Annotated in this window: 36 protein-coding genes and 2 riboswitches; of the genes, 32 read left to right on the top strand and 4 right to left on the bottom strand. The window is 69.6% G+C overall.

The genetic code is table 11. The features are described from left to right. On the bottom strand, nt 1–683 hold a 683-nt coding region (locus ACNJ7E_RS00960), incomplete at its 3' end, for an FAD-dependent oxidoreductase (RefSeq protein WP_418338794.1). A gap of 214 nt (nt 684–897) precedes the next feature. Between ACNJ7E_RS00960 and ACNJ7E_RS00955 the strand changes: the two genes are divergently transcribed. Genes ACNJ7E_RS00955 through ACNJ7E_RS00945 form a run of 3 tightly spaced genes read left to right on the top strand, consistent with a single transcriptional unit; the run spans nt 898 to nt 3,038 of the window. Further along, nucleotides 898–1,350 carry an Rv0361 family membrane protein gene (locus ACNJ7E_RS00955; RefSeq protein WP_005251646.1) on the top strand — a complete coding sequence of 151 codons (453 nt, stop codon included), beginning with the start codon at nt 898–900 and terminating at the stop codon, nt 1,348–1,350. A 48-nt stretch (nt 1,351–1,398) separates the two neighbouring features. Next, the gene (locus tag ACNJ7E_RS00950; RefSeq protein WP_280780342.1) at nt 1,399–1,818 is read left to right on the top strand and encodes a rhodanese-like domain-containing protein; all 420 of its coding nucleotides are present in this window, start codon (nt 1,399–1,401) and stop codon (nt 1,816–1,818) included. Then, nucleotides 1,815–3,038 (top strand): O-succinylhomoserine sulfhydrylase, encoded by a 1,224-nt coding sequence (locus ACNJ7E_RS00945; protein WP_280780341.1) that lies wholly within the window; start codon nt 1,815–1,817, stop codon nt 3,036–3,038. The genes ACNJ7E_RS00950 and ACNJ7E_RS00945 overlap by 4 nt, the downstream gene beginning before the upstream one ends. Before the next feature lie 68 nt (nt 3,039–3,106). Here ACNJ7E_RS00945 and ACNJ7E_RS00940 read toward each other — a convergent pair whose 3' ends face one another. Further along, nucleotides 3,107–3,427 (bottom strand): type VII secretion target, encoded by a 321-nt coding sequence (locus ACNJ7E_RS00940; protein WP_418338792.1) that lies wholly within the window; start codon nt 3,425–3,427, stop codon nt 3,107–3,109. Nucleotides 3,428–3,520: 93 nt separating this feature from the next. On the opposite strand from ACNJ7E_RS00940, the gene ACNJ7E_RS00935 reads away from it, so the two are divergent. Together ACNJ7E_RS00935 and ACNJ7E_RS00930 are read left to right on the top strand one after the other, a co-directional pair. Next, complete coding sequence (locus tag ACNJ7E_RS00935) at nt 3,521–5,188, top strand: alpha/beta hydrolase (protein WP_418338790.1); 1,668 nt, start codon at nt 3,521–3,523, stop codon at nt 5,186–5,188. After that, nucleotides 5,185–5,724: an LppA family lipoprotein gene (locus ACNJ7E_RS00930; RefSeq protein ID WP_418338788.1), complete on the top strand. Its 540-nt coding sequence runs from the start codon at nt 5,185–5,187 to the stop codon at nt 5,722–5,724. The genes ACNJ7E_RS00935 and ACNJ7E_RS00930 overlap by 4 nt, the downstream gene beginning before the upstream one ends. A 21-nt stretch (nt 5,725–5,745) precedes the next feature. Here the strand turns inward: ACNJ7E_RS00930 and ACNJ7E_RS00925 are convergent, their stop codons facing one another. Continuing rightward, a complete protein-coding gene (locus tag ACNJ7E_RS00925) occupies nt 5,746–6,537 on the bottom strand; it encodes an HAD-IIA family hydrolase (RefSeq protein ID WP_280780012.1) in 792 nt (263 codons plus the stop codon). Nucleotides 6,538–6,613: 76 nt separating this feature from the next. Continuing rightward, complete coding sequence (locus ACNJ7E_RS00920) at nt 6,614–7,381, bottom strand: sulfite exporter TauE/SafE family protein (protein ID WP_280779768.1); 768 nt, start codon at nt 7,379–7,381, stop codon at nt 6,614–6,616. A gap of 212 nt (nt 7,382–7,593) precedes the next feature. After that, a riboswitch (SAM riboswitch) is annotated at nt 7,594–7,690 on the top strand. A 7-nt stretch (nt 7,691–7,697) separates the two neighbouring features. On the opposite strand from ACNJ7E_RS00920, the gene ACNJ7E_RS00915 reads away from it, so the two are divergent. The 27 genes from ACNJ7E_RS00915 to ACNJ7E_RS00785 form a co-directional block, all read left to right on the top strand. Further along, the gene (locus ACNJ7E_RS00915; RefSeq protein WP_369426197.1) at nt 7,698–7,772 is read left to right on the top strand and encodes a putative leader peptide; all 75 of its coding nucleotides are present in this window, start codon (nt 7,698–7,700) and stop codon (nt 7,770–7,772) included. 145 nt (nt 7,773–7,917) lie between these two features. Continuing rightward, nucleotides 7,918–8,898 carry an amino acid ABC transporter permease gene (locus ACNJ7E_RS00910; protein WP_418338787.1) on the top strand — a complete coding sequence of 327 codons (981 nt, stop codon included), beginning with the start codon at nt 7,918–7,920 and terminating at the stop codon, nt 8,896–8,898. Then, the gene (locus tag ACNJ7E_RS00905) at nt 8,895–9,677 is read left to right on the top strand and encodes an amino acid ABC transporter ATP-binding protein (RefSeq protein ID WP_011595024.1); all 783 of its coding nucleotides are present in this window, start codon (nt 8,895–8,897) and stop codon (nt 9,675–9,677) included. Before ACNJ7E_RS00910 ends, ACNJ7E_RS00905 begins: the two co-directional genes overlap by 4 nt. A gap of 37 nt (nt 9,678–9,714) precedes the next feature. Then, nucleotides 9,715–10,686: an ABC transporter substrate-binding protein gene (locus ACNJ7E_RS00900; protein WP_418338786.1), complete on the top strand. Its 972-nt coding sequence runs from the start codon at nt 9,715–9,717 to the stop codon at nt 10,684–10,686. Between the two features lie 11 nt (nt 10,687–10,697). After that, complete coding sequence (locus tag ACNJ7E_RS00895; protein WP_280779770.1) at nt 10,698–11,240, top strand: GNAT family N-acetyltransferase; 543 nt, start codon at nt 10,698–10,700, stop codon at nt 11,238–11,240. Next, nucleotides 11,237–12,298 carry an LLM class flavin-dependent oxidoreductase gene (locus tag ACNJ7E_RS00890; protein ID WP_280779771.1) on the top strand — a complete coding sequence of 354 codons (1,062 nt, stop codon included), beginning with the start codon at nt 11,237–11,239 and terminating at the stop codon, nt 12,296–12,298. The genes ACNJ7E_RS00895 and ACNJ7E_RS00890 overlap by 4 nt, the downstream gene beginning before the upstream one ends. After that, entirely contained in the window at nt 12,295–13,353 is a 1,059-nt protein-coding gene (locus ACNJ7E_RS00885) for an LLM class flavin-dependent oxidoreductase (RefSeq protein ID WP_280779772.1), read from the top strand. Before ACNJ7E_RS00890 ends, ACNJ7E_RS00885 begins: the two co-directional genes overlap by 4 nt. 15 nt (nt 13,354–13,368) lie before the next feature. Then, nucleotides 13,369–14,763, top strand: a complete 1,395-nt coding sequence (locus tag ACNJ7E_RS00880; protein ID WP_418338784.1) for an NtaA/DmoA family FMN-dependent monooxygenase — start codon at nt 13,369–13,371, stop codon at nt 14,761–14,763. Between the two features lie 46 nt (nt 14,764–14,809). Further along, nucleotides 14,810–14,903, top strand: a riboswitch (SAM riboswitch). A 4-nt stretch (nt 14,904–14,907) separates the two neighbouring features. Then, the gene (locus ACNJ7E_RS00875) at nt 14,908–14,991 is read left to right on the top strand and encodes a putative leader peptide (protein WP_310794466.1); all 84 of its coding nucleotides are present in this window, start codon (nt 14,908–14,910) and stop codon (nt 14,989–14,991) included. A 152-nt stretch (nt 14,992–15,143) separates the two neighbouring features. After that, complete coding sequence (locus ACNJ7E_RS00870) at nt 15,144–16,778, top strand: ABC transporter substrate-binding protein (RefSeq protein ID WP_280780014.1); 1,635 nt, start codon at nt 15,144–15,146, stop codon at nt 16,776–16,778. Nucleotides 16,779–16,781: 3 nt separating this feature from the next. Further along, nucleotides 16,782–17,771 carry an ABC transporter permease gene (locus ACNJ7E_RS00865; RefSeq protein ID WP_105415193.1) on the top strand — a complete coding sequence of 330 codons (990 nt, stop codon included), beginning with the start codon at nt 16,782–16,784 and terminating at the stop codon, nt 17,769–17,771. Next, on the top strand, nt 17,764–18,684 hold the full coding sequence (locus ACNJ7E_RS00860; RefSeq protein WP_280779773.1) for an ABC transporter permease: 921 nt from the start codon (nt 17,764–17,766) through the stop codon (nt 18,682–18,684). The genes ACNJ7E_RS00865 and ACNJ7E_RS00860 overlap by 8 nt, the downstream gene beginning before the upstream one ends. Next, entirely contained in the window at nt 18,681–20,360 is a 1,680-nt protein-coding gene (locus ACNJ7E_RS00855; RefSeq protein ID WP_418338783.1) for a dipeptide ABC transporter ATP-binding protein, read from the top strand. Before ACNJ7E_RS00860 ends, ACNJ7E_RS00855 begins: the two co-directional genes overlap by 4 nt. Then, entirely contained in the window at nt 20,353–21,489 is a 1,137-nt protein-coding gene (locus ACNJ7E_RS00850; protein ID WP_418338782.1) for an LLM class flavin-dependent oxidoreductase, read from the top strand. Before ACNJ7E_RS00855 ends, ACNJ7E_RS00850 begins: the two co-directional genes overlap by 8 nt. Nucleotides 21,490–21,493: 4 nt before the next feature. Next, entirely contained in the window at nt 21,494–22,858 is a 1,365-nt protein-coding gene (locus ACNJ7E_RS00845; RefSeq protein WP_418338781.1) for an NtaA/DmoA family FMN-dependent monooxygenase, read from the top strand. Continuing rightward, nucleotides 22,855–23,652, top strand: coding sequence for a DUF1684 domain-containing protein (locus tag ACNJ7E_RS00840; protein WP_280779777.1), 798 nt, complete (start codon nt 22,855–22,857; stop codon nt 23,650–23,652). Before ACNJ7E_RS00845 ends, ACNJ7E_RS00840 begins: the two co-directional genes overlap by 4 nt. A gap of 2 nt (nt 23,653–23,654) precedes the next feature. Further along, a complete protein-coding gene (locus ACNJ7E_RS00835) occupies nt 23,655–24,569 on the top strand; it encodes an LLM class flavin-dependent oxidoreductase (RefSeq protein ID WP_418338780.1) in 915 nt (304 codons plus the stop codon). Next, nucleotides 24,566–25,708 carry an LLM class flavin-dependent oxidoreductase gene (locus ACNJ7E_RS00830; RefSeq protein ID WP_418338779.1) on the top strand — a complete coding sequence of 381 codons (1,143 nt, stop codon included), beginning with the start codon at nt 24,566–24,568 and terminating at the stop codon, nt 25,706–25,708. The genes ACNJ7E_RS00835 and ACNJ7E_RS00830 overlap by 4 nt, the downstream gene beginning before the upstream one ends. Before the next feature lie 44 nt (nt 25,709–25,752). After that, a complete protein-coding gene (locus tag ACNJ7E_RS00825; RefSeq protein WP_280779780.1) occupies nt 25,753–26,052 on the top strand; it encodes an acyl carrier protein in 300 nt (99 codons plus the stop codon). Then, nucleotides 26,049–27,146, top strand: a complete 1,098-nt coding sequence (locus ACNJ7E_RS00820; protein ID WP_280779781.1) for an acyl-CoA dehydrogenase family protein — start codon at nt 26,049–26,051, stop codon at nt 27,144–27,146. Before ACNJ7E_RS00825 ends, ACNJ7E_RS00820 begins: the two co-directional genes overlap by 4 nt. Beyond that, nucleotides 27,143–28,153, top strand: coding sequence for a beta-ketoacyl-[acyl-carrier-protein] synthase family protein (locus tag ACNJ7E_RS00815; protein WP_283336551.1), 1,011 nt, complete (start codon nt 27,143–27,145; stop codon nt 28,151–28,153). Before ACNJ7E_RS00820 ends, ACNJ7E_RS00815 begins: the two co-directional genes overlap by 4 nt. Next, on the top strand, nt 28,150–29,202 hold the full coding sequence (locus tag ACNJ7E_RS00810) for an HAD-IIIC family phosphatase (protein ID WP_348539597.1): 1,053 nt from the start codon (nt 28,150–28,152) through the stop codon (nt 29,200–29,202). The genes ACNJ7E_RS00815 and ACNJ7E_RS00810 overlap by 4 nt, the downstream gene beginning before the upstream one ends. Further along, nucleotides 29,199–30,770, top strand: coding sequence for an amino acid adenylation domain-containing protein (locus ACNJ7E_RS00805; RefSeq protein ID WP_280779784.1), 1,572 nt, complete (start codon nt 29,199–29,201; stop codon nt 30,768–30,770). The genes ACNJ7E_RS00810 and ACNJ7E_RS00805 overlap by 4 nt, the downstream gene beginning before the upstream one ends. Further along, nucleotides 30,757–39,903, top strand: a complete 9,147-nt coding sequence (locus tag ACNJ7E_RS00800) for an amino acid adenylation domain-containing protein (protein WP_418338777.1) — start codon at nt 30,757–30,759, stop codon at nt 39,901–39,903. The genes ACNJ7E_RS00805 and ACNJ7E_RS00800 overlap by 14 nt, the downstream gene beginning before the upstream one ends. A gap of 20 nt (nt 39,904–39,923) precedes the next feature. Beyond that, complete coding sequence (locus ACNJ7E_RS00795; protein WP_418338776.1) at nt 39,924–44,354, top strand: condensation domain-containing protein; 4,431 nt, start codon at nt 39,924–39,926, stop codon at nt 44,352–44,354. Further along, nucleotides 44,351–45,211 carry a 3-hydroxyacyl-CoA dehydrogenase family protein gene (locus ACNJ7E_RS00790; protein ID WP_418338775.1) on the top strand — a complete coding sequence of 287 codons (861 nt, stop codon included), beginning with the start codon at nt 44,351–44,353 and terminating at the stop codon, nt 45,209–45,211. Before ACNJ7E_RS00795 ends, ACNJ7E_RS00790 begins: the two co-directional genes overlap by 4 nt. Beyond that, on the top strand, nt 45,198–46,451 hold a 1,254-nt coding region (locus tag ACNJ7E_RS00785; protein ID WP_418338774.1), incomplete at its 3' end, for a condensation domain-containing protein. The genes ACNJ7E_RS00790 and ACNJ7E_RS00785, both read left to right, overlap by 14 nt.

Raw genomic sequence — 46,451 nt, 5'->3', positions numbered from 1 at the left:
TCGACGATGACCTCGATCGTCGGCGAGTGGTCGAGTTCACGCAGCTCGAGGGGGGTGAACTTGGCCTGCGCCGGTCCGCGGCGACCGAACACGTGGACCTCGACGGCCTTGTTGGCCTTGAGTCCCTCGTAAACGTTGGCCGGGATCTCCGTCGGCAGCAGTTCGTCGCCGGTCTTGGCGAGGACGCGGGCGATGTCGAGGGCGACGTTGCCGACACCGAGGACGGCGACCTTCTCGGCCTCGAGGGGCCAGGTGCGCGGGACGTCAGGGTGGCCGTCGTACCAGGAGACGAAGTCGGCGGCGCCGTAGCTGCCGTCCAGTTCGATGCCCGGGATGCCCAGGGCGCGGTCGGCGTTGGCACCGGTGGAGAAGATCACCGCGTCGTAGAAATTGTGCAGGTCTTCGAGGGTGATGTCGCTGCCGTAGTCGATGTTGCCCAGCAGGCGCACCGACGGCTTGTCGAGCACCTTGTGCAGGGCGGTGATGATGCCCTTGATGCGCGGGTGGTCGGGTGCGACGCCGTACCGGATCAGACCGAAGGGGGCAGGCATCCGCTCGAAGAGGTCGATGCTGATCCCGCCGTCAGACGCGGCATCGGATTTCATGAGAGCGTCGGCTGCGTAGATACCGGCGGGGCCGGCACCCACGATCGCAACGCGCAACGGACGTGTCTGATCAGTCATCTGGAGCGAACTACCTTCTGATGGGCGGACAACGAAACCTCAGCTTAAATTAAGCCCAGCCTAATCGGGTGGCCGAGGTGCGGCAGACAGGGCAGAGCCCATTCTCGGGACGCACGCCTGTAGAGGGTAGTCGCCTTCACGTTGGGGGGTCACAAACAAGATTTGTAGGGGCAGCTCTATACACTCGTGGCCACGCCGAGATCGAAGGGAAGTCATGTCCGGTTCGAGCGAATCGCCCCAGCGCGACGCGGGAGGCACCGAAGATCCGGTGGATCCCCGGCGCACCACGGCGGTGCCGTTCATCGCCGCCGTCACCGTCATCGTCGTCATTCTGGTTGCCATCGTCGTGTCCAGCAGGCTCTCGCCCGCAGACGAGAACGTCACGGAAGCAGACCGCATCAACCGCTCGGTCGCCGACTTCATCCAGGCCCACAACCACGACGACGCCGATCTGCAGAAGACGCTGGTCTGCTCGTCGTGGTCCGACGACCGGTCGGTGCTCCGCGACCGGGAAGGCGAGGTCACGCTGAAGGGCGTCGAATCGTCCGAGGTCAACGGGGATCGTGCCCGGGCGGAGGTCCGGGTCAGCGCCGACGACGGCAAGGGCGAGACGACGGATACCTGGCAATTGACACGGGACGGCGAGACATGGGTCGTCTGCAACTGACCGTTGCCCGGAAGGGCATACCGAACAGGGTTGTGAAAAGCTGACATGGTGAGTTACGCAGGCGACATAACGCCGGAGCATGCCTGGGAGCTGCTCCGCGAGAATCCCGACGCTGTGCTCGTGGATGTGCGGACGGACGCCGAGTGGAAGTACGTCGGAGTCCCCGACACCACCCCGCTCGGGCGGAAGACCGTGCTGATCGAATGGGTCAGCTACCCGACGGGCACTCGTAACGACAACTTCGTGGACCAGCTGAAGGAGGCCGGGATCGCGGGCGGCGAGAACGCCCCGGTGATCTTCCTGTGTCGCTCCGGCCAGCGGTCCATCGGTGCGGCGGAAGCCGCGACAGCGGCGGGCATCGGCCCGTCGTACAACGTGCTCGACGGTTTCGAAGGCGGCCTGGACGCCGAAGGTCATCGTGGGGCGGTCGGCTGGCGGGCGCTGGGCCTGCCGTGGAGGCAGTGGTGAGTGCAATTCCCCGAGGCGGCGCGTTCGACAAGGCGCTGCCGGACGACATCGGCCAGGGCACGATCAGCGTGCGCGGAGGAACCCTCCGTTCCGGTTTCGAAGAGACGTCCGAAGCGATCTTCCTGAACTCAGGCTTCGTGTTCGAGAGCGCGGGAGCGGCCGAGGCGTCGTTCACCGGCGAGATCGACCACTTCGTCTACTCCCGGTACGGCAACCCGACCGTGAAGATGTTCGAGGAGCGACTGCGCCTTATCGAGGGCGCAGAAGCGTGCTTCGGCACCGCCAGCGGCATGTCCGCGGTGTTCACGGCACTGGGCGCGCTGCTCAAGGCCGGCGACCGGCTGGTCGCGGCGCGTAGCCTGTTCGGTTCCTGCTTCGTGGTGTGCAACGAGATCCTGCCCCGCTGGGGTGTGGAGACGGTGTTCGTCGACGGCGAAGACCTCGACCAGTGGGAGAAGGCTCTGTCCGAGCCGACCACCGCGGTGTTCTTCGAGACGCCGTCGAACCCGATGCAGACGCTCGTCGACGTGCCCCGGGTGGCGGAGCTCGCGCACGCCGCCGGCGCAAAGGTCGTGCTGGACAACGTGTTCGCGACACCGCTGCTGCAGCACAGCCTGGAACTCGGTGCCGACATCGTCGTCTACTCCGGCACCAAGCACATCGACGGCCAGGGCCGTGTGCTCGGCGGGGCGATCCTCGGACCGCAGGACTACATCGAAGGGCCCGTCCAGAACCTCATGCGCCACACCGGGCCGGCGCTCAGCCCGTTCAACGCGTGGACGCTCCTCAAGGGACTCGAGACGATGCCGATCCGGGTGCGGCACTCCGTCGGCTCCGCACTGGAGATCGCCCAGTTCCTCGAGGGCCACTCCGCGGTCGACTGGGTCAAGTACCCGTACCTCGAATCGCACCCCCAGCACGAACTCGCCAAGCGGCAGATGAGCGGCGGCGGCACCGTCGTCACCTTCGCACTGAACGCATCCGAGAGCGAAGCGAAGAAGCGGGCATTCGAGCTCCTCGACGCCCTGCGGCTGGTCAACATCTCCAACAACCTCGGCGACTCCAAGTCGCTCATCACCCACCCGGCCACCACCACCCACCGGGCGATGGGCCCGGAAGGTCGTGCAGCCGTGGGCATCACCGACGGCGTCGTCCGGCTGTCCGTGGGACTCGAAGACACCGCCGACCTGCTGACGGATCTGGAGCAGGCACTGGCATAGGCGGCTTCGCCGCCCGTGCGCCTTTCTGGTTGTTCCGGCAACCACAAAGGCGCACGAGCCCGAAGGGCCTACAGGTCGAGGCTCGTGGCCGGCGCGATTGCGTCGAGGCGTTCGGCGGTGGCCCCGTCCTGGGTGTTGTACCGGCGTGCGCACTCGGTGAGGTTCGTCGACATCTCGGCCACAGTCCGCTGCAACAATTCCCGCCGATCGTCCAGGTAGGACGTGAACCGGGCGAACGCGCCGCCGGCGGCCTCCGGCCAGGCCGCACCCGAGTCGGCGAGGGCCGCGTCGGTGGTGTTCAGCTGTGCGGACGCGTCGTCGAACAGGACGTCGAGCTGACCGGCCGCTACGCGTAGGGCCGCCGTGTCGACGTGGATGGAACCGCTCATTTTCGATCCTTCGTGTCGGTCGAGACGAGATCGGACTCCCGCGGGCGCGATCGATCCGTTAGGGTACGGGCATTATGCATCCTGGGGGGGATCGTGAATCTGAGGGACATTGCCCAGTGGGACACCCGCGCGCTGCAGGCCGTGCACCGGTCGCTGTCGGTGCGGGCGGCGACGATCCGTGTCGTGCAGGACGGTCTCGCCGACATCGGCCGGTTGCCGGCGTGGCAGGACGACGCCGCGGACGCCGCACGTCGGCGGTTCCGGATCGTCGCGGATGATCTGAGCGGTGAGGCCGCGGCGATCGCCGTCGTCGAGAAGCTGGCCGGCGACCTGGTCGACGCGGTCACGCACCTGAAATCCGAACTCGACGGCCTCCGCGAAGCGGCCGCCGCCCACGGTATGGCTCTGTCGGACAGCGGGAACATCGCCGAGGCGCCCGGACCGCCCGTCGACACCTCAGGGGCAGCGCGGCGCGACGAACTCCGTGCCGCGGCCCGGGCGCTGATCCTGCAGGCGGAAGACCTCGTCGCCGACGCCGCCGCTGTCCTGACGCGGGCCGCGGACGGCGCGGCCGAACCCGGTGAGGCGGATCGACCGGGCACCGGACTGTCCGCCCCGGCGCCCCCGCGGGACGGCTCCCCGCTGGACAACCGCGAGTACTGGGACGCCCTGCCGGCAGCCCAGCGCCGCGAGGTGATCGAGCAGCATCCCGAATGGGTGGGTGATCGCGACGGCATCCCGTCCGCGGTGCGGCACGAGGCGAACGTGAGCCGGTTCGACGACGAGCGGTCGCGGTGGGAGACGGAGCGGGACCGGCTCCGGGAACGGCTGGACCGCAACATGTTCGGTGGAGCATTCGCCGACGACGACGCCGAGTTGTGGTACGCCGAGCAGAAGTTGCGGGACCTCGACGACCTCGAGAAACTCGTGCGCGATCACCCGGACGGCAGGCTGATGCTGCTGGACCTGCAGTCGGGTGAACGGACGATGGCCGCATTCGCGCTCGGCGACCCCGACACCGCCGACCACATCGCCGTCACCACACCGGGCATCGACACGACCGTCGCCTCGCTGCGCGGAATGACCGACGAGGCGTCGGCGCTGAAGGCCGAGACCGAACGGCAGTTGGACCTGGCCGGCCGCACCGGCGACACGGTGTCGACGATCGCGTGGCTGGGGTATCAGCCGCCGACCACCACCGGTCCGGGCAACTACGACGTGCCGTTCATCGACCAGAATCTCGGGCGCGGATGGCTCCTCGATTCCTGGCAGTCCGACCGCGCGACCGCGGGTGCCCCGAAGCTCGCCTCGTTCTACGAGGGACTCGACGTCGCCTCGCAGACGCCCGATCCGCACATCACCGCGCTCGGCCATTCGTATGGTTCGTACACCCAGGGCCTGGCCCTGCAGGACGCGGGACCGCGGCAACCGGTCGACGACGCCGTGTTCTACGGTTCGCCCGGGTTCGACGCGAACGACGAATCGGATCTCGGGTTGGCACCCCGGCACGGGTTCGTGATGCGCGCGCCCGATGACCCCATCACCGTGGCAGACGGGTTCGGCAGGCTCGGCCCCGATCCGGTGCAGACGGACCTCGAACAACTGTCGGTGCTCGAGGCGTCGACCCCGGACGGCGTGCGGCGCGAAGATGCCAGCGGGCACAGCGAGTATCCGCGGCCGAGTGACAACGGGGAGCTGCGGACGTCCGGCTACAACATGGCGGTGATCGTCGCGGGCATGCCGGAACTGGCTGTCCGGTGACGGTCCGCGGCGGGTGGGTGGTGAAGGCGGTCGCCGTGATCGGCGCGGCGATCCTGACGAGCGGATGTGGTGGCGTGCCGGACAACCCGTACAACTTCAGCGACGAGGAGGTTGCGGCGGCGGCAGCGAGCCTGAGCGACCGGCCGACACTCGCGGTCACCGAGTGGCAGGTCACCGATGCGCTGATGCGGATAAGCGATGCCGTTGCGGCGATTGCACCGGATGTTCGGTGGCGGTGGCATCGCGAACGCAGCCAGGGCGGCGGGTGCCCGGGACCGTATGCGTACACGGAGGGGCAATCCGTCACCACGCCGGTATTGCTGTCCGACACCCCGATCGGCGACGCCGACTGGCCCGCCGTGCTGGCCGCGGCCCGTGCGATCGCCGCCGACGCCGGAATGGACCGGCTCGACGTGCACGCCGACCGACCCGGACACCACGACGTGACGTTCGCCGGTGGCGACGGGAACCGGATCAGGTTCGGGACGTACAGGGCAGCGACGATCAGGGGTATCACGGGCTGCCGCCACCCGTGAGTACTTGTCAACGTCCCGCGGTTAAGAAGTACTCACGGGCGGCGGAGCCGCATCGCCGAACGGATCCGACGTCCGGCCGACCAGGTCGGCGACCGATTTGAGTACCGCGGTGGGACGGTAGGGGAACAGTTCCACCGAATCCCGCGTCGAAATTCCGGTGAGGACGAGGATGGTCTGCAGCCCGGCCTCGAGCCCGCAGACGATGTCGGTGTCCATCCGGTCGCCGATCATCAGCGTGTTCGCGGAGTGCGCGCCGATGGCCCGCAGCGCCGAGCGCATCATCAGCGCATTCGGCTTGCCCACGTAGTACGGGTCGCGACCGGTGGCCCTACTGATCAGTGCGGCAACGGATCCCGTGGCCGGAAGGGAACCCTCCCGGGACGGGCCGGTGGGGTCGGGGTTGGTGGCGATGAAGCGAGCGCCCCTCTCCACCAAACGAATTGCGGTGGTGATCGCCTCGAAGGAGTAAGTGCGGGTCTCGCCGAGGACCACGTAGTCGGGATCGTTGTCGGTGAGGACGTACCCGATGTCGTGCAGTGCGGTGGTGAGCCCGGATTCGCCGACGACGTAGGCGCTGCCGCCGGGGCGCTGGCTCGCCAGGAACGTCGCGGTGGCCAGGGCGGATGTCCAGATCGATTCCTCGGGAATGTCCAGGCCGGTGCGGAGCAGACGGGCGCGGAGGTCGCGCGGAGTCCTGATCGAATTGTTGGTGAGGACGATGAACGGGGTACCCGACTCCCGGAGTTCGGCGAGGAACAGGTCGGCCCCGGGGACCAGGTGCTCTTCGTGGACGAGAACGCCGTCCATGTCCATCAGATAGGTCCAGCCCGGGTGCTCTACGTCTTTGCTCACCGACTCAGTATGAGGGAGCGGGAGGGTGCATGCGCGACTATGCGAGCAGCCGGAACAGGCCGATGAGGCCGACGACGACGATGGTTCCCCGCAATGCGGTCGGCGACAGCCTGCGGCCGTAACGGGCGCCGAGGACGCCTCCGAACAGCGAGCCCACCGCGATCAGGCCGGCGGCCGCCCAGCTGATCCGGTCGAAGGCCACGAGCGTGTACGCGGTCGCGGCGACGACGTTGACGAGGAGCGAGAGCAGGTTCTTCGCGCCGTTCATTCGTTGCAGGCTCTCCGGCAGGATCGCGCCCATCACACCCATCAGCAGGATGCCCTGCGCGGCGGTGAAGTATCCGCCGTACACGCCGACGGCGAACGTCCCGACGGTCAGCAGGGTGAGGCGCGCCGGGCTCAGGCCCGCCTCGTGGCTGCCGCGCTGCTTCGCCCAGGCCTGGATCTTCGGCTGCAGCACCACCAGGATCAGGGCGAGGATCAGCAGCACCGGGACGACGAGTTCGAACACAGTTTCGGGTAGGTGCAGCAGTAGCCACGAGCCGAGAACCGCACCGCACAGCGACGCCGGGATCTGCCACCGCAGCCGCGGTCCCTGCCCGGCCAGTTCCCGCCGGTACCCCCACGTGCCGGACACGCCACCGGCGACCAGGCCGATCGCGTTCGACATCGTGGCGGTCACCGGAGGGAACCCGAACGCCACCAGGGTGGGGAAGGTGATGAGCGTGCCGCTGCCGACGATGGCGTTGATCGCGCCCGCGCCTACACCGGCTACCAGGATCGCGATGACTTCGAGTGGTGTCACCGAGGCGACGTTACAAGGGCCTCGGAAGGCCCGGCGGCCGGGTCACACGACCACGGAGATGCAGGGCCGCACGCCTCATCCAACCGCATGGATCTCCGTCTGTCAGTACTTCTGCGCACGGTGATTCTTGCGGCCGATCGGCACCATTTCCCCTGTGTTGCAGGGAAATACCCCGTGTTGACGGGGTTCGGGAATGCGGCTAGTGTTCGCTTCAACCATCCAGAGCGACCGAGAGACCTGGCTCGTTGACGTCGCAGCAACCCTTCCGAATTCTTCGGGTGCGGGTGCTACCGCCGGGATCGATGGAAGGCAGCACATGAACTACCCCGCGCGCCCTGCGTGGCGCAGACGGCACATCGACCTGTGCCGGACCACCTCCTGCCACTGTTGACGAGGTCTCACAGCACGCTCACCGGGCATTTCGCCCGGTGAGCGCCTGACGCGCGCCCGCATCCCGCGGAAGACGCGCTCTCCTCCAGTCCGGTTTCCAGGTGAAAGGCCGCCTCAGTGATGTCTGTCGTAAGTGGTGAGGGAGCGTGAGCGCCCCCGTTCAGGCGCGTTCGGCCGTGCCCCTCGATTCAGTGCCGTCCGGCGACGGGGACGCCGCGCTGGAAGTGGCGCGGAGGTGGCACCCGTGGCGGTGGGTCGTCAGCGCCGTCGTGCTGGTACTGCTCGCCCAGTTCGTCCACGGCCTCGCGACCAACCCGGGATGGGACTGGGCGACGTTCGCCAAGTACTTCACCGCCGGCTCCGTGCTGCAGGCGCTGTGGATGACGGTGAAGCTGACCTTGTGGGGGACGGTCCTCGGATTCGCACTCGGTGTGGTGCTGGCGGTCAGCCGCTTGTCGCACAACCCGGTGTTGCAGGTGATCGCCTGGGTGTACATCTGGGCGTTCCGGTCGATTCCGCTGATCGTGCAGCTCCTGTTCTGGTTCAACATCACGTACCTGTATCAGACTCTGTCGCTGGGCATTCCGTTCGGTCCGGGCTTCTTCACGTTCGAGGTGAACGGTGTCATCAGCGGCTTCACCGCCGCCGTCATCGGTCTGGCCCTGCATCAGGCCGCGTACTCCGCCGAGATCATCCGCTCCGGCATCATCTCGGTGGACCACGGGCAGATCGAGGCGGCGCAGTCGCTGGGCATCCCGCGCCGACGCCAGTTCTTCAAGATCGTTCTGCCCCAGGCGATGCGCGGCATTCTGCCGAACGCCGCGAACGAGGTGATCAGCCTGTTCAAGGGCACCTCGATCGTGTCGACGATGGCAATCGCCGAACTGTTCTACCAGGTTCAGGTGATCTTCGGCCGCAACGGCCGCGTCGTACCACTGCTGATGGTCGCGACGATCTGGTACATCATCCTGACCACGCTTTTGTCGATCGGCCAGTACTACGTCGAGCGGCACTACGCGCGCGGATCGGCACGGGCGCTGCCGCCGACTCCGTGGCAGAAGCTCACCCGGAAGTTCGCCGAGATCCGTGACGCCGGTGTCTCCGTACCGAGAGGTGCCACGAAATGACAACCGAAGCCCATCCGGCGGAGTACGCGGTGGAAGTTCGCGGAGTCCACAAGTCCTTCGGCGCACTCGAAGTCCTGCGGGGTGTGGACCTGCTGGTCCGCAAGGGCGAGGTGACGGTGATCCTGGGGCCGTCGGGTTCCGGCAAGTCCACGCTGCTGCGCACGCTCAACCACCTGGAGAAGGTCGACCGCGGCACCATCCGCATCGACGGCGACCTCATCGGTTACCGGCGCAAGGGCAGCAAACTGCACGAACTGCGTGAACGCGACATCCTGAAGCAGCGTTCCCGGATCGGATTCGTCTTCCAGAACTTCAATCTGTTCCCCCACCTCACGGTGCTGGAGAACGTGATCGAGGCGCCGGTGTCGGCGCAGGGCCGCGACCGGGCCGAGGTCGAGGCCGAGGCGATTGCGCTGCTGGAACGGGTGGGCGTGGGTGACAAGGCCCACGAGTACCCGCGACAACTGTCCGGCGGCCAGCAGCAGCGGGTCGCGATCGCCCGGGCCCTCGCACTGCGCCCGGCGGTGATCCTGTTCGACGAGCCCACGTCGGCCCTCGACCCGGAACTGGTCGGCGAGGTCCTCGCCGTGATCAAGCAATTGGCACGGGACGGCGCGACCCTCGTGATCGTCACCCACGAGGTGGGCTTCGCGCGGGAGGTCGCCGATACGGCGGTCTTCATGGACGCCGGCGTCGTGGTGGAACAGGGCCCGCCCTCGCAGGTCATCGACAACCCGCAGCACGACCGCACCACAGCATTCCTCTCCCGAGTTCTCTGATTCTCCCCACCTCGGTGTGGATCCCCGAAAGGCACACATGTCCACCGCACGGTTCCGTACGAAAATTCTGGCCTCGGCCCTCACCACCGTCGCGCTGCTCGCCGCCGCGTGCGGGGGCGGCGACGTCGAGGACGAGGGATCGGCGCCGACCTCGGCTGCCGGATACAACCTCACCGCCGACCAGAATCGCATCACCACCGACGAGGTCGAGTCGATCGCCGCGAAGGTCCCCCAGCAGATCCGCGACCGCGGCACGCTCGTCGTGACGGGCAGCGCCGGCTCCGCCCCGCCCCTGCGTTTCTACGCCGACGACGACAAGACGCTCATCGGCTCGGAGACCGACTTCGCGTACCTGATCGGCGACGTTCTCGGGTTGAAGGTCGACCTCCAGGCGGCGGACTGGGCGCAGAACTTCGTCCGCATCGATTCGGGGGAGGCCGACGCGTTCATCTCCAACGTCACCGTCACCGAGGAGCGGAAGGAGAAGTACGACTTCTCGACGTACCGCCTCGACACGGTCGCGTTCGAGACGAAGAAGGACAGCGGCATCCAGATCAAGGAGCCCAAGGACGTCGCAGGTCTGAAGATCGCGGTCTCCTCCGGCACCAATCAGGAAGCGCTGCTGGTGAAGTGGAGTGAGCAGAACGTCGCGGCGGGGCTCGAACCGACCGGCATCACCTACTACCAGAACGTCACCGACTACTACCTGCCCCTCGCGTCGGGCCGGATCGACGCCTACTTCGGGCCCAACCCGTCCTCGTCGTTCCACGTGGCGCAGGCCGGGGAGAGCGAGATCGCCGGAACGTTCTCGGGGGCGGGCGACGCCCTCCAGGGTGAGATCGCCGTGCTCACCAAGAAGGACAACGGACTGGTGACCGCCGTCAACGAGGCCATCAACCACATCATCGAGAACGGTACGTACGCACAGGTTCTCGAACGCTGGAACATCGCGAGCGAGGCCGTCGGCACGTCGGTCGTCAACCCGCCCGGACTCCCGAAGACCAGCTGACAGGAGGACCAGTGACCGAGAGGACCGAATCCGTGCAGACCGTGTTCGTCGATCAGGCCGATCCGCTGGCCGCGCCGCTGCTCGAAGAACTGGCGATCGAGTACAGCACCCGGTACGGGCGCACCCGCGACGAGATCTACGACGATCTCAGCACGTATCCGGCGGAGGAGTTCGCCGCACCGGGTGGCGCGTTGCTCGTTCTGGTCGACGACGGGACGTCCGTGGCGGGCGGGGCCTTCCGCCGCTACGACGACACGACGGCCGAACTCAAACGGATCTGGACCTCGTCGGCTCACCGCCGCCGCGGCCTCGGACGAATCGTGCTGCGGGAGCTCGAGGCCGCGATCGCCCTAGCAGGCTATTCCCGCATCTTCCTCACCACTGGGCCGCGGCAGCCCGAGGCGGTGTCCCTGTACCTGGCCGCGGGGTACACGGCGCTGTTCGACCGCTCCCTCCCACCGCAGGACGTCGGAATCCACGGATTCGAGAAGATCCTGCACACCCCTACCGCTCTGCCTTCCGCCTGGGCCGCAAAGGAGTACGAGTCCGTATGAAGTTTCTGCTGATGAGCCTGATCACTCACCACCCGGACCCGGTGACCGGGGAGAAGATCGGCACTGCGGCCAGGCTGCAGGAGGTCGTGGACTCCGCCGTCCTCGCCGAGCAACTGGGGTACGACGGGTTCGCGGTGGGCGAGCGCCACGAGCATCCCTTCCTGTCCTCGTCCCCGCCCGTGGTGCTCAGCGCCATCGCGGCGCGCACCAGCACGCTGCAGTTGTGGACCGCGGTGACCACGCTGAGCCTGCTCGACCCGGTCCGCGCGTTCGAGGACTACTCGACGCTGGACAACCTGTCGGGCGGCCGGTTGCAGCTCATCATCGGCAAGGGCAACGGCACCGCGCAGGCGGAGTTGTTCCACGTCACCCCGGACGACCAGTGGGATCGCAACCGCGAGGGCTACGAACTGTTCCGGCAGTTGTGGGAGAGCGAGGACGTCACCTGGGAAGGCACGTTCCGGCCGTCTCTCGAGCACGCTGTCGCCCTTCCGCGCCCGCTGCAGCGGCGGATCCGGATCTGGCACGGCAGCGCGACGAGCACGGAATCGGTGGATCTCGCGGCCCGCTACGGTGATCCGATCTTCTCGGCGAACGTCACGTACCCGATCGACTCGTACGCCGAACTCGTCCGGCACTACCGCGAACGGTGGGCCCACTACGGTCATGATCCCGCCGACGCCCTCGTCGGCGCCGGAACGGCCGGGTTCTACGTGACGCCGAACTCGCAGGATGCGCTGGACGTGTGGCGGCCGATTCACGCGGCTCGCCTCGACTTCGCCCGCAGCGCAGGACTTCCGGTGGTGTTCGAGACCGTGGAGGACTTCGTCGAACGCAGCTCCGCACTGATCGGCAGCCCGCAGCAGGTGATCGACAAGGTGCAGCGTTACCACGAGCAGTTCGGCCACGAGGTGATCCACCTGAGCGCCGACCGCGTCGGCAGCGACAAGCAGCACCGCGAAAGCCTGGAGCTGTTCCAGGCCGACGTGGCACCCACGCTGCGTGAGACCATTCCGAGCCGCCCCCTCGCGGCCGGCACCGAGGAGGAAGACGCATGAGCCTGGTTCTGGGCATCGAACTCGACGGCGAGGGTGCGCATCCCGAGGCCTGGCGGCGCGCCGCGCACACACCCGACCGGTTGCTGACCGGGCGAACGGTGGCGGACCGCGTCGCGGCAGCCGAGAACGCCGGCTTCACGTTCGCCTCCTTCGACGATTCGCTGCTGCCGCCCGGCGCCGACGGGGGACCCGTCGGCCGGATCGACGCCGTGAACCGGGCGGCGTTCGTCGCCGCGACCACCAGCACGATCGGACTCGTACCGGTCGTCGGCACCACGTACGCCGAGCCGTTCCACACGTCCTCCCAGCTCGCGACGCTCGACTACGCGTCGCGCGGTCGCGGCGGCTGGATCGCGGCACGCGACACCGACCCGCGGGTCGCGAGCGCACTGGGCCGGGCCGAGGTCACCACACCCGCCGACCTCGCGCGGGAGGAACGGGACGCGATCACCGTGGTCCGGGACCTGTGGGATTCGTGGGAGGACGACGCGGTGATCCGCGACTACGCCACCGGACGTTTCGTCGACCGCGACCGATTGCACTACATCGACTTCCGGGGCGAGACGTACTCGGTGAAGGGTCCGGCCATCGTGCCCCGGCCACCGCAGGGGCAACTGGTGGTGTTCGGCCGCGCGGGGCACACGGATCCGTCGCTGGTCGACGTGGTGCTGGTGTCCGGCCCGACACTCGAGGACACCGTCGGGGCCGCCGGGCGCGCGAAGGCCGGCGGCGCACCGCTGGTGGTCGCCGAACTGGATGTCGCGCTCGGCTCGTCGACACCTGCCCCGCCGAGCGGACGGCTGTCGTTCGCCGGCGACGCCACCGGGCTGCTGGAACTGCTCCGCGCCCTGGATACGCACGTCGACGGTGTGCGCCTGCATCCCGCCGTCGTCGACGAGGATCTTCCGGTGCTCGCGCGATACGTGGTCCCGGCACTTCTCCGTGCCGGCATCGCGCACCGTCCCATTCCCGGTTCTACCCTGCGCAGCACGCTGGGTCTCGACCGTCCCGTCACCCGATTCCAGGCCGAGCGCCTCGAAGACTCCTCTCGCTGAAAGGTTGTGGAGAACATGACCGACAACTCGTACGCCAGGCCCGGCGCCCAGGTGCACTTCGGTGTCTTCTTCCAGGGCGTCAACCACACGACGATCTGGTCCGATCCGTCGAGCGGATCGCAGATCGACTTCGAAACGTTCCGGCGGGTGGCACTGACCGCCGAGCGGGGCCTGTTCGACGCCTTCTTCCTCGGTGAGGGCCTGCGTCTGCGGGAACAGGAAGGCAAGATTCTCGATCTCGACATCGTGGGCAGGCCGGACGCGATCACCCAGCTCGCGGCGCTGGCCGGCATCACCCGGCACATCGGGTTGGTGGCCACCCAGAACACCACCTACAACGAGCCCGCCGACCTCGCCCGGCGGCTGTCCGGGCTGGACCTGCTGTCCGGTGGCCGTGCCGGCTGGAACGCCGTCACCACGGACAACGCGTGGACCGGTGAGAACTTCCGGCGCGGCGGCTACCTCGATCACGCCGACAGGTACGAGCGGGCCGGGCAGTTCCTCGACACCGCCCGGGCGATCTGGGATGCGTGGGTAGACGGCGCGGTCGCGACGAGCACCGACGCGCCGTCGTGGTCGACCCCGGACGGTGTGCAGGAGGTGTCCCGGCGCACGTCACAGTTCGACGTCACGGTCACCCCCACGCTGCCGCGCAGCGCGCAGGGGCATCCCGTCATCTTCCAGGCCGGCGACTCACCGGCGGGCCGGGACTTCGCGGCCGCGCACACCGACGTGATCTTCTCCCGGCACGGAACGCATTTCGACGAGGCGCTCGCCTTCGCCGAGGACATCCGGGCGAGACTGCGTCGTGCAGGGCGTCCCGAGGACGACGTCAAGATTCTGCCGGGCACGCAGATCGTGCTCGCGGAGAACGCGTCCGAGGTGGAGGAGAAGGTGCGCTGGGTTCTCGAGGGCCAGTACACCGGGCAGACGGCGTTGTCGCTGGTCGGTCAGGTGTGGGGCCGCGATCTGTCCGATCGCGACCCGGACGGTCCACTGCCCGAATTCGATCCGGTGCCCGCGCCGATCTCCGTCACCCGTGGGGCGGCGCGTGACGGAAAGGATCCGCTCGCCATCGCCCGGGAATGGCGGGCCCTGGCAGAGGCGCAGAACCTGTCGCTGCGTCAGGTTGCGATCGCGACCACCCAGCGCTCCGGATTCGCCGGTACTCCCGGGCAGGTCGCCGACGAACTCACCCGGTGGGTTCGCAGTGGGGCCACGGACGGGTTCAACATCTCGCCGTATCTGGTGCCCACCGGACTCGACGAGATCGTCGACCTGCTTGTGCCCGAATTGCAGGAGCGAGGTTCGTACCGAACGGAATACGAAGGCTCCACCCTGCGTGAACATCTCGGTCTCCGGCCCGCTCTGTCGCGGCGGGAACTCCCGCCCCGGCAGGCCGTGGGGTAACGGGGTCCGTGTGGCGCGGCGACCGGCGATCTCTTACACTCGGTAACGACCATCCAGAGCGACCGAGAGACCTGGCTCGTTGACGTCGCAGCAACCCCCCGCCCTGCGGGTGCGGGTGCTACCGCCGGGATCGATGGAGGAACGATGTTGACCGAAGGTTTCGTGAGCGCCTGGGGGCGTCTCCACGTCGATCTCTGCCGACTGTCCACCTCGATCTGTCACAGCTGACCTGACACCCCGATCCGTCGGGGTTCCGGCTCTTCACACCGCATCCGCGTCGGATCCGGTGTCCCTCACCTTCCTGTGCGCGTGAGCGCTGCCGATACGACGGGCAGCGCGCACGGCACTTCTTCGAGATCACGGAGTTCTCGGTGCCATCAGTGCTTTTGTCCTCGCCCCACCGCGGTGCCCGCATCGCAGCAGGTATCGGCGCCGCCGCCGTGCTGGCCACGGCACTCACCGCCTGCGGTGGCGGTTCCAGCAGTTCCTCCGCGGATGCGGGCCCCGCGCAGCCCGGCGGCACACTCCGCTACGGCCTGTCCCAGGCGCCCACGTGCGCCGACCCCGCGCAGTCGGGCACGAATCAGACGGTCTACGTGGCTCGTCAGGTGGTGGACTCGCTCACCGACCAGGACCCGGAGACGGGCGAACTGAAGCCGTGGCTCGCCGAGAGCTGGGAAACCGACGCCGACGCGTCCTCCTTCACGTTCCACCTGAAGGAGGGGGTGACGTTCAGCGACGGAACACCTTTCACCGCGGATTCGGTGAAGAAGAATCTCGACGCCATCGTGAACACCCTCTCCGGCGCCAAGGCCCCGCTCGGTGCCAGCTACCTCGCCGGTTACACCGGCACCACCGTGATCGACCCGCTGACGGCGCAGGTCGACTTCGCCGCACCCAACGCGCAGTTCCTGCAGGCGTCGTCCACCCCGCAGCTGGGCATCCTGTCCGATGCGTCCGTCGCGAAGTCCGCCGAAGAACGGTGCACCGGCAACATCTCGGGCACCGGGCCGTTCACGTACGCCGACTACCAGCAGGACAAGTCGGTGACCCTCGCCAAGCGCGCCGGATACAACTGGGGTTCGGACGTGTTCGGCCATGACGGCGAGGCCTACCTCGACACCATCGAGTTCAGCGTCGTGCCCGAATCCGGCGTCCGCACGGGCAGCCTGTCCTCGGGACAGCTGGACGCGATCAGTGACGCGTTGCCGCAGGACGCCCCGCAGATCGAAGGCGCGGGCGGGCAGGTGCTCACCACGTCGAACCCCGGGACCCCGTTCGGCTTCCAGCCCAACGTGACTCGCGGACCGCTCGTCGACCCCGTCGTGCGCAGCGCGCTGGTCCCGGCGATCAACCGGCAGGAACTGGTCGACACCGTACTCGGTCCAAACTTCACACCCGCCACCAGCACGCTGGCCAGTCGCACCCCGGGCTACGTGGCGCTGCCGGACGTGTCGTACGACCCGGAGAAGGCGAAGTCGATTCTGGATCAGGCGGGCTGGGTTCCCGGTGCCGACGGCATCCGCGAGAAGAGCGGTCAGAAGCTGAGCTTCCCCGTTCTGTTCAGCTCCGTGTTCGCCGGCAACCAGGCCATCCTCGAACTGGTGCAGCAGCAGCTCAAAGAGGTGGGAGTGGATCTGCAGCTGAATCTCGTGTCCACTCCGGAGTCCATCGCCCGCCAGAATTCCAAGGACTTCGACGCCACCTACTACAACAGCACCCGCGCCGACGGTGACATCCTCCGCACCCAGTTCGGCCTCGACGGCCGCAACCTGAACAACCGCGGACCGATTCCCGCGCTCGACGACGTGCTCGCGAAGCAACTCGCCACCACCGACACCACCGAGCGGAGCGCGCTCGTCGCCGACGCCCAGCAGCAGGTGCTCGACAACGGTCTGTGGATCCCCACGGTGGAGTTGTCGCAGGCGATCGGCGCCGGTCCCAACGTGCAGGACCTGAAGTTCGAGGCCTCGGCCCGGCTCCAGTTCTTCGACACCTGGATCAGCGGACGCTGAGCCATGATTCGCTACCTCGGACTACGCGTGCTGCAGGCGATCGCCGTCCTGTGGGCGACGTTCACCGTGTCGTTCGCCGTGCTGTTCCTGCTGCCGTCCGACCCGGTGAGCATCGCCGTCGACTCGGCGACCACCGGAACGACGGTCGACGCGGCCGCCGTCGCGGAGCTGCAGGCGCGGTACGGCCTCGACCAGCCGGTGTGGGTGCAGTACTGGAACTCGCTGAGCCACGCCGTCCGCGGTGACTTCGGGTACTCGATCGCCACCGGGCAATCGGTGACCGAGGCGATCGGGAACGCGGTCCCCAGCACGCTCGCGCTGGCGTCGGCGGCGCTGGTTCTCGCGGTCGTGTTCGGGGCAGCGGTCGCGTTCCTCGCCACCTACACCAGGGTCCACTGGGTGCGGAATCTGCTGTTCTCACTGCCTCCGCTCGGTGTCGCGGTGCCGACGTTCTGGGTGGGACTGATTCTGCTGCAGCTGTTCTCGTTCCGGCTGAAGGCCTTCCCGGCGTTCGGTGACCAGGGGATCGCGACGCTGGTGCTCCCCGCGGTGACGCTCGCGCTGCCGACCGGTGCCGTGATCGCGCAGGTGCTCGCGGCGAGTCTGCAGACCACGTGGCGGCAGCCGTTCATCGAAGCTGCGCGGGCGAAGGGTGCGTCCCGCTGGCAGATTCAGACCCGGCACGCGCTGCGCCTGTCGAGCATTCCGGCGTTCACCATCGCCGGTGTGCTCGTGGGTAATCTGCTGGCCGGATCGGTCGTCGTCGAGACGGTGTTCTCGCGCGCCGGCGTGGGGCGGCTCACCCAGACGTCCGTGATGGCGCAGGACATTCCGGTGGTCCAGGGAATCGTGGTGCTGAGCTCGGTCGTCTACGTACTCGTCAATCTCGCCGTCGATCTGCTCTATCCGCTGATCGATCCCCGGATCGTCGAGGGCAGGCGCAGTTCCGGCCGCAACACCACCGCGGATGTGGAGGAGAAGGTTCATGTCTGACATCCTCACCAGGGAACTGATCGAGGAGGCCGAGGGTTTCGGCGCTCCGCCGACCGAACCGCCTCCCGTGGTCGCGTCCGAGTCGGACAGTCGCGGACGCCGCGCGGTGACGTGGTTGCGTCGCAATCTCGTGCTGGTGGCCTCGGCCGCCGTGCTCCTCGTCGCGGTCGGATTCGCGGTGGCGCCGTCGGTGTTCGCGAGCGGCGACCCGCTGGTCGGGGTGCCCGCCCAGAAACTGCAGGCGCCGAGTGCCGCGCATTGGTTCGGCACCGACAACATCGGCCGTGACGTGTATACCCGCGTGGTCCACGGTGCCGGATTATCTTTGACCGCAACGCTGTTGGCCGTGGGTATCGCGCTGGTCGTCGGTTCGCTGATCGGCCTGCTGTCCGGTGCCGTCGGAGGTGCGCTGGACGCCGTGCTGATGCGCGTCGTCGACGTCCTCCTGTCGATCCCCGCCCTGCTGCTCTCGCTCGCACTGGTGACCGCGCTGGGGTTCGGCACGGTCAACGTGGCGATCGCGGTGGGCGTGTCGCTGATCGCGAACTTCGCCCGCGTGATGCGGTCGGAGGTGCTGCGAGTACGCCGGTCGCTGTACGTCGAGGCGGCGTTCGCGTCGGGTGTCCGCTGGCACACGGTGCTGCGCCGCCACGTTCTGCGGAACTCGTACGCGCCTGTCGTGGCACTCGCCGCCGTCGAGTTCGGGATGGCGGTCCTCGCGGTGTCGTCGCTGAGCTTCCTCGGGTTCGGCGCGGTGCCGCCCACCCCGGAATGGGGCTCGCTGATCTCCGAGGGCCGGAACTACCTCGCCACCGCGTGGTGGATGACCACCCTGCCCGGACTGGTGATCGTGGCCGTCGTGCTGTCGGCGCACCGGCTCGGGCATGCACTCGAACAGAGGGAAGTGCGATGAGCTCGACGACTACTGCTGCGGCAGGCACCACGGCGCCGCTACTCCAGGTCTCCGGACTGCGGGTGGCGTACGGGAGCGTGAGCGATCCCGTCGTGGCCGTGAAAGGCGTCGACCTCACGGTGTCGCGCGGGGAAGTGGTGGCCGTGGTCGGCGAGTCCGGCTCCGGGAAATCCACCACGGCGCACGCGATCCTCGGATTGCTCAGCGGATCCGGGCGGGCCGTGGCCGGCACCGTCACGTTCGACGGTGAGCGTCTCGACACCAAGTCGGAGCGCGCACTCGAGCGGATCCGTGGCGCCCGGATCGGGCTGGTTCCCCAGGACCCGACGACGTCGCTCAACCCCGTCCTGAGAGTCGGCGCCCAGGTGGCAGAGGTGCTCCGGATCCACGGTCTCGCCGACCGGCGGACGGCAGGCATCGAGGCAGTGCGCATTCTCGCCGAGGCCGGGATCGACAAGCCCGAGGTGCGGGCGAGGCAGTACCCGCAGGACCTGTCGGGCGGGCAACGGCAGCGCGTCCTGATCGGGATCGCGCTGGCGTGCAGCCCCGAACTCGTGATCGCGGACGAGCCGACCAGTGCACTCGACGTCACCGTGCAGCGCCGGATTCTCGATCACCTCGACGCGCGGATCGCCGAGTCAGGCACCGCGGTCCTGCTGATCACGCACGATCTGGGTGTCGCCGCCGACCGTGCCGACCGGATCGTGGTGATGAGCGAGGGTGAGGTGGTGGAAGCGGGCCCCACCCGCGAGATCCTCGAGAACCCACAGCACGAGTACACCCGCACCCTGCTGGCCGCGGCGCCGAGTCTCTCGGTGGGACGGGGGCCCAGTCGCGCCGCGGAGGCGGGCGGAGCCGAACCCGACGTCCTGCTGCGCGTGTCGGGGGTGTCCAAGACGTTCCGGATCGACCGGCGCACCGCCATCGACGCCGCCCAGGACGTGTCGTTCGAGGTCCCTCGCGGGCGCACGCTGTCGCTGGTGGGGGAGTCCGGGTCCGGCAAGTCCACGGTGGCCCGGATCGCGATCCGGTTGGAATCTCCCACCGCGGGCCGCGTCGAGTTCGACGGCCGGGACATCACCGGCCTGCGCGGCGGCGCGCTGCGTGCCCTGCGCCGCCGAGTGCAGATCGTGTACCAGAACCCGTATGCGTCCCTCGATCCGAAGCTGGCGATCGCGGACATCGTCGCGGAACCGCTCGGTGCGTTCGGTGTCGGCACCCGGGCGGATCGGGCGGCACGAGTCGCCGAACTGCTCGAACAGGTCGCGTTGCCGCGTACCTACCTCGAACGCAGACCGGCCGAGCTGTCCGGTGGGCAACGGCAGCGGGTCGCGATCGCCCGCGCGCTCGCGCTGCACCCGGAACTCGTCGTGCTCGACGAACCGGTGTCCGCGCTGGACGTCTCGGTGCAGTCGCAGATCCTCGGACTGCTCGAGCGCCTGCAGCGGGAACTCGGGCTCAGCTACCTCTTCATCTCGCACGACCTCGCCGTGGTCCGGCAGATCAGCGACACGGTCGCGGTGATGCGGTCCGGCCGCATCGTCGAATCGGGCACCGCGGCAGAAATATTCGACAATCCCCGCCACGACTACACCCGGCAGCTGCTCGACGCCGTCCCGGGACGATCCGTCGTGCGCCCACGTTCTGCACAGCTGGAGGAATCGATTCATGCCTGAGCCACACGACCCGCTCGTCGCCGTCGATCTGTACGGCACGGGGATTCATCCGCAGTCCTGGCGTCGTCAGGACTCGCGCGCCGAGGACCTCTTCACCGCCGGCTACTGGACCGGTCTGCTCGGGCAGGCCGACTCGGCCGGAGTGGACCTCGCGTTCGTCGGCGATACCTTCGCGATCGCCACGACGGGACATGCCGATCAGCGTGGGCAACTGGACGCCGTGGCGATCGCCGCACGGGCCGTCGCGTCCACCGAGCGGATCGGCCTGGTTCCCACGGTGACCGTCACCCACACCGAACCGTTCCACGTGTCCAAGGCCATCGCGAGCCTCGACCACGCGTCTCTCGGCCGTGCCGGATGGCAGGTGGACGTGTCGGCCGGTCAGGCGCAGGCGAATCTGTTCGGACGCAAGGACGCACAGGATGCCGAGAGTCTGTGGGCGGAGGCGGCCGACGCGATCGAGGTCGTGAGCCTGCTGTGGGACAGCTGGGAGGACGCCGCCGAGATCCGCGACGTCGCCACCGGCCGCTTCATCGACCGGGACAAGCTGCACTACATCGACTTCGAGGGCACGCACTTCGCCGTGAAGGGTCCCTCGATCACGCCGCGGTCGCCGCAGGGGCAGTCGCTGATCGTGATCGGCGCGCGGGACGAGCACTCCACCAGGGTGGCCGCCGCGCGTGCCGACGTGATCCGCATCGGCGCACCCACCGTGGACGCGGCACGTGACGTCGCGGACCGGGTGCGGCGTGCCGCCACCGAGGCCGGCCGGGACCCCGCCTCGCTGCGGATCCTGCTCGACGTCGAGGTGGTGATCGCCGAGACCCCCGACACGGCGGAACGCGACCTCGCCCAGCTCGAGAACTGGTCCGGCAGCCGGTACGAGCCCGCGTCGATTCTCCACCGCGGCGACGCGGCGGGCCTCTCCCGCCTGATCACCGACGTGGTGGGCGCCGGGGGCGTCGACGGCGTGACCCTCCGGCCGCTGGCGCTGGCGTCCGGCCTGAACGAGATCACCGAGCGCGTCCTGCCGCTGCTGCGGCCGGGCGACCGAGCGCCCGACAGCGGGGTGCTCCGGGAGCGGCTCGGCTTCGCCCGTCCCGTCAATCACTTCGCCGGACAGGACTGACATCATGAGCAACCAGCGCAAGCAGATTCATCTCGCCGCGCACTTTCCCGGCGTCAACAACACCACCGTGTGGAGCGACCCCGAATCGAAGAGCCAGATCGACTTCGACTCGTTCGTGCACCTCGCGGAGACCGCCGAACGCGGATTGTTCGACTTCTTCTTCCTCGCCGAGGGCCTGCGCCTGCGTGAGCACCGAGGCCAGATCCACGACCTCGACGTGGTGGGCCGCCCCGACACCTTGACGGTGCTCGGCGCACTCGCCGGAGTCACCACGCATCTGGGCCTGGCGGGGACGATCAACACCACGTTCAACGAACCGTACGAGCTGGCACGGCAATTCGCCGCGCTCGACCATCTGTCCGACGGCCGGGCCGCGTGGAACATGGTGACGTCCTCGGACGCGTTCACGGGGGAGAACTTCCGGCGCGGGGGATACCTCGACAAGGCCGACCGGTACGTCCGCGCAGGCGAACTGATCGAGGGCGCCCGCAAGTTCTGGGACAGCTGGGATCAGGATGCGCTGCAGATCGACCGCGCCCGGGGGGTGTTCGCCCCGGACAACTCGATCCGCGACGTCACCCACTCCGGCTCCCAGTTCGACATCCGGGGACGGTTCACGATTCCCCGGAGCCCGCAGGGGCACCCGGTGCTGCTGCAGGCGGGCGACTCCGATCAGGGCCGCGAATTCGGGGCCGCGCAGGCGGACGCGATCTTCACGATCCACGGGTCGCTCGAGGACGGCCAGAAGTTCTACACGGACGTCAAGGGCAGGCTGGCGAAGTACGGGCGCAGCCACGGTGATCTCAAGGTGCTGCCGGCGGCGACGTTCGTGCTGGGCGACTCCGCGGCGGACGCGGCCGAGCGCGCCGATCACATCCGGCACCAGCAGGTGGGCCCGCAGACGGCGATCGCGTTTCTCGAACAGGTGTGGGGCCGCGACCTTTCCGCGTACGACCCGGACGGTCCGCTGCCGGACGTCGAACCGGCCGACGACACGAACATCACGCGCGGCCGGGTGCGGCACGCGAAGGACCCCCGCGAGATCGCTGCCGCGTGGCGGGCGAAGGCGGAAGCCGAGAAACTCAGCATCCGGGAACTGATCATCGCGGTCACCACCCGCCAGCAGTTCGTCGGCACCGCCGCCCAGGTGGCCGAGGAGATCGACCGCTACGTGCAGGCGGATGCGTGCGACGGCTTCATCCTGGTACCGCACCTCACTCCGGCCGGGCTCGACGAGTTCGTCGAGAAGGTGGTCCCGGAGTTGCAGAACCGCGGCAGTTTCCGCTCCGAGTACTCGGGGACGACCCTGCGCAGTCATCTCGAACTGCGCCATCCGCATCACCAGACAGAAGGAGTTCGGGCATCATGACCGCAGTCACGGCAGGCGCGACATTCGAGCAGGACTGGCAGGACTGGCATTCGGGGCGAGAGGAGTCTTTCCGCGACCCGCGGGGATGGCTGAGTCTCACCGCCCTGCACTGGCTCGTCGAGACCGACACCACGTTCCCCGACCTGCCCGGGAAGTGGCGGGCCGACGCAGACGGCGTGGTGATCACGGCGACCGCCGACGCCGGGCTCGAGGTCGACGGCGAACCCGTCGACGGCACGGCGACCCTCGCACCCCTGGAGGGCGCACCCGGTCTGCTCGTGCGGCACGGGAGCCGCAACATCGAGGTGATCCGCAGAACCGGTGACGTCGCCCTGCGGATCCACGACCCCGAGGCAGGCACCCTCGCCACGTTCACCGGCATCCCCACGTTCCCGCCCGCGCGGCAGTGGTCCGTGCCGGCGACGTTCACCCCGTTCTCGCAGTCCCGCGTCGTGACGACGGGTGCGGTCGTCGAGGGGCTCGAGCACCACCACACGGCGCTGGGCTCACTCGCATTCGAGTACGACGGCGCCGCACACGAACTCGTCGCATTCGCAGGCAAGAACGGTGGCCTGCACGTCCTGTTCACGGACGCCACCAGCGGGGTCAGCACGTACCCCGCGGCGCGGTCCCTGGCCGTGGACGCCCCCGCCGCCGACGGCCGGGTGATCCTCGATTTCAACCGGGCGGCCAACCTGCCGTGCGCCTTTACCGACTACGCCACCTGCCCGGTCGCGCCCGCCGAGAACCGGCTGACGCTCGCGGTCGAGGCCGGCGAGAAGAACCCGCGGTAGGTATGGCCGAGAAGCAGGTCGTGCTCGGGGCGGCGGCGCCCGCCGGCCGGACGGACTTCGCCGTCCTCGCGGATGCCGCCCGCACCGCGGAGCGGGGGACATTCGACTTCTTCCTCGCCGAAGGCGTCACCGCGGCGAACGCGCTGGCCGGGTTCACCGACACGGTGGGGCTCGCGGCGACGCTGGACACGACCTCTGCCGAACCGTACGACGTGGCCCGCCGGCTGGCCTCACTCGATCACCTGTCCGGCGGGCGGGCGGCGTGGAACACCTGGGGTTCCGGCGACGAGCGGGCCGCGGAGTTCGTCGACACCGCACGCACGCTGTGGGATTCCTGGGCCGAGGGGGTCGTGACCATCGACCGCGGCGCGGGGCGATTCGTCTCGGACCCCACCGCAGGCGCGTTCTACCACCGGGGCAGGCACTTCGACATCGGTGGTCGCTTCACCGTCCCGCGGAGCCCGCAAGCGCAACCGGTGGTGATCGTCTCGGGTGACGGCCCGCAGGCCCGGGATCTCGCCGCCCGGCGCGGCGACGTGATCATCGCGCCGCTCGGCACGTTCGAGGCAGGGCGCGAGTTCTACGACGACCTCGCACGCCGCACGGTCGAGGCGGGCAGGCCCGCCGGTGCGGTGAAGGTTCTGTCCGCCACGCCGTTCGTGGGTACCGCCACGTCCGTCGCGGACCGGATCGTCCGGTGGGTCCGCGAGGACGCAGCGGACGGGTTCGTCCTCCCCTCCTCCCTCACCCCGGACGAACTCGCCCTGTTCGTCGACACGGTGGTGCCGTTGCTGCAGGACCGCGGAGTTCTGCGCACCGAATACACCACCGCCACGCTGCGTCGGCACCTCGGACTCGGTGCCCCGCGCAGCCATCGGGCTGTCAATCCCCGCTCTCTCCAGAAGGTGCCCTCATGACCACTCCGTTGTCCGTCCTCGACCTGTCGCCCGTCAGCGAGGGCACCACCGCCCGCACCGCGCTGCGGAATACCGTCGACCTCGCCCGGCACGCCGAAGCGTGGGGATACAAGCGGTACTGGGTTGCCGAACACCACTTCGTGGGCGTCGCCAGTTCCTCGCCGGCCGTGCTCGTCGGGATCCTGGCCGCGGCGACCAGCACCCTCCGGGTCGGCGCCGCCGCGGTGCAGTTGGGCCACACCACCGCAGCGGCCGTGGTCGAGGCGTTCGGCACCGTCGACGCGCTGTACCCGGGTCGCCTGGACCTCGGGCTCGGACGGTCGGGTCAGCGCCGGGCCGAGGCGTTGAAAGCGGTTGCGGAACGCAACAACCAGCCGGCGCCGTCCCGCCGGGAGACGGAGATCCGCGACGGCGTCGTGATCCCGGCACCGTTCGATCCGTCCGGGCTCCTGCTGTCTCCGCGGCTCACGGCGGCGCAGTCGGTGCTGCAGCAGCCGGGCGCGCTGTCGCCGGCGTTCGACCAGCAGGTCGACGACATCCTGGCACTGCTCGGCGGCACGTACAGCACCCCGGACGGGATCGAACTCCACGCCAGCCCGGGCGAGGGCGCCGACGTCGAGGTGTGGGTGTTCGGCAGCAGCGCGGGGCCCAGCGCCGAACTGGCCGGCCGGCTGGGGCTGCCTTTCGGAGCGAACTACCACGTGAGCCCGTCGACGACCCTCGAGGCGGTCGAGGCCTACCGCGCCGCGTTCCGCCCGTCGTCGCAGCTGCAGAAGCCGTACGTCGTCGTCTCCGCCGACGCGGTCGTAGCGGAGGACGACGCGACGGCGAAGGAACTGGCGTCGACGTTCGCGCACTGGACCCACAGCATCCGCAGCGGCCACGGTGCGATCCCGTATCCCGACCCGGCGCACACGGCACCGCTCGGCGAGGCGGAACGCGCGGCGGTCGAGGACCGGCTGATCACCCAGTTCGTGGGGGCACCGGCCACCGTCGCGGACCGACTCGACAGTCTGCGAAGGCTCACCGACGCCGACGAACTGGTGATCACCAGCGTCACCCACGATCACGGCGACCGCTTGCGCTCCTACGAGCTGCTCGCAGCGGAGTGGGGACTGCCGGGCCTGCTGGCCGCCTGAGGGCACGATGATTGAACGCTGGTCCAAATGGGAATCCCACGCCCATGGACACAGCAAATACCCCTGTGCCCGAGTCCCATGACGAGCTGGTCGAGCAGCTACGGCAGTACCTGAGCTCGATCACGTCGACGGAACTCGGTCCCGACGACGACTACTTCACCCTGGGATTGGTGAGTTCGTTGCGGGCCCTGGAGATCGTCACGTACATCGAGGGCTCCCACGATGTCGTGGTCGAGGTGGAGGATCTCGATCTCGACAACTTCCGTACCGCAGTGCGGGTAGCGGGCTTCATTCGGAGAAAGCGGGGCGAGCAGCTTCGTGCGACGGACGGGGCGTCGCCGTGATCGGTATCGACACACTGGTTGCCTCCGCCGAGACCGACGCCGGCACCTGGGACGAGACCGGACTGCCGGTCGACGTCATCGAGGCCGCCGCGCGCGCGGGAGTCCTCGGGCTGGACCGGACGACGGACTGCCGGGGACTCGGCCTGAACGCGGCCGAACTCGGCTCGGTCGCAGAAAGACTCGGGGCAGTCTGCACGTCGTTGCGCTCGCTGCTGACCGTGCAGGGGATGGTGAACGCCGCCCTCGACCGGTGGGGCACCGCCGAACAGCGGGCACAGTGGGTGCCGGCCCTGGCGACCGGCGAACTCCTCGCCGGATTCGCCGCCACCGAATCCGGAGCCGGCAGCGACCTCTCCTCTGTGACTACCCGTTTCGAGGCGCACGGCTCGGATCACCGGATCTCCGGACGAAAACTGTGGGTCACGTTCGGCGAGGTCGCGGACGTACTGCTCGTCCTCGGCCGGTCGGAGGCCGGGCTGACGACCGCGCTGGTCGAAACGGACGCACCCGGAGTGTCCGTCGAACCGATCCACGGGCAGCTGGGCATGCGCGGTGCCCGGATCGCGCACATCGCGCTGGACGGCGTCGTCGTCCCCGCCGACCACCTGATCGCACCGCCGGGGTTCGGACTGTCCCACGTCGTCGGCACCGCCCTGGACCACGGCCGGTACACCATCGCCTGGGGGTGCGCCGGAATGACGCGCGGGTGCCTCGCCGACGCCGTCGCGCACGCGTCCACCCGGGTGCAGGGCAGCGCCGTGCTGTCCGAGCACGACTCGGTCCGCGCGATCCTCGGTCGCAGCTGGGTCGATGCCGCCGGCGCCCGCGCGCTGTGCGAACGGGCCGCCGAACAACGCGACGCCCACGAGCCGAGCGCGCTGTTCACGACGATCGCCGCGAAGTACGCCGCGGCCCGCGTCGCCGCGTCGGTGAGCCAGCAGGCGGTTCAGGTGCTCGGGGCCGCCGGGTGCGTTCCCGGCAGCAGGGTGGGGCGCTTCTTCCGCGATGCCAAGGTCATGCAGATCATCGAGGGCGCGACGGAGGTCGCCGAACTCCAGATCGGTGACTACGTGCTCGGGGGAGGTGCGCCATGATGGCCGACCGACCGGTCACGGTCGACTCGGTCGCGCTCTGGTTCCCGGACGACGAGGTGACCGTTGCCGGACTGCCCGAGCTCGACGAATTGCCGATCGCGCAGCGCGAGCACGCATTGTCACTGGGCATCGACACGGTGCGGATCGGAATCGGGCTCTCCGAGGTGGATCTGGCGCACGCCGCGGCGGACGAGGCGCTCCGGAAGGCGGGCCTCGACGCCACCCAGATCGATGCGCTGTTGCTCGTCCAGGGCCGGGTTCCGCAATACCTGCTCGCGTCCGAGGCGACCCGGCTGCAGCACCGGCTCGGCGCGACCCAGGCGTTCACCACCGGTGTGGGGGACCTCGGGTGCGTGTCCGTCTCGGCGGCGTTCGCGCTCGCGTCGGCGTTGCTCCGCGGCGACCCCCGGTGCCAGAACGTCCTCGTCGTCGCGGCGGCGAAGAGCCCGACCCGGTCGCGGTACCGGTCGCCGATGACGCTCCTGGGCGACGGCGCCGCCGCGGTCCTGCTGACGACGTCGGGGACCGGGCGGTACGAACTCGTCGACCAGATGATCCGCAGCGACGGAAAATACGCCGACCTGTTCCACATCGACTACCGCGACGTCCGCGAAGCAGACTGGGTCGAGGAATGCGCCGACGAACCCACGTACTCGTTCCGCCTCGCGGTCGAGAGCCGGAAGCGGTTCACGGAGATCAACGCGGACCTGCTGGCCCGGAACGGGCTGCAGCAGGACGCGATCGGCGTATTCCTCATGCAGAACCTGTCGCTCGGTGCGTTCACGTTCTGGCAGGAGGCACTCGACGTCACCATCGACCCCGTCTGCCGCGACAACCTGGCCCGGTTCGGCCACCTCGGATCCGTCGACGTCGCGGCGAACCTCGAGCGCGCGGCGTCCGCGCAGGTGCCCGGCGACTACTGCGTGATCATGAACAGCAGCCCGGTCGCGGCCTGGAGCAGCGCACTGCTCCGACGTCTGCCGGATCGACCCGGGCACGGGAAGTGATCGCGATGGAGCAGACGGTCAAGTGCGTGGTCTGGGATCTCGACGACACCATCTGGGACGGTGTCGTCCTCGAACAAGACGCCCCGGTGCCGAAGGCGGACGCCCTCCGCGCCCTGGACGTGCTCGACCGCCGCGGCATCCTGCACGCCGTGGCGAGCCGCGGCGAATACGAACCCGCCGCCGCACACCTGCGCATGCACGGCATCGAGGAACTGTTCTGCGCCGTCGACGTCGGTTGGGGCCCGAAGTCGGAGGCCGTGCGCCGCATCGCGGAGACACTGAATCTGGGTCTCGACACCATCGCGTTCGTCGACAACGATCCCGTCGAGCGGGCCGAGGTGTCCGAGGCGCTTCCGCCGGTGCGTTGCTATCCCGCCGAGCAGATCGCGTCGTTCCCCGACCTTCCCGAGCTGACGCCGCCCGCCGTCACCGAGGAGGCGAGGCAGCGGAGGTCGCTGTATCGCGCCGAACGGATCCGTCAGGTGAGCGAACAGGAGTTCCACGGGTCCAACTCCGAGTTCCTGGCGTCGCTCGAACTGGTCATGACGGTCCGCCGGGCGGCCGAGGACGATCTCGAACGCGCCCACGAACTGACCGTCCGGTCTCATCAACTCAACACGACGGGCCGGACTTTCGGCATCGACGAACTGCGCCGGCTGTGCGCCTCGGACGACCACGAGGTGCTCGTGGCGTCGCTCGGCGACCGATTCGGCGGGTACGGCACGATCGGTCTCGCGGTCTCGGAGATCCGCGGCGACGATTCCGTCCTGCAACTGCTGCTGATGTCGTGCCGGGTGATGTCCCGTGGGGTCGGGACGGCGCTGATCCGGCACGTCGTCGAGCGGGCACGCGTCCACGGCAGGCGTGCGCTCGCCGAGTTCGTGCCGACGGACGTCAACCGGGTGATGCTGGTGACGCTGCGATTCGCGGGTTTCGACGTCGTCGACCCGAACCCCGATCGGATGCTGCTGGTGTGCAATGACGTTCGCAGTGCTTCAGCACCGAACGCCGATCACGTCGTGGTCCTCTCGGAAGACGTGGCGCCATGACAGATGTGGTCGCGAACGGTGGGGTGATGACCGGGATCCTCCGCCAGTGCGCGCGGGTTCCCGGCCGGATCGCGATCGTGGTGGGCGACCGGGCGCTGACGTATCGCGAATTCGATTCGGCGAGCGAGGCACTGGCGCGGCAACTCGCCGCCCTCGGTGTCCGGCCGGGGCAGGTGGTGCTGATCCACCAGCGGCAGAGCGTCGAGACGGTGGTGGGGATGATCGCCGCGCTGCGGCTGGGTGCGGCGTGGTGCGTGATCGAGCCCGGACATCCGGTGGGTCAGCTCCGCGCACTCCTCGGCGACATCGACTGCGGTGCCATCGTCTTCGGGTCCGCGGATCCGAAGACGTCGCCGGCGTGGATCCGGGACCTGGCCCGCAGCGCGGTCGGACGTGTTCCCGCACTGCACGACCGGGACGCCGAGCACCGGCCCGTCGCCGAACCGGCCGATCTATCCGAACACGTGCCCGCGGGCACCGCCGCCTACGTGATCACCACGTCCGGGTCGACCGGCGTCCCCAAGGCCGTCGTCGCGAGCCGCGCCAACCTCGCCAGCATGGTCGACGGCCGCAACTACGACTACGACGACGGCGACCTCGTCACGTTCTCCGCGTTCCGCCTCACGTGGGACGGTTCCCTGCTGAAGACCCTGTGGGCGTTGTGCACCGGCGGCACCAGCGTGCTCCCGGACGCTCGCGAACTGATGGACGCCGAGGCCGTCGCCGCGCTCGCCCGGACATGGCAGACCACCCACCTGGTCGCGACCCCCTCGTTCTACCGGCTGCTGCTGCCGCATCTCACCCCGCTGCGCGAGCGTCTGCGATTGGTGACGCTTGCGGGAGAGGCCCTTCCGGGCACGCTCGTCGAACAACATCGTGCGGTGCTGCCCGGGGTCCCGCTGAGCAACGAGTACGGTCCCACCGAGACGACTGTCAGCTGCCTCGCTCATCCGGTGCGCGACGTGCCCGCCTCGATCGCGCCGATCGGCAGACCACTGGGCGCGAGCACGGCCTACGTCCTCGACGCGAAACTGGTCGAGGTGCCGTACGGAGCGGTGGGGGACCTGTACGTCGGCGGTCCGCAGATCTCCGAGGGCTACGCGTCCCGCCCGGCCGCCACCGCGGCCCGCTTCGTCGCCGACCCCTTCGCGGCGCGGCCCGGTGCGCGGATGTATCACACAGGCGACCTCGCACGCGTCGATCCGCACGGCGACATCGAATTCCGCGGCCGGTTCGACGGACAGGTGAAAGTGCGCGGCGCCCGGGTCGAGAGACACGCGGTGGAGGCCGTGCTGGAGAGTCACCCCGCGATCCACCAGGCGGTGGTTCTCGCGACCGCCGACGAACACGGGGAGACGGTGTTGACCGCGTTCTGGGTGCCCTCGGCCGCGGCCACCGTACTGCCCACACCACGCGACCTGATCGCGCACTGCGCCGCGCGGCTCGTCGCGCAGGCGGTGCCCGACCGCTTCCTCGCGCTCGGCGCCCTTCCGCTCGCACCGAGCAGCAAGGTGGACGAGGTGGCGTTGCGCCGGCTGCTGCCCAGCGGAGGTGGTGGCGTTGCGTGAGCACCATACCGAGGCCGCCGGCAGCGCCGAAGCACCGTTCCCGCTGTCGTCGGCCCAATACGAGGCGTGGCTGGCCCAGCAACTGGCCCCCGACGTGCCGCTGTGCATCGCCCAGTACGTGGAGGTGCACGGCGACCTGGACGTCGACCTCCTGCGCGAGGCCACCGTCGCGACCGCCGACGAATTCGGATCGCCGTTTCTCCGGTTGATCGACCGGGACGGTCAGCCGTTCCAACTGGTCGATCCGTCGGCGGACCGGTCGATCGGCCTGATGGACTTCCGCGTGGACGCCGAACCGGTGGAGGCCGCCCGTCGATGGATGCGCGCCGACTGCGAGACCCCGCTGGATCCGACGCGCGATCGCCTCGTCGAATCGTCGATTCTTCGCGTCGGCGACGCGCACTATCTGTGGTACAGCAAGATTCACCACGTCGCCCTGGACGGGTACGGTGCGATGACGATGCTCAACCGCATCGCGGCCCGGTACACCGCCGAGGTGCTCGACCGGGAATTGCCGCCCAACGAGGCCGTGGACCCCCGGCACCTGTACGACGCCGATCAGCAGTACCGGTCGTCGTCCCGCTTCGCCGCGGACCGGCAGTTCTGGGCCGAACGGGTCGACGGCCTCGGACCCGGATCGAGCCTGGCCCGACGCACGGGGCCCGCGGTCGCCACGAGCGCCGACGTCACCGCGCCCCTGCCGGACTCGGCGGAGCGCGCACTCGGCGACACCGGCGCCCACGGGACCGCGAAGATCGTCGCCGCGTTCGCCTGCTACCTGTCGAGGACGACGGGACACCGGGACGTGCTCGTGAAGATCCCGGTGTCGGCGCGCACCACCGCGACCCTGCGACGGTCCGGCGGAATGGTGGCGGGCGTCGTGCCGCTCCCCGTGCGGATCCGCCCCGGGGACACGGTGGGGCAACTAATGGAGCGGGTCCAACTCGACCTGATGGGCGCGCTGCGACACCAGCGTTTCGGGCTCGGCGACATCCGGCGCGACGCGGGCGCCGTTGCGGCGCAGTCGCTGTCGGGTCCGATGGTCAACGTCATGCTCTTTCACCAGGAACTCGTTCTGGGGCCGCTCGTCGGCGAATACCACATCGTCACATCCGGGCCGGTCGAGGATCTGCTCGTCAACGTGTACCGGAGCGGCACACCGGTCCGGACCTTCGTCCACTTCCTGGCCAACCCCAACCGGTACGACGCCGACGAGGTCGGCGCGCATCACCGGCAATTCCTGGAACTGCTCGGCGACTTCGTCACGGCCGACGCGGACGCCGCGCTCACCACCGTCCACGAGGAGACGGCCCAGCTCGACTTCTGGACGCGCACACTGGCGGACGCGCCCCCGGTGCTGGACCTGCCCACCGACCGCCCGCGGCCCGCACGGCCGTCCCACCGCAGCGCCGCCGTCGACGTCGCCCTCGACCCGGATCTGCGGCGCACGCTCGACGCGTTCGCCGCCGCACACCGCACGGACGCCGCCACCGTGACCCATGCGGTGCTGGCGCTGGTGCTGGCACGGTCGGCCCGTACCGACGACGTCGTCATCGGCAGGCGGACGGACACCGACCCGGTGGTGCTGCGGACCCACGTGCGCGGCTCGGATCGCGTCGACCAGTACGTCGGCACCGTGCGGGACGCCGACGCGGAGGCGTTCGCCCACCGCGGCGTGCCCGCCCGGCGCATCGTGGACGCGCTCGACCCGCCGCGGTCCGGGTCGCGCGCACCGCTCTTCCAGGTGCTGCTCGAATTCTCGGACCCCGGAGGAGAACTCGGCGACCTCGATCTGCGGGTGACGGTGTCGGACACGACGGCCCGATTCTCCTACGCGACAGACCTGTTCGACGCCGCCACCGTGGAGGGACTGGCTCGGCGGTTCGTGCGGACCGCCGAGGCCGCCGCCGCGGATCCGTCCGTCGTGATCGGCGACATCGACCTGGTCGAACCGGCCGAACGCGCTGTGCTGGAGGACTGGTCGACCCGTCCGGCCGATACCGCCGAGCAGACGACACTCGGTGAGCTGTTCGCCGCCCGGGCAGCGCGGACCCCCGACGCCACCGCGGTCGTGTCGGGTGGCGAGCGCCTGAGTTACGCCGACCTCGACGCCCGGTCGAATCGGCTTGCACGAAAACTGCTCTCGCAGCGAGTGGGCCCGGAGTTCTCGGTCGCGGTTGCGATGCCGCGCTCGGCGGCGCTCGTCGTCGCGCTCGTGGCGGTCGTCAAGGCCGGGGCCGCCTACATCCCGATCGACGCGGATCATCCCGGTGAACGGTCGGCGCTCGTCCTCGACGATGCCGACCCGGTGTGCATTCTGGCCACCCGGGACACCGAACGCGCGCTGCCGGCGTCGGACGTCCCCGTCCTGCTCCTCGATTCGACGGACACGGATCCCGGCGGCATCTCCGCGGACCCGCTGACCGACGCGGAACGGCCAACGGTCGATCCGGACTCGTTGGCCTACGTCGTCTACACGTCGGGATCGACGGGACGGCCGAAGGGCGTCGCGGTGTCGCACCGCAACGTGGTCTCGCTCTTCACGAGCACCCGGGATCTGTTCCGGTTCGGGGACACCGACGTGTGGACGATGTTCCATTCCCCGGCATTCGACTTCTCGGTCTGGGAGTTGTGGGGCGCGCTGCTGCACGGCGGGACGCTCGTCGTCGTCGACTTCGACACCACCCGATCGCCCGCCGCGTTCCTCGCGCTGCTGCGCCGCGAGCGGGTGACGGTGCTGAGCCAGACGCCGACGGCGTTCTCGCAGTTGATCGAGGCCACCGATACGGAGAACGGCGCGAGCCCACCGCCGCTGCGCTACGTCGTGCTCGGCGGCGAGGCGCTCGACTTCGGACAACTCGAACGCTGGTACTCCCGCCACGGCGAGGACGCACCCGTGCTGGTGAACATGTACGGCATCACCGAGACGACGGTGCACGTCACGCACCTCCCGCTCGGCCGCGGACTCGCCGCCACCGCGTGGACGAGCAAGGTGGGGCGGCCGATTCCGGGATTCCGGGTGTCGGTGCTGGACGCGCGGCTGCGTCCGGTGCCGGTCGGGGTGGCCGGCGAACTGTACGTGGCGGGACCGCAACTCGCGCGCGGCTACCTGGGCCGCGCCGGGCTCACGGCGGCCCGCTTCGTCGCGGATGCGTCGGGCGCCCGGATGTACCGGACCGGGGACGTCGTGCGGTGGCGACGCGACGGGAGTCTCGACTACCTCGGACGCGACGACCTGCAGGTCGAGATCCGCGGATTCCGGGTGGAACTCGGCGAAATCGAATGGGTGCTGGGCCGGTGCGACGGGGTCGCGCAGGCAGTGGTGACCCTGCACGAGGATCCGGTGACCGGCCCGGCACCGGCGGCGTACGTCGTGCCCGAGGCGGGTGCGATCGTCGACACGGAGGCCGTGCTGGAATTCGCCGGAGGCGCGCTGCCGTCGTATATGGTCCCGGCGTCGGTGACGATCCTCGAACGGCTGCCGCTCACCGTCAACGGGAAATTGGACCGGGCGGCGTTTCCGGCGCCCGTCACAGCTTCCCGCGCCGAATTCGTGGCACCGGGCACTCCCGTCGAAGAGTCGCTCGCGGTCATCTTCGCCGCGCTGCTCGGCGTGCCCGCGGTCGGGATCGACGACGACTTCTTCGCGCTCGGCGGCAACTCGCTGATCGCGGCGAAGGTCGTGGCGCGGATTCAGGGTGTGCTCGGTGCGGGTGTGGGAGTGCGCGACGTCTTCGAGGCGCGGACGGTGCGGTCGCTGGCGGATCGGGTGGGCCGGGCGGCCTCGGCGGACCGGCCGCCGCTGGTGGCGACGGACCGGTCCGCGGCGGCGCCGGTGTCGCTCGCGCAGACGCGGATGTGGTTCCTCGACCAGTTCGACACGACCTCGCCCGCCTACAACATCGCGGCGGCCTTCCGGTTGCGCGGCCCTCTCGACGACGCGGCGCTGCTCGCGGCGCTGACGGACGTCGTGGACCGGCACGAAGCGTTGCGAACGGTCTTCCCGATGCGGGGGGACACGCCGGTGCAGTCGGTGATCCCGGCGTCGGCCGCGGTGCCCGCCCTCCGCGCGGTCAGGGTGTCGGGGGAGAGCGACCTGCGGGACCGGCTCGCGGCGGCGCTGTCCGCGGGCTTCGAGGTGACCGCGCAGGTTCCGTTGCGGGCGCACCTGTTCGAGGTCGGTCCGCATGATCACGCGCTGGCCCTTGTGGTCCATCACATCGCGGCGGACGCGCTGTCGCTGGGCCCGCTGGCCCGCGACATCACCTCCGCGTACACCGCCCGGGCGCGGGGGGACGCGCCGGACTGGGTGCCGCTTCCGGTGCAGTACGCCGACTACAGCATCTGGCAGCGGGCGCTGCTCGGATCGGAGGACGATCCCGGCTCCCTGATGTCCCGCCAGCTCGGGTACTGGCATTCCGCGCTCGCCGACGCGCCGGTGGTGACGGACCTGCCGATGGACCGCGCACGTCCCGAACACCGGTCGCTCGCCGGCGCGCGGGAGTCGTTCGAGATCGGGGACCGCCTGCACCGGAAGGTGGTGGCCCTTGCCCGCGAACACGATGCGACCGTGTTCATGGTCACGCACGCCGCGTTCGCGGTCCTGGTGTCCCGCTTGGGAAGCACCACCGATGTGGTGATCGGATCCGCGGTGGCGGGCCGCGGCGAGGCCGTCCTCGACGACGTGGTGGGGATGTTCGTCAACACCCTGGCACTGCGCACCCCCGTCCACGGCGCCGACTCGTTCACCGCGCTGCTCGCCGCCGTGCGGGACTGCGATCTGGAGGCGTTCGCGCACGCGGAGGTGCCGTTCGAGCGGGTGGTCGAGGCGCTCGCTTTGCCGCGCACCACGGCCCACGCGCCGTTGTTCCAGGTCCTGTTCGAATTCCAGGACGTCGTGCGGCCCACTCCGAGCCTTCCGGAACTGGACGTGGAGGAGATCGACCTCGGTGTCTCCGTCTCCACGTTCGACCTGCAGCTGACCCTGGCCGAACGATTCGGGGAGGGCGGGGAACCCGCCGGAATCAGCGCCGGATTCACCTATGCCACCGACATCTTCGACGCCGCGACCGCCCGCAAGTTCGCCGAACGATACGTGCGGCTCCTCGACGCGGTGGTCGCCGACCCGGACATTCCACTGGCCCGATTCGATCTGCTGTCGCCCGGCGAACGCGAGGCCCTCGTCCCGGTGCGCGGGCGGCCCACCGGCACGACCCGGCTGCTGCCGGAGATCCTCTCCGCCGCGGCCGCCCGGGACCCGCACGCCGTCGCGCTGTCCTACGGCAACGCGGTCATGTCGTATCGCGAACTCGACGACTGGTCGAACCGCCTGGCCTGGGTGTTGATCCGCCGCGGAATCGGACCGGAGGACCACGTGGCGATCGGGCTCGTCCGGTCGGTGGAACTGGTGGTGTCGGTGTGGGCGGTGGCGAAGTCGGGTGCGTCGTTCGTCCCGGTGGATCCGAATCTGCCGCCGGGGAGGATCGCCGACATCCTCGCCGACTGCGGGGCGGTGGCGGGACTCACGGTCGCCGAACAGCGCGACCGGATGCCCGACGGTGTGGAGTGGCTGCTCCTCGACTATCCGGGTCCGACGCGGCGATGGGAATCCCATCCGATCACCGACGACGACCGGGTCGTACCGCTGCGACCGGGCCATCCGGCGTATCTGATGTACACGTCCGGGTCGACGGGGGCACCGAAGGGCGTCGTGATCCCCCATGCGGGGCTGCAGAACTTCACGATCGATCAGCGCGCCCGGTACGCGACGACGAATGCCTCGCGCGTCCTGAATCTCGCGTCACCCGGGTTCGACGCGACGATGCTCGAATACCTCATGGCGTTCGGTGCCGGTGCGCGACTGGTCATCGCGGCGCCGCACGTGTACGGCGGCGCCGCACTGACGGAACTGCTCGCGGCCGAGCGGATCACGCACGCGTTCGCCACCCCCGCGGTCCTGGCCACCATCGACCCGCGGGGTCTGCGCCTGCTCCGCGCGCTCGTCGTCGGCGGCGAACGCTGCCCGCCGGAGTTGCTGGCCCGCTGGGCGTCCGGGCGCACCCTGCTCGTCGGCTACGGCCCGACGGAGACGACGGTGATGTCGAACATCGGCGACCCGATGACACCCGGCGACCCCGTGCGGATCGGTCACCCGATGCGCGGTGTCCGCGAACTCGTCCTCGACGAGTGGCTGCGTCCGGTGCCGGTCGGTGTGGTGGGTGAGCTGTACGTGCTGGGGGAGGGTCTGGCGCGCGGCTACCACCGGCGGGCAGGAACCACCGCGGCCTCGTTCGTGGCGAACCCGTTCGACCACCCGGGCTCACGCATGTATCGCACCGGCGACCTGATGCGGTGGACGAAGGAAGGCCGGCTGGAATATTGGGGCCGCAACGATTTCCAGGTCAAGTTGCGTGGCCAGCGGGTCGAACCGGGGGAGGTGGAGGCGGCGCTCACCCGCTGCCCCGGTGTCGCGCAGGCGGTGGTCGTGGTGCGCCGCACGCCCGCGGCCGAGGCGGTCCTCGCCGGATACGTCACCGCGGAGGACGGCGCGGACCTCGACACGACCGAGGTGCTGCAGTTCGCCGGATCCGTGCTCGCACCCTTCATGGTGCCGGCCTCGGTGACGGTCCTCGACCGGCTGCCGCTCGGGGCCAACGGCAAGGTCGACCGGCACGCACTGCCGGACCCCGAATTCGCGCCCCGCATCTTCCGTGCACCCGGCACACCGTTCGAGTCCGCGGTGGCCGACGTGTTCGCCGAGGTTCTCGGCACCGGCGTCGTCGGAGCAGACGACGACTTCTTCGCGTCCGGTGGCAACTCCCTGACCGCGACGCAGGTGGTCGCGCGGATCAACTCCGCGCTCGGCACGGACGTCGGTGTGCGGGACGTGTTCGAGACCCCGACCGTGCGGGCGCTCGCGGCACGGATCGCGCGCGAGAGCGCGGGCGGCGACGCCCGGCCCGCGGTGACGGTGCCCCGGCGCCCCGACCCGGTGCCGCTGTCCTGGGCGCAGCACCGGATGTGGCTCCTCAATCAGTTCGACCCGTCCTCGCCCGCGTACAACGTCGCGATGATCGTCCGGCTGTCGGGTGACCTCGACGTCGACGCACTGACCGCCGCCCTCGCCGACGTGGTGGACCGGCACGAATCGCTGCGCACCCGGTACCCGTACGGCGAATCGGGACCCACCCAGGTGATCGTCGGTGCGGGCCACGTCGCGCAGCTCACCGTGTCGACGTCCGACGATCCGGTACGCGAACAGATCTCGGCACTCGTGTCCGCGGGTTTCGACGTCGCCACCGAAGTCCCGATGCGGGCAAGGCTGTTCGAACTCGGCGACCGGGAGCACGTCCTCGTCGTCGTGGTGCACCACATCGCGGCCGACGGGTTCTCGATGGTTCCGCTCGCCCGCGACGTGATGACGGCCTACACCGCGCGGTCCGAGGGCTGTGCGCCGGGATGGGAGCCGCTGCCGGTGCAGTACCCCGACTACGCCGTGTGGCAGCGAGAACTCCTCGGTTCGGAGGACGACGCCGACTCCCTGCTCTCGCGGCAACTGGACTACTGGCGATCCGCTCTCGCCGATGCGCCGGCCGTGACCGACCTGCCCACGGACCGTGACCGCCCGCCGCGGCGCTCTGCCGCCGGCGACCGGGTGACGTTCGGGATCGGCGCCGACCTGCACCGGGACACGGTGGCGTTGGCGCGGACCCGGCGGTGCACCGTGTTCATGGTCGTGCACGCGGCGCTCGCCGTGTTACTCGCACGGTCGGGCGGTACCGGCGACGTGGTGATCGGGTCGCCGGTCGCCGGCCGCGGCGAGGCCGTCCTCGACGACGTGGTGGGAATGTTCGTCAACACCCTCGTGCTGCGCACCGACGTGTCGGGGACCTTCGACGAACTGCTCACCCGGGTCCGCGAGACCGACCTCGCGGCCTACGCCCACGCGGACGTGCCGTTCGAGCGGGTGGTGGAAGCGCTGAACCCGCCTCGCTCCCAGTCGCATTCACCCCTGTTCCAGGTGTTGCTCGAGTTCCGAAACACCGAACACCCCGACCTCGCCCTCCCGCACCTGGAGGCCGAAGTCCTCGAACCCGACGTGGAGGTGTCGCTCTTCGACCTGCAGCTGACGGTGCGGGAGAAGTACGACGAGTGCGGAACACCGGAAGGGATGACCGCGGGATTCACCTACGCCACCGACCTCTTCGATGCGGCGACCGCGCAGGCCCTGGCCGATCGGTTCACCAGGATCCTCACCGCAGTCGTCGCGGATCCGAGTGTCGCCGTCGGAGACGTCGACGTGCTGGCCCCGGACGAACTCACCCGGATTCGCGAGTGGAGTGCGGCGGCCGAGACCGTCGTGCTCGATCCCCGGTTGCAGCTCACCCCCGAAGGCGTGACCGGTGCGGTGTACGTGGCCGATACGCGGGACCACCACGCCTCGGCGCGGGTGGCGGCCACGACGTTCGTGGCGAATCCGTTCGGCGCCCCGGGCTCCCGGATGGTCCGGACGGGCGCACTCGCGCGGTGGAACCGGTCGGGACGACTGCTGAGCGTCGGCGCCACCGGATCTCCGGCACGGTCGGTCACCGACGTCGTGGAGAGTCACCCGGCGGTCCGCGAAGCGGTGGTCCTCACAACCGCGACCGGTGTCACCGCCTTCTGGGTCCCGGCGGCCGCGGCGGCCGTGCTCCCGATGGCCGAAGACCTGCGGGAGTTCAGCGCCGGACGGCTCGACGCCCGATCGGTCCCCACGCGGTTCGTCGCACTCGGCGCGGTCCCGCGAACGCCGGACGGCGAGGTGGACGAGAACGCGCTGCGCACGCTCGTCTCCGAGACGGAGCCTGCGCGCGGCGAGTCGCGGCAACGCTGGACCGCGCTGCAACGGTCGGTCGCCGAACACTGGGCGGCCGTGCTGGGCCACGACGACTTCGGTTCCGAAGACGGGTTCTTCGACGTCGGCGGCAACTCGCATCGCGTCGTGGAACTGCAGCGTCGTCTCGACGAACAGTGGCCCGGGGCTCTGCGGGTGGGCCAGCTGTTCGACCTCGTCACCGTGGCGGCGCAGGCCGAGGCGATTGCGCAGTCCACCGACACGAGCGAGGCGTCCGCGCCCGCCACCTACGAGTTCTGACCAGCAGGGAGGAGACAACCGTGAGCGTGCGACATCCCACACCGGGTGACGACGACATCGCCGTGGTCGGCATCGCCGCGCGCTACCCCGAGGCCGCGAACCTGGCGGAGTTCCGCGCCAATCTCGCGGCGGGCCGGGACTCGGTGCGCCCGCTGTCGCGGTCACGGGCAAAGGCGACCGGGCTGGGACCTCCCTCCCACTACCACGCGATGGGTTTCGTCGAGGACATCTCCACGTTCGACTACACCTTCTTCACCCTGTCGAAACGGGAAGCGTCGCTGATCGACCCGCAGCAGCGTCTCGCACTGGTCCTCGCGTATCAGGCGGTCGAGGACGCCGGTTATTCGGTGGCCGAGTTCCGCGACAGCGCGACGGCGGTGGTGTTCAGCGCCGCCACCTCGACGTATCCGGCGATGTGGGCGGAACCGGGCGTGCTGAGCACACTGGGCAACGTTCCGTTCGCCGTGCCGGCCCGGATCGCGTACCAGCTCGGCCTCACCGGACCCTGCTACGCCGTCGATTCGGGGTGCAACGGGTCGCTGATCGCGGTGCACCACGCCTGCCGGGAGCTGCGGTCGGGTGACGCCGATTTCGCCCTCGCGGGTGGAGTCAGTCTGCGCGTGAACGGCCTCCGCGCGGACATGGCCGAGGGATCCGCGGAACTGATGTCACCCGGCGGGCGCTGCCGCGCGTTCGACGCGAACGCGGACGGCACCGCGGTCGGGGAGGGTGGGGCGGCGCTTCTCCTCACCACGATGGCCCGCGCCCGTGCGGATCGCGTCCCGGTCCACGCCGTGATCCGTGGCACCGCAACGGTGTCCAGCGGTCATTCGTCCGCAACCATCAGCTCCCCGAGCGCGCGGGCGCAGGTGGCCGTCATCTCCCGGGCCTGGCAGAAGGCGGGTCTCACCCCGGACGATGCCGGGTACCTCGAGGCCCACGGATCGGGAACTCCACTGGGCGACGCGGTCGAACTCGAAGGGATCACGACCGCGTTCCGGGACCGTTCCGGCGTCCTGCCGATCGGTTCGGTGAAGACCAACATCGGTCACCTCGACCACGCCGCCGGGGTGTCCGGCCTCGTGAAGGCGATCCTGAGTGTCGAGCTCGGCGAGTTGTACCCGTCGCTGCACTTCGACCGACCCACCGGCGGAGTCGACCTCGCGGGCAACGGAATCGAGGTGGTCACCGAGGCCCGGACGTGGAGCGACGAGACCGGACCTCGGCGGGCCGGGGTGAGTTCGTTCAGCCTCGGCGGCATCAACGCACACTGCGTGGTGGAACAGCCGCCGGAGCGCGCCGCCGGATCCCGCGCGGGCACGACGGCTCGGCTGGTCGGGGTGTCGGCGAAGAGCGTGGGCGCCCTCGCGACGCTGTGCGCCGAACTGGCGACGGCCGTGCGCGGGCACGACCTCGACGATGTGGTGTTCACCCTCAATCGCGGTCGCCCGCACCACGACCACCGGGTGGCGGTGCACGCACGCAGCATTGCCGAACTCTCGCAGTCGCTCGCTGCGCGCGCCGCCGAACTGGGTGCCCGCGGCGAGGACTCCGCACCGCCCACCCGGCAACGCCCCGCCGTGGCGTTGCTGCTGTCACCCGACCGGATGCCACCCGCACTGCGCGGCCGCAGCCTGCCGTCGGAGCTTCCCGCCACCGGCGACGAGGCGGACCTCCTCGCCGGCCAGATCGCCGTCCACCGGGACCTCCGCGCCGCCGGGGTCACCGTCGACGCCGTCCTCAGCGGTGGCGTGTCCCGGTACGCGGCCCGGTATGTGCGGGACACACTGTCGGCGGTGGAGGCCGCCGACATCGCCGCCGCGGCCGCGGACCCCTCGATCGACACGGACCGGCTCGTCGCCGTCGCGAAGGGCATGCTCGCGGACGGACCCGTCGTCTTCGTGGAGCCGAGCCCGGAGGGACGCCTCGGGGCACTGCTCGCCGATGCCCTCCGCGACACCCCGGACGCCGACATACTCCGCGCGCCGGACACGTCCGACGCGGTCACACACCTCCTCGCCGGGCTGTACGAGCGCGGAATCGACCTCGACTGGGCAGCCGTCGACCGCGGTGACGACTCCGCCTGGCGAGTGCGACTACCCGGACACCCACTGCGCGGTTCGCGGTGCTGGTTCGACCTCCCGGGTCGACCCGACTGGGCCGACGCCCCGGACAATCCGTCGGCGGAACCGAGCCCGCAATCGGCGACGGCCGCGCCGGAAGACAGCCTCGACTGGTTGCAGACGACACTGCGCGAGTTGCTTCACAGCGAAAGGGACGTCGGCGCCGACGACGACTATTTCGACCTCGGTGGAAACTCGCTCATCGGCATGCAACTCGTCGACCGGGTGTCGGACCGATACGGGGTCCGGCCCAAACTCATCGACCTCTACGAAAGGCCGAAGGTCGCAGACTTCGCCGCACTCCTCGCGGCCGGCACGTCCGCGTCCGGTGGGCTGCCCCCGATCGTGCCGCGGGGGCGGCACGTGATGTCGTTCGGTCAGGTACGCATGTGGTTCCATCACCAACTCGACGCCGCGACGACCATCTACAACCTGCCGATGGTCAGCGAATTGCACGGTCCGATCGACGAATCCGCCGTCCGGGGCATGTGGGACGATCTCGCCGCACGGCATCGGGTGCTGCTGTCCAACTACGTCGAGGTGGACGGGGAGCCGGAACTGCGGATCCGCGAATCCCTCGGCGACTTCTTCCGCACCGCCGACGTGTCGGGCGAACCGGATCCGGTGGCCGCGGCCCGGGCACTCGTACACGAGGTCGCGGTGGCGCCGTTCGACCTGGCCGCCGACCCGCTGGTGCGGGCACTGCTCATCAGGATCGGCCCCGACGAGCACGTCCTGCAGGTCACCACCCACCATTCCGTCAACGACGGGGGTTCGCCGCGGATCTTCGAGCAGGAACTGCCCGCCCTGTACGCGGCACGCCGAGCCGGTCGCCGCGCCGATCTCGCCCCGCTCCCCATCGAGTACTGGGATTACGCCCTGTGGCAGCGGGAACTGATCGCGAGCGCCGCGCTCGACTCCGAACTCGAATACTGGAGAACCGTCCTGGAGGACGTTCCGCTGCTCCGGCTGCCCACCGACTTCCCGCGCCCGGAGCGGAAGAACTTCACCGGCGCGTTCCACACGTTCACCGTCTCCGAGGACCTGACACGGAGGCTGCGGGCCGTGGCGCGGAGGGAGTCCGTGTCGCTGTTCGTGGTACTGCTCTCCACGTTCTACCTCGTCATGGCGAGCCGCAGCCGCCAGCGCGACCTCGTGGTCGGGACACCCACGACCGGACGCAACCGGCCGGAACTGTCCGGCATGATCGGGTACTTCAACAGCACGGTGGCGCTGCGCGCCGACCTGTCCGGGGACCCGACAGTCGCGGAGTTGTGCGCACGCGTGCGTGATGTGGTGCTCGGTGCCCTCGAACACCAGGAGATCCCGTTCGACCGCGTCGTCACCGCACTCACCGGCGACCGGGACCTGAGCCGGACACCCCTGTTCGACGTCTGCCACGTCCACCAGGAACTGCCGGCGCTGCAGTCGCAGCAAGGACTCACCGAGACGCTGTTCGACCAGGAGGATCCCGCGGCCATCGCGTTCGGCGGGGTGCCGTCCGGCACGGCCAAGTTCGATCTCACCCTCGTCACCACGGAGCGGGGCGGCGAGGACGGCATGGCGGCCGGGCTCGAGTTCAGCACGGAATTGTTCACCGAGCAGACTGCCGCCGCGTTGTGCGCCGAGTACGTTCGCATCCTCGACGGTGTCGCGGATTCTCCGCGTACACAACCCATTTCCGTGTTCCTGGCCGACGCGGCGCCGGCGCCGGCGCCGCGATTGGTGGCACCGCCCCTGGTCCCGGCGGATCGGCCGCGGCAGCCCTCGAACGGTGCGGAACCGCTGCGCTATTCGACCGCACGGGTCACGGCGACGCTCGACGGACAGCCGGGCCGCCCGGAACTGCTCGCCGCCTGGCTCACGCTCCTCGCCTGGTACACGGCGCAGGACGAGGTGGCGGTGGGCACGGCCGCAGGGCCGGAGGCATCCCCGCGGATCGTGGCCGTGGACCTGTCCGGCGACCCCACCTACCCGGAACTGGTGGAGACCGTACGCCGGGAGCTGTCTTCGGACAGTCGCGCGGCCGACACGGCGGCGCAGCACTTCCCGGTGCGCTACGACGGGGAGCGCGACGACAATCCCGAGCGGGCAGACCTGTCACCCGTCGAACTCGGGCTGTCGTGGACCCGCGGCCCCACAGCACTGACCCTCGAACTCGACTACGCCACCGACCTCTTCGACCGGACCACGGCCACCGCGATGCTCACCGACCTCCGGCGGCTGCTGACCGGACTCGTGGCTCATCCCGACCTGCCCACCCAGGAGGTGGCGATGGAGTACGTGCACCAGGACGACACCGGCTTCACCACGGAGGCAGTGCGATGACCGCTGGCAGCGCGATGAGCGTCGGTGTGGTGGGGGCGGGAACCATGGGCGCAGGGGTCGCCGAATGTCTCGCGCAGGCCGGCCACGACGTGATCGTCGTCGACCCCGACCCGCAGGCTGTCGACCAGGCCCGGTCGCGGATGCGCGACTCGCTGCGGCTGGCGATACTCCTCGGCCGGGCCGGTGGTCCGAAACCCGCCGAGGTCACCGCGCGGGTGCACTGGACCGGGGAGATGACCGATCTGCGGGACGCTGCCGTCGTCATCGAATGCGTTCCCGAGCGTATCGACCTCAAGGAGAAGGTCTTCGCCGAACTGGACCGTGTGTGTGCACCCGACGCACTACTCGCGTCGTGCACCTCCGGCATCCCCGTCGACCGTCTCGCGGACAGTACGACGAGACCGGAACAGGTTGTCGGATTGCACTTCATGAATCCCGCTCCGCTCAAGGACACCGTCGAGGTGGTGCGGGGGCCGCGGACGTCGCCGCAGTCGCTGGACCGTGCGCTGGCGCTTCTCGCCTCCCTGAACAAGACCGGCATCGTTGTCGGCGACGGACCCGGATTCCTGCTCAACCGTGTCCTCATGCTGTGTATCGCCGAGGCGGCAGCCGCGCTCGGCGACGGTATCGCCGACGCGGAGACCACCGATGCGTTGTTCGAAGGCTGCCTCGGCCATCCGATGGGACCACTGCGGACCGCGGATCTGATCGGCCTGGACAACGTCCACGACACGATGACCGCGCTGCGCGAATTGACCGGTGACGACCACTACCGCCCGCCCGAGTCGCTCGTCGCCCTGGTCGAGGCCGGTTATCTCGGGCGTAAGACCGGGCGAGGATTCCATGAGTACCGGTGAGGTGCTGCCCCTCACCTACGACCAACTCGCGGTGCTCCGTGCCGGGGCACACGACGCCTCCTTCGGTCAGTATCTCGAACTCGACGGGCCGCTCGACGAAGACCGACTCTGCCGGGCACTGCAGAAGACGTTGGCCGAATGCACCGGCCTGCACAGTACTTTCGTGCTCGACGGCCCGGAACCCGGCCAGGTCACCGGCGCCGCGGTGACCGGCCCGGACGTCCTCGACGCCGCCGGGTCCGACGATCCCGGCCGACTCGTGACGACGTGGATCGATCACGAGCTGAACCGGCCCATGGACCCCGGCACCGGACCGCTGTACGTGCACGTCCTGTTCCGGCTGCCGCACGGCGGATACGGATGGTTCCAGCGTTACCACCGGCTGGTGAACGACGAACCGGGCATGACGGCGATCGTCCGCCGCGCCGCCGAGGCCTACGAGACGGGGGACGCCGCTCCCACCTCGCCGCCCGAGTCCCGGCCGTTCGTGTCGCCCTCCGTCCCGCTGACCGCGGATGCGCGATACCGCGAGAGCGCCGCGTGGGCGGACGACCGCCGCTACTGGGAGCACCTGCTCGCCGGAGCGCCGCGACACGAGACCCCGCCCGGACCGATCGCCGAAGGGGAGAAACTCGGCTCGTTCACCATTCCCGCCGACGGCGCGCTCGTGCGGCTCGCACGCCGCAGCGGTGGTGGTCCCGACGCCGTTCTGCTCGCCGCGCTGGCGGTGTACTGGCACAGCCGCACCGCCGTCGAAGATATGCTGGTCGGGCATCGGTCGCACGGGTCCACCACACCCGTGAGGCTTTCCCTCGCACCGCAACTCACGTTCGACGCGCTGACACGGCACGTGGGTCTGCAACTGCGAAGATCCCGACGGCACCGGTACCTCGTTTCCGAAGATGGCGCGGCGGACTCCTGGCCGGTGGCGGGCGGCATGCGGGAACCGCTCGGCGTCGAGCGCATCGGTGAGGGTGCCGTCGCCGTCGTGAAGCGATGGGACTCCCGCGGCGACGGGATGGTCGTGGAGGTCGACGACCGCGACGGGTCCTGGACCGTCGACGTGCACGGTCCCGGCGACGCGCAGCGTGTCGCCCACATTCTCGCCGCCGCGATCGGGGCACCGGATGCGCCGCTCGCCGGGCTGGATGTGTTGGGTTCGGGTGAGCGGGGTGTGTTGGTGCCGGTGCGGGGTGGGGTGGGTGTGTTGGTGCGGTTGTTGCCGGAGATTTTGGCGGGG

Source organism: Rhodococcus mengyinensis (assembly GCF_048381435.1).
In the GTDB taxonomy this organism is placed as follows: domain Bacteria; phylum Actinomycetota; class Actinomycetes; order Mycobacteriales; family Mycobacteriaceae; genus Rhodococcus_F; species Rhodococcus_F opacus_D.
Note: the sequence above shows the minus strand (reverse complement) of the source record. Positions and strands in the feature narration are given on the sequence as shown.

Excerpts from the sequence above, each read along its gene's own strand:
- ACNJ7E_RS00890 (WP_280779771.1), top strand. The coding sequence starts at position 11,237 with ATGAAGTTTCTGCTGATGAGCCTGATCACTCACCACCCGGACCCGGTG.
- ACNJ7E_RS00805 (WP_280779784.1), top strand. The coding sequence starts at position 29,199 with ATGACAGATGTGGTCGCGAACGGTGGGGTGATGACCGGGATCCTCCGC.
- ACNJ7E_RS00900 (WP_418338786.1), top strand. The coding sequence starts at position 9,715 with ATGTCCACCGCACGGTTCCGTACGAAAATTCTGGCCTCGGCCCTCACC.
- ACNJ7E_RS00905 (WP_011595024.1), top strand. The coding sequence starts at position 8,895 with ATGACAACCGAAGCCCATCCGGCGGAGTACGCGGTGGAAGTTCGCGGA.
- ACNJ7E_RS00885 (WP_280779772.1), top strand. The coding sequence starts at position 12,295 with ATGAGCCTGGTTCTGGGCATCGAACTCGACGGCGAGGGTGCGCATCCC.
- ACNJ7E_RS00865 (WP_105415193.1), top strand. The coding sequence starts at position 16,782 with ATGATTCGCTACCTCGGACTACGCGTGCTGCAGGCGATCGCCGTCCTG.
- ACNJ7E_RS00790 (WP_418338775.1), top strand. The coding sequence starts at position 44,351 with ATGACCGCTGGCAGCGCGATGAGCGTCGGTGTGGTGGGGGCGGGAACC.
- ACNJ7E_RS00850 (WP_418338782.1), top strand. The coding sequence starts at position 20,353 with ATGCCTGAGCCACACGACCCGCTCGTCGCCGTCGATCTGTACGGCACG.
- ACNJ7E_RS00875 (WP_310794466.1), top strand. The coding sequence starts at position 14,908 with ATGTTGACCGAAGGTTTCGTGAGCGCCTGGGGGCGTCTCCACGTCGAT.
- ACNJ7E_RS00825 (WP_280779780.1), top strand. The coding sequence starts at position 25,753 with ATGGACACAGCAAATACCCCTGTGCCCGAGTCCCATGACGAGCTGGTC.
- ACNJ7E_RS00855 (WP_418338783.1), top strand. The coding sequence starts at position 18,681 with ATGAGCTCGACGACTACTGCTGCGGCAGGCACCACGGCGCCGCTACTC.
- ACNJ7E_RS00830 (WP_418338779.1), top strand. The coding sequence starts at position 24,566 with ATGACCACTCCGTTGTCCGTCCTCGACCTGTCGCCCGTCAGCGAGGGC.
- ACNJ7E_RS00880 (WP_418338784.1), top strand. The coding sequence starts at position 13,369 with ATGACCGACAACTCGTACGCCAGGCCCGGCGCCCAGGTGCACTTCGGT.
- ACNJ7E_RS00815 (WP_283336551.1), top strand. The coding sequence starts at position 27,143 with ATGATGGCCGACCGACCGGTCACGGTCGACTCGGTCGCGCTCTGGTTC.
- ACNJ7E_RS00925 (WP_280780012.1), bottom strand. The coding sequence starts at position 6,537 with ATGGACATGGACGGCGTTCTCGTCCACGAAGAGCACCTGGTCCCCGGG.
- ACNJ7E_RS00955 (WP_005251646.1), top strand. The coding sequence starts at position 898 with ATGTCCGGTTCGAGCGAATCGCCCCAGCGCGACGCGGGAGGCACCGAA.
- ACNJ7E_RS00835 (WP_418338780.1), top strand. The coding sequence starts at position 23,655 with ATGGCCGAGAAGCAGGTCGTGCTCGGGGCGGCGGCGCCCGCCGGCCGG.
- ACNJ7E_RS00845 (WP_418338781.1), top strand. The coding sequence starts at position 21,494 with ATGAGCAACCAGCGCAAGCAGATTCATCTCGCCGCGCACTTTCCCGGC.
- ACNJ7E_RS00840 (WP_280779777.1), top strand. The coding sequence starts at position 22,855 with ATGACCGCAGTCACGGCAGGCGCGACATTCGAGCAGGACTGGCAGGAC.
- ACNJ7E_RS00860 (WP_280779773.1), top strand. The coding sequence starts at position 17,764 with ATGTCTGACATCCTCACCAGGGAACTGATCGAGGAGGCCGAGGGTTTC.
- ACNJ7E_RS00940 (WP_418338792.1), bottom strand. The coding sequence starts at position 3,427 with ATGAGCGGTTCCATCCACGTCGACACGGCGGCCCTACGCGTAGCGGCC.